Genomic DNA, 57,671 nt, shown 5'->3' with positions numbered 1-57,671 from the left:
GTCCCCTGGTGTGCTCATTACAAATTCGCTTCGGGCTTCGGCCCTGATTTGCTCAAGCTCAACGGGGTCAATGAAGGACTCTCCAAGCCCGGAATGGCCGTGATGCTGACCCGCCATCAAAATCCCGTCCCTATTCAGCAACAGGATGCGACTGACGAAATCGAGATTGATGCTTTCATATAGTGATTCAAAATAATCGACATTTATCGCAGCAACCAGCACGCCTCTGAATTTCCCGGAGGGATCGAGAAGTCGTATGCCGAGGTAAAAGGTCCACTGATTGTCGATATGCGCTTGCTCCGGGCGTGAAATAAACAATTCATCGTCACTATTTTGAGCAAAATGACTGAAGAAAGTCCGCTGCGCAACGGAGAATGGAGATGAGAAATCCTTTCTGGATGAGTTGACCACCATGCCGTCGCGATCTACCAGAAACATCGATTTCGCTTGGGGCAATCCACCAACGCGCGACTGGAGCAAGAGGCGAACTGGCGCGCTGTCCAGTTCAAGATGGCGCCCGAAGTCATCCGATAGCCGCTCCCGCGCCCCTCGCATTGACAACGAAACGCCATCAAAAGCACGGGTCGTTTGCTCGGAGAGAATCCGGCTCAGGCTCGCGATCTCCCCCTTGGCATGCGTCAGCTCTCTGTTGTGCAAATCAAACAGCAGAAACGCGCTACCAAGCAGGACTGCAAGGATCATCACGCACGACAGCAACACGACAGCCTTGATCGACTGGCTGCGACGCACGATGCTGAACGTCGGCATCAACCCACGCATGGACTTCCCTTCACGGGCAGGAGTACTGCCATATCACTCCTGCCTGCGCTACGGCAGGCCGGAAATGCATTGATTACTGTGCCGCTTCAGCCACGCGACGCGCCCTGACGGCTGCCGCCAGCTGCTCCAGCACAGTCAGGCTGTCATCCCAGCCAATACAGGCGTCGGTGACGCTCTGCCCGTAGGTCAGCGGCTTGTCTGGCGAAATATCCTGACGGCCCTCGACGAGGTGGGATTCGACCATGACGCCCACAATACGGTCTTCACCGCCGGCCAGCTGCGCAGCGACGTTTTCGCTGACTTCCATTTGCAGCTTGAATTGCTTGCGGCTATTGCCATGGGAGAAATCCACCATCAATCGGGCGGCAAGGCCCGATTTGGCGATCTCGGCACTGGCTGCCTCGACGCTGGCCGCATCGTAATTAGGCTCCTTGCCACCACGCAGAATCACATGGCAATCCTCGTTGCCAACGGTCGAAACAATGGCCGTATGGCCGGACTTGGTCACCGAGAGGAAGTGGTGCGGCGAGTTGGCCGAGCGAATGGCGTCGACCGCAATACGCATGTTGCCATCAGTGCCGTTCTTGAAGCCCACCGGGCACGACAAACCGGAGGCCAGCTCACGGTGCACCTGTGACTCGGTGGTGCGGGCGCCAATGGCGCCCCAGGCGATCAGGTCAGCTGTGTATTGCGGCGTGATGGTGTCAAGGAATTCTGTGGCACAGGGCAGATCCAGCTCGTTGATATCAAGCAACAAGCGGCGAGCCAGGCGCAGGCCCTCGTTGATTCGGAAGGTGTTGTCCATGCGCGGATCGTTGATCAGCCCTTTCCAGCCGACTGTGGTTCTCGGCTTTTCGAAATAGACGCGCATGACCACGATGAGGTCCTCGGCGTGCTTTTCAGCCTCCTTGGCCAGCTTCCTGGCGTAATCCATGGCCAGGTCGTAATCGTGAATCGAGCAGGGACCAATCACTACAAGCAGTCGATCATCGGCACCATGCAGGACACGATGAATGGCCTGACGGGCAGCAAATGTGGTTTGTGCGGCACGGGTGGATACCGGATATTCACGGAAAACGTGGGCCGGCGGCACCAGCTCCTTGATTTCCTTGATACGCAGGTCATCAGTATTTGGTTTGCCCATTGGAGAATTTTGCTGCGTCATACCCGGCCCCATTTATTAATGCTTGAAAAAGCGGCATTCTACCGGATGACCATGGAAGATTTCGACTCGTCCCCTTCTCGGGAAATTCCGCCACGCCCTGTCAAAGGGCGCGGGGCGATAGGCAACGTCGATCATCGTTTCAGCAGCGACAGCCGTCACGCCGAGGATGACGGGTGGACGCCGGAGCAAGCATCGTTGCAGCAAACCACACTGCAGACGGACACGGCAAAGAGCATCATCAGCCATAACGACTCTCCGGATCTGCCTTTCGAGCAATCACTGAATCCCTATCGCGGCTGTGAACACGGTTGCATTTATTGTTATGCACGGCCCGCGCATGCCTATCTTGGGCTATCGCCGGGGCTTGATTTTGAAACCCGGATTTTTGCCAAACCGGAGACGGCCCGACTGCTGCGCGACGAGCTGGCGCGGCCCGGCTATCGCTGCTCGACGATTGCCCTGGGCAGCGCGACCGATGCCTACCAGCCCTTCGAGCGCAAGGAGCGGCTAAGCCGTGCCGTGCTGGAAGTGCTGCTCGAAACCCGTCATCCGGTCAGCGTCATTACCAAATCGTCGTTGATCGTGCGTGATCTGGATTTATGGTCGGAGCTTGCCCGGCAGAATCTGGCGCATGTCGCTTTCTCCCTGACCACCCTGAACGGCACACTGGCGCGCCAGCTGGAGCCGCGCGCCAGCGCACCGCAAGCCCGCCTGGACGCGATGTCAAAACTGGCGGCAGCGGGTATACCGGTGTCCATATTTGTTGCCCCGCTCATACCCGGGATCAACGATCACGAGCTGGAAAAACTGCTCACTGCCGGCCGCGAACATGGGGCAAGCAGCGCCAGCTACACGCTATTGCGTCTGCCTCACGAAGTGGCCGGCCTGTTCCGCGACTGGCTGGCCTGGCATGCGCCCGAGAAGGCTGCGCGAGTCATGTCCATCCTTTACGATTTACGCGGCCAGCGCGCCAATGACCCGAACTTTGGCAGCCGGATGACTGGCCTCGGCCATTTTGCCAAGCTGATCCAGCAGCGCTTTGCGCTGGCCTGCCGACGCCTTGAACTGGCGCTGGAAGGGCCCAGTCTGGATTGCACCTTGTTTTCAGCGCCAGAAATCCCGGCGAATGATCGGCAACTCAGCCTCTTCTAGCTATCTGGGCAATTTCTCGTAGAGATCGACGACCAGCTCCATTTCTTCCAGCATGCGCTCGCTGGTCGTTGCCACTACCTGTTGCGGCCGCATGTCTACCCCGCTTTTTTGCCCCAGGGCATTGTCAAAGAACATCCATTGCTGGTTGACCAATGCCAGCCCCTCCGTAATCTGCTGAGTATTGACGCGTGCCGCCGACAACTCTGCTTGCGCATCGACAAAATCCTTGCGTGCCCGATCCAGATTGCCTGTATCCCGCTCGGTTGCAATGCCCCATGCAGCCGCTTGGTAATACTTCGCCATGCGTTGCGACAACATGCGCTGACGCCCGGAAAGATTGACCAGATGCCCGGCACTGGTGCCCGACTTCTTTTCAAGCAGGACCGTGCCTTGTTGCGCAAGACCCAGAACCTCGTCCGACATGAGCAGCACCTTTCGCCCGTTTTCGGGCGATATCGGCCCCACCAGTAAACCCTTATAAGCCAGCCATGACTTCTCAAGTGCCTGATAGGCGTCCTTGATCTCCGGCGATGGCGCGTAAGCCTTCAATTCGCCCAGCTGGCGGTCGAATGCAGCCACGGAGCTGTCCAGCACCTTTTTGCTACGGTCAACGTCAATTTTCTGGCCAATTTGAAAATAAGACTTGGCCATGCGTTGCGACAACATCCGCTGTCGCCCGGCCTTGTTGATCGCGGCATTGATGTCATTGATCTGGGCCCAGGCTTGGTTGCCGGTGAGCACAAGGCAAAACATGAGCATCGCGCTCAGAACTGATTTCAAACGGCCTCCCATGGCGGCTCAAGGCGAGCCCAAAAGACAAACCCGGGAGATTACTGTCTGAAGGTGACAAAAATCAACACTGTGACGTAACGATTAACGATCAGGGAAGCTGGGTCAGATAGTTGGCGATCGCAACAATCTCTTCATTTTTCAGCGTAGCCGTGGCAATGCTCATCAGCTGATTGTTGCGAACCCCTGTCCTGTCTCGATAACGCGTGATTGAAGCTTGCAGGTAGGGCAACTTCTGGCCGGCGATACGCGGATAAAGCTCGCCCCCATGCGCCTGTTGGCCATGACAACGCATACACAGTTTGTCAAACAAGAGCTTGCCGCGGGCAGCCAGCCCGGCATCAGCGTGGCTTGGCGCTACGGGATTGTTGGCGTAGTAAAGCGCAATTTGCAGGCGCTCATCATCCTTGAGCACCTTGATCAAACCTTGCATGAACGGATCCTTGCGCTCGCCCACCGCAAATTTTCGCATCTGCTCCAGCAGATAGGCCGGGTTCTGCCCGGCCAGGTTAGGCACATCCGGCGTTTTGCTGATGCCGTCTTCGCCGTGGCAATTGGCACAAAAGAAGGATGCCTTCTTGCCCGCTTCAACCGCCGTTTTCAGGGCGACCGGGTCGCCCTGCATGGCCTTCAAACGTTCAGGCAACGACGCCTGCCCCTGTGCCGAGGCGTTCATCATCAAAAACCCAAGCACAGCCAGAAAGACTCTCATGACAACACCTTCGAACAGAGGATTATTGACGATTATGCAGTGCCGCCCACCGTCAGTCCATCAATGCGCAAGGTTGGCTGGCCAACACCGACCGGCACGCTCTGGCCATCCTTGCCGCAAGTACCAACCCCGGGGTCGAGCTTCAGATCGTTGCCGATCATCGAGACGCGGGTCAGTGCATCCGGCCCGTTGCCGATCAGCGTCGCGCCCTTGATCGGGCGCGTCACCTTGCCGTCTTCGATCAGGTAGGCCTCGCTCATCGAAAACACGAACTTGCCGCTGGTGATATCGACCTGACCGCCGCCGAAGTTGGCCGCGTAAATACCCTTCTTGACCGATTTGATGATTTCCGCCGGATCGTGCTCACCGGCCAGCATCATGGTGTTGGTCATGCGCGGCAACGGCAGATGGGCAAAGGATTCGCGACGGCCATTGCCGGTCGGGGCAACGCCCATTAAACGGGCGTTCAGGCTGTCTTGCATGAAGCCTTTGAGGATGCCATCTTCGATCAATACGGTGCGTTGGGTGGTGTTGCCTTCATCGTCGATGTTCAGCGAGCCACGACGGTCGGTAATCGTGCCGTCGTCGATGACGGTAACCCCCTTGGCGGCAACGCGCTGGCCGAGCCTGCCGCTGAAAGCAGAGCTACCCTTGCGGTTGAAATCGCCCTCCAGCCCATGGCCGACCGCTTCATGCAACAGGATGCCCGGCCAGCCCGAGCCAAGCACGACGGTCATCTGACCGGCCGGCGCCGGATCGGCGTGAAGATTGACGACGGCCTGATGGACGGCCTCCTTGGCATAGCGTTGCAGGATTTCATCATCGAAGTAGCCGAAATCAAAGCGGCCACCACCGCCTGCAGAACCCTGTTCGCGCTTGCCGTTCTCTTCGATGATGACCGAGATCGAGCAACGCACCAGCGGCCGGATATCGGCGGCCAGACGGCCATCGGAACCGGCAACGAGGATCACTTCATACTCGCCAGCCAGGGATGCCATGACTTGCTGAACGCGCGGATCAAGCGCGCGGGCAAAACCTTCCAGGCGTTCCAGCAATTTGACCTTGGCTTCGGCCGGCAAGGACGCGATCGGGTCATTCGGCACATACAGCGACCTTGCTGCGGTCGACGGGAAAAATTGGCCAAAATTCGAATTTTGTCCGACAGCACCGATAGCGCGCACGGCATTGGCGGCATCGCCCAGCGCCCGCAAACTGATGTCGTCGGAGTAGGCAAAGGCCGTCTTCTCACCGGACAGCGCGCGTACGCCAACCCCTTGGTCGATATTGAAGCTGCCGGCCTTGACGATGCCTTCGTCCAGACTCCACGCCTCGGATCGTGAATACTGGAAATAGAGGTCCGCATAATCGACCTGATGCGTCAGAATCTGGCCAAATGTCCGCGACAGGTCACCTTCGGAGAGGGAGAAGGGGGCCAGCAGCAGGGATTCGGCTTGCGCCAACGCACTGTCTTGAATCATGAAAGCTTCCTTAAAGTTTACGGTGTGCGAGTGCCGGCAGGCTCTCGCGAATTTCTGAAATACGCTGGTGATTGAGGTCGGCGATAACGATGCCCGGCCCCCGTTGTTTTCGATCGAGAATCTCGCCCCACGGGTCAATGATCATGCTGTTACCGTGCGTCATTCGCCCGTTTTCATGGCGCCCACCTTGTCCGACAGCGAGAAGATAGCACTGGTTCTCGATGGCACGGGCGCGCAGCAAAATTTCCCAGTGCGCCCGACCGGTGGTTTCGGTAAACGCGGCCGGCACGAGGATCAGATCAACCGGCGCCAGCGCCCGATAGAGTTCGGGAAAACGGAGGTCATAGCAGATCGACAAGGCAACCCGTCCGAATGGCGTATCGACTGCAACAGGGTGATCGCCAGGCTCGATAAAGCTGGCTTCGTCATAGCTTTCGTCGCCCTTCCTGAAACCGAACAAATGTACCTTGTCGTAACGCTTGACACATTCGCCGTCCGGATCGAAGACCAGGCTGGAATTGCGCATCTTGTCCGGACTGGCTGCGGTCAACGGGATGGACCCGGCAAATAGCCAGATGCCGTGGCGCTGCGCCGTTTCGGACAGCCAGGACTGGATCGGCCCCTCGCCGAACGCTTCGCGTGCCAAGACCCGATCGGCATCGGTAGCACCGATGATCGGAAAATATTCGGGCAGCACCGCCAGTTGGGCGCCCTGCCCGACCGCATCTTCAATCAACCGGGTTGCCGTCACCAGATTGTCCGCAACACGAGGACCAGAGATCATCTGCAAGCCGGCGATACGGCAATTCTGCTTGTTCAAGGTTTGCCTTCCTCAGGTTGGCTATCTTCTTCCGGCGCGGGCTTCACTTCCTGCGACGACTCTCCGGCCTTGTCGACCGTTGGATCAGCCCAGGTACCGGTGACATGATAACGGTAGCTGAACAAGCGGTTGAGCGGCTTTTTGAGCACCGTGTTTGCAACCAGCGCTGCTGCGCCAATCACCGGATGGGCCAGCGCGGCCACGCCCACTGCGGCAAGGCCACCCAGCTCCGGCCGAACGACCACCTGCAGATTCTGAGTTTCATTTTTCAGATCAGTTTCACCCTGCATTTCAATCTGGGCCGCCGGGCCGCTGATCCGCAAGGGCTCGATTGTGCGCATGATGCCTTTGCGCACTGAAAGTTTGGCTTCGATACTGTCGAATGCCAGTCCATCGCTAAAAATATCGCGGAAATCCAGCGTCAGGCGCCGCGGCAGTGATTGCAGTGAAATCAAGCCAAGCAGCTTGCCGACGCCCGGTTCCAGCTTGTTGAACTGGCCTTTTTCGGCCTCGACAGTCATCTGGCCGGTCATTGACGGGTAGTGGATAGCGGTCAGCGGGCCATTCCACTGCAAATCACCCACCATTTTCGCCTTGCCGCGCCGGACAGCGTCCATATAGCCCAGACGATCAAGCAATTTGCCGGCATCCCTGGCGGTCAACTCAAAATCCAGCCGTGTCTGATGGCGCCCGTTATTTATCCAGATTCCCTTGCCCTTGAGGCCGCCATCCGGATTTTGCAAACTCAGGTTGTCGAGATGCCATGCGCCCTTGTCGTTGCGTGCCTTCAACTCCAGTTTGCCGAGCGCCTTTTCCCCGATATAAAAGTCATCCACCACCAGACTCATGCCCGGCAAGGTGTTGATCAACGACGAGGCGCTGTCTGCCGCTTCCGCAGCAGGCTTGATTATCAGGCGCTTGAAATTGCCCTCGACCCAACCTTCGCCGGCACTCTTCCAGAAAATATCGCCGAGCGCCTCACGGGTATTCAGTCCAATTTGCCAGCCGCCATCACGCGGCCGCAAACTGACATCCACCTGATTGTAGTCACGTTCGAACAGGCGCAGCTGCGGGGTTTTGAGCGTCACCACGTTCAACGCCAGTCCACCACTTTCACCACCGCCATCCGCGCCACCGGTAGCGCCGTCCGGCAGGAAGTTCAGCCAGGCGTCGGCATCGATACGCGGCGCAGCGACCCGGACAGCCAGCCCCTTTTCCGGCAGGCGCGGCTCGGCATCACCCACCGCAAAGACGCCGCGTTCCCAGCTGTCCTGACGACGGACGATCAGGCCCTGGGCGACCTTGCCCAGCGTGATCCGGTATTGCTCGCGCAGGGCATCCGGCGCCGAGCGCTCGATGCGCAAGGCAAGCGGCGTCGTCGCGTTCTTGTTGAGTGGTTCCGGTAACGGCGAACTGATACCGAGCAGATCCGACTCGACCACCACATCGGCATTACGCCGACGAATAGCGATATCGGCCTTCCATGCCGCGCCACCGCTCAGGTGATTGATCAGCGGCCAGCCAAAATGCTTGCTCACCTCACCGATATGGGCATTGCCAGTCGCCTGTACAACCACCTTGTCGCCGGCACTGTTAACCTGAACCTTGAGCGGCCCGCCAAATACTTGGCCACTGATATCCTGCGCGGCCACCGTGTTTTCGGTCAGTAACAGGCGGCCATTGACCTGCGTTAGCGGTGGCAATCCGGCCAGCGGTTGCAACTGATTGTTCTGGAATCGGTAATCACCACGCATTTTTGTATCCAATGCATGGCGCAGCGGGATGTCGAGTTCCAGATTGAGGCTGCCATTGCCGACCGCCTTCATGCCGTCGGTAAAGCGATCTATCTTCTCAGCCACCGGACTTTTTTCGATAAAGCGGAAAAACTCGCTGGTTGGTCCCTGAGCCACACCTCGCACCAGCAACATTTCTTCGTGCGACTCGAAATCGGGAATATCGACCTTGACGCCCGACAATGAGGCACCGAGGATGCGTCCCTTGCTGGCCAGAATGCTCATCCCTGTACCGAAACTCATGTCCGCATCGATATCGTCGATGACCGGCCAACCGTCCGCATAGTCAATTTTGGCGCCGGCCGCCTTGGCCGTGACGATGAACTTGCCCCCCTTGCCGTCACGAAACGGGAAATCCTTCAGATTCCCCTTGAGTATCAGTTTTCCATCATAGCCTCGGCCGGCCACAATGCCGCGCCTCAGCCAGTTACGGGCGGCCGCATTGACCGCATGCGGCATGTAGCGCCAGACAGCGCGTCCCTCGCCCCGATCAACCGTTGCGGTCAGATCAATTTCGCCCGGCCCGTCGCCCGTAAAGTGATAGGTGCCCTGGGCCGAGCCCGCCGCATCCGGCCCGGCAAATTCGAGTTTATCCAGCTTGATGTCGATTGCCTGCGGCGTCGTCTTCCAACTTGCTTTGGCTTTTAGCGCGTTGAGGGAAATCTCAGGCTCGGGAAACACTGCCGGCAGTGACACACTCGATGTCCCTGAATCGAGGGCCAGAATTCCCCCTTTTTCGGTCAGATCGACGTTTCCGGAAACCCCGCTGGCGCCCGGAAAATAGTGATCAGCCTCAATGCCCAACTCCTGGAAGCCCGCCTTCAGGCTGTAGCGCGTCAGATTTTCGCCATCCAGCACCCAGCTTGCACGCAGTTCGGAAATGCGGCCCTGCGGACGATGACGCAACAGCAGTTCCCGACTATGCGTATCGAGCGGCAGGTACGAGGCAAGCCGACCAAGCGCCGCCAAATCGAGGAAACTGGCACTGGAATTGCCGTTGACCGTAGCCGTCTTTGCATCCTGGTGCCAATCAACCTTGAAGTCGGTCGGCGCGATACGCAGGCCATCCTGCGTCAGAAGCTCAACCTGTTGTCCGGCGACAGCCCAGTGATCGGCCTTGTAATCCCCCTCGAGGCGCCCGCGCATGCTGGCCAACTCAAGTTCGGGAAGCTTGCGGCCAAGGCGGATCCGCAACTCTTCAAGTGCAACATCAGCGGTTACCTTGCCAGCCCCTTTGTCGAGATCTCCCCAGACCCGCAAGGCACCGCGTCCTTTCGGCAAGTGAACCGGATAATCAACCCAGGCTCGCCATCCGGCGAGGTCGGCATAATCAAGCTCGACAAATATCTTGCCGGATAAATTCTCAAGCGCTTCGCCGAGCTCTCCTTTGACCTCGCCACGCACGTCGACGCGCGACGCCAGTTCGTCCGGCGGCGCTGCCGACAAGCCAAAGCGGTGGTGACGCCCGCTGTTGTCCAGCGCAAATTGCAGATCTTCGAGCACCAACGGTGGCGCCTTGCGCAGTTGGTCTTCCCAGACGATGGTCGCATCCCGGATGCGGATTCGCTTCTGTTCCAGCACCCATTCGGCAAGGGCCGGATCGCTCTCACCTTCGGTGTCCATTCCTGCCACCGTAATCTTGCCGTTCGCATCACGGCGTACGTGAAGTACCGGACCATCAAAAGCCAGAAGCGAGAGCCTCGGTCGCAGTCGCCACAAGGTATGCCACGACAAGACACCCTCAACATGGGCCAGAGAAAAAACCGGCGCCCCCTGATGATCAGCGACAACTACATTTTCAAGCACGAGGTCGGGATTCAGTCCGTTCCACCGCGCCTCGATCCGCCCGATCTTCACCGGCTGGCCGACCGCCTGCGTCGCCACCTGTTCAATCTCGGTCTGGTAATCGCTGATTTTGGGCAGCACCACATAGCGCAAAACCAGCACCAGCGCGGCAAATGCCAACCAGGCGAACAGCAGCCCCCAACCCAGCAATCGCACACCGCGCCTGACCGCGCGCCTTGCCAGTAGCGGCCAGAGCCAATGCAGGCGGTGATACAGCGCAACGCGAACGTCCGGCGAAATCACCTTGGATACTTCGTGCAGCGGGTCATTCACAGGTCAAACCGTTTTGCCAGAGGGGGTAATTGGTCACTACAATCAAAGGCTGGATAAAAACGACATTCTACCTTTTCGGCAAAGGCGCCGACGGACCATCATGGACACTACCCTCGATCCTCGCTGGCAAGCCGCTATCAACCATAGCCGCTATCTGGCCAATATACTTCAGTCACGCCCGGACCTGATCCCCGAACTCGCCGCCACCTGGCAAGAGCCACTCAGCGAAGAATTGCTGCTTGCTCCGCTGCAACAGGCATTCACCGACGACGATACGGTTCGCGCCACCTTGCGCCGACTGCGGCATCGCGCCATGGCCCATCTCATCCTGCGCGACCTGAGTGGCCTGGCGCCGCTGAGCGAAGTCGTCGAGAGCATGACAGTGCTCGCCAACGTGACGACCAATTTCACGCTCGATTATTATCACCGGCAACTGGTGGCCACCTACGGCGAGCCGCTGGACAAGCAGGGCCAGCCGCAGCGCATGATGGTCATCGGCATGGGCAAACTCGGCGGGCGCGAGCTGAATGTGTCATCCGACGTTGATTACATTTTCATCTACCCGGAAGACGGCGACACGGCTGGCCCGAAGTGCATCGAGAACTTCGACTTCTTCACCAGGCTGGGCAAGCGCGTCATCGGCGCCCTCGGCGACCTCACCGCAGATGGACAGGTTTTCCGCGTTGACATGCGCCTGCGGCCAAATGGGGATTCCGGCCCCCTTGTTTGCTCGCTTGATTCGCTGGAAAACTACCTGATCACGCAAGGCCGCGAGTGGGAGCGTTACGCCTGGATAAAAGGCCGCACGATGAATACCGGCGACAACCTGCAACCAGCGTGGGTGACGGCGATGCAAAACATTGCCCGGCCTTTCGTCTTCCGCAAATATCTGGATTTTGGCGCCATCAACGCCATGCGTGACCTGCATGCGCAAATCCGTCGGGAAGTGGCACGCAAGGACATGGCCGATCACGTCAAACTCGGCCCTGGTGGTATCCGCGAAATTGAATTCATCGCCCAGGTGTTCCAGTTGATTCGCGGCGGCCGCGATTCTGCGCTACAAATTCGGCCAACGCTGCTGGTGTTGAAACTGCTGGTTGATCGCAAGCTGATTCCGTCAGAAACCGAGCAGGAACTCCGTGACGCCTATATTTTCCTGCGTCGACTCGAACATCGCCTGCAATACGTCGAAGACAAACAAACGCACATGCTCCCGGTCGACGCGGAAAATCGGCAAAATATCGCCATCAGCATGAATTTCCCAGACTGGTCGGCGATGCTTGCCGTCCTCGACGATCACCGCAACAAGGTCAGCCAGCACTTCGAGGCCATATTTTCCGATCCGGAAGCGGGCGAACACCCGATGACCGGCGTCTGGCATGGCCAGATGGACGATGAAACCGCCACTGAAGCCCTCGGCAACCTTGGCTTCCGTCATCCGAAAGAGGCAATTACCCGTTTGAGCGAATTGCGCTCGTCCAGCCGCTACGTGCAATTGCCCGCCACTAACCGCTCGCGTCTGGACGCGGTCGGTCCACGCCTGATCGAAGCGGCGGGCGCCACGCACGACCCGGACACGACCTTGGCCCGAGGCCTAAATTTTCTTGAAGGCATCGCCCGCCGCGGCGCTTATCTTGCCCTTCTGCAGCAATATCCTATGGCGCTGCGACGTGTCGCCGACATGATATGTGCTTCAAGCTGGGCCGCCGAATACCTCAACCTCCACCCCTTGCTGCTTGATGAGCTGCTTGATCCGCGCCTCTATGAGATCGCGACCAACTGGACCGGATTTCGTCAGATTCTGCTCGAAAGCCTCGCGCAGCACGCTGGCGACACTGAACGGGAAATGGACATCCTGCGCGAAATGCACCATGGCCAGGTTTTCCGCCTGCTGGCACAGGATCTGTCCGGCCTGCAAACCATCGAGCGACTCTCTGACCACCTGACCGAACTGGCCGACACCATCGTCCAGGAAACCTTGCCGCTGTGCTGGAAGACCATCAAGAACCGGCATTGCGACTCGCCCAGATTTGCCGTCATCGGCTACGGAAAAATGGGGGGCAAGGAACTCGGTTACGCCTCCGATCTCGATCTTGTCTACCTGTTCGACGATGATACGGTGGATGCTCAGGAAACCTATAGCCGCCTCGGTCAGCGCCTGAATACCTGGCTATCCAGCCAGACGCCGGCCGGCATCCTGTTCGAAACCGATTTGCGTCTGCGTCCGAACGGAGACTCTGGCCTGCTTGCCGTTTCCGTCGATTCCTTCCGCGAGTACGAATTGAAAAAGGCCTGGACCTGGGAACACCAGGCGCTGACCCGCGCCCGCTTTTGCGCCGGCGACCCCTCTGTCGGCAAGCGCTTTGAGGAAATCCGCTGCGAAATCCTGCGGCAACCGCGCGACCTGGCCAAGCTGAAAGAAGAAGTGGTCGCCATGCGGCAAAAAATGTATGTCGCACACGCCTCTAAAAGCCGTACCGGATTTGCACTGAAACATGACGCAGGCGGCATCGTGGACGTTGAATTCATCGTTCAGTATCTGGTGCTTGGCTACGCTCACCAGTACGCCACGCTCACCGGCAATCTCGGCAATATCGCGCTGCTGCGCATGGCCGGCGAACTGGGCCTGATCGATCCAAAGCTGGCGGAAGCAGCCGGCAACGCTTATCGCGAATACCGGCGACGGCAACATGCGAAGCGCCTGTCGACCAATCCCAAAGGACTGATTCCGCGCGAGGAGATTGAGAAGCACGCCACCTCGGTAAATGCGCTTTGGAAGACCGTTTTCGGCGAGTGACCTATCGTTGTGGACACAAAAAAGCCGCCCTGAGGCGGCTTTTCCGATTTGAAGAAACTTATTTCTTCAACGAATCGCGAATTTCGCGGAGCAGCATGACATCTTCCGGTGTAGCCGGTGCTTCCTCGACGACCGGCTCTTCGTTGCGCAGGCGATTCATCTGCTTGACCATCATGAAGATGATAAATGCCAGGATGACAAAGTTAACCAAAATGGTCAGAAATGAACCGTAGGCGAAGACGGGAATACCGGCCTTTTTGAGATCGGCCAGACCAGCCAGATTACTGGGATTTTCGCCGAGAATAACGAACATGTTGGAGAAATCGATCTTGCCAACAACACGGCTGATCAGCGGCATGATCAAGTCACCGACAATGGAATCGACAATCTTGCCAAATGCGCCACCGATAATGACGCCCACGGCCAGGTCCATCGCATTGCCCTTGACCGCAAACTCCTTGAACTCTTGAATCATTCCCATAGTAATTTCCTCGGATATGTTTTGAATGGCGCGATTATTTGCTTTGCGGAGCGGGCCGGTCAAGCGATTTTCATATTTTCAGGTTACATTACAATGCTTTACAAATCCTGGCAGCGGCTTCTATCAGAGTACTTTCCTGCTTGGCAAAGCAAAAGCGGACCACCCGATCATCACGCCCATTGGCATAAAACGCGGATACGGGGATGACGGCAACACCAATTTTCCGGGTCATCCATTCGGCAAATTCACGATCCGACAGATCGGAAATCCGCTGGTAGCTGGCCAATTGAAAATAGGTGCCTCTGCAGGGCAATAATTCAAAGGGCGTGGTCGCCATCAACTGGCCGAAAAAGTCCCGCTTTTCCTGATAGAAAGCAGCCAGCCGCAGATGGCGGTCAGCATCCTGCATATACTCGGCCAGCGCCAGTTGCGACGGGCCATGCACGGTAAAGACATTGAACTGGTGCACTTTACGGAATTCCGCCATCAATTCGGCCGGTCCAACCACGTAGCCGATTTTCCAGCCCGTGATGTGAAAAGTCTTGCCAAAACTGGAGACCACCAGGGTACGTGCCGCCAGTTGCGGGTGCGCACACAGGCTGGCGTGGGTTTCACCATCAAACAGTATGTGCTCGTACACCTCGTCGGAGAGCACGACGATATTGGTGCCGGATATCAATTTAGCGAGTTTTTCCCGGTCGACCGCGGTAAGCAGGCTGCCAGTCGGATTGTGCGGCGAATTGACAATGATCATCCGCGTCTTCGGGCTGATCAGTTGCGCCACCTGCGCCCAGTCCGGCACGTAATCCGGAAAAGTCAGTTGCGCATAGACCGCCGTGCCGCCCACCGTTTCGATCGCCGGCACATACGAGTCATAGACCGGTTCGAACACGATCACTTCGTCGCCCGGTCGCACAAAGGCGGCAATGGCGGTAAAGATGGCCTGCGTGGCACCCGATGTCACAGTCACTTCGGACTCGACATCAAATCGCGGCCCGTACAAACCCTCGACCTTGTCCGCAATAGCCTGCCGCAGCGCCGGCATGCCGGCCATCGGCGCGTACTGGTTGTGCCCGGCCAGCATGTGGCGATGCATAGCATCGAACAAAGCCGGCTCGGCCTGAAAGTCAGGAAAGCCCTGCGACAGATTGACCGCCCCGCACTCGGCGGCGAGACGAGACATCACGGTAAAGATGGTCGTTGCCATCTGCGGAAAGCGGGAGTCGATGCGGATATCGGTTTGCATGGCTACGGCCGGGGCTGGATCGGCCGGGAATCATGCGGCAAAAGCCTGATCTGAACAAGATAGAATGGAGCCGCCCCAAGCTCTGAGGCGGCTCCATCAACAAACACTATTTAGTTCTTCACTCAAACACGCCCATGAACATCGACGGCATCCCGACCCGCACCCTGCGCGCCCATCCGGACAAGCGGGTCATCGACATCATTGATCAGACCCGACTGCCGCATGCGCTGCACTGGGTACGCGTTGCCACGCTGGCTGAAGCGGCGCACGCCATCCGCGCCATGCAAGTACGTGGCGCGCCCTTGATCGGCGCCACCGCCGCCTACGGACTGGCCATCGCGCTTGGCGAAGGCAGCAACGATGACTCGCTGAAAATCGCCATCGACACGCTGTGGGCCACCCGCCCCACCGCGGTCAATTTGCATTGGGCGCTGTCCCGCATGCGGGCTTGCCTGACACCGTTGGCGCCAGACCGGCGGGAAGCTGCTGCCTGGCAGGCGGCAGCAGCCATCGCCGAGGAAGACGTGGCGCAAAACCTGGCGATTGGCCAGCACGGGCTGGCGTTGTTCCGGCAAATTGAACGACGGCACGGCACCGTCCTGAACATCATGACTCACTGCAATGCCGGCTGGCTGGCCACCGTCGACCGGGGCACCGCGCTGTCGCCGGTCTATGCCGCCTACGATGCCGGCCTGCCGGTACATGTCTGGGTATCCGAAACCCGGCCGCGCAACCAAGGCCTGCTCACCGCCTGGGAACTGGCCCAGCATGGCGTGCCGCATACGCTCATCGCCGACAACGCTGCCGGCATACTGATGCGCACCGGCAAGGTCGATGCTGTGATCGTCGGCGCCGACCGGGTTGCCGCCAATGGCGACATCGCCAACAAGGTTGGCACCTATCTCAAGGCACTGGCCTGCGCCGACAATAACATTCCGTTTTACGTGGCGGCACCCCGATCGACCATTGATTTTGATTTGGATGAGGGGGGAAAAATCGAGATCGAAGAACGCGATGGCGACGAATTCCGGCACGTCCTTGGCCTTGATGCGCGCGGCGTCCCCTCGGCACTGCACCAGCTGCCGGCGCGGGAAGCGGTGGCTAATCCGGCCTTCGACGTGACCCCGGCCCGGCTGGTCAATGCCATCATCACCGAGCGTGGCGTCTGCCCGGCCAGTCGCCAAGGCTTGCTGGCGCTCTACCCCGAGGAAAACCGTGGCTGACCTGCGCACTGAACTGATCGCCAGCGCCCGCGCCATGCAGCCGGCCGGCCTCAATCGCGGCACCTCCGGCAACGTCAGCGTGCGCAGTGGCGATGGCTTCTACATCACGCCGACCGGCATGGTCTACGATGCCTTGCACGAAGACGACATTCCGCTGATGGCGCTGGACGGCTCGCACACAGGTCGCCGCAAGCCGTCGTCCGAATGGCGCTTTCACCGCGACCTCTACGCCACGAGGCCGGAAGTCGGCGCCGTGCTCCATGCACACTCACCGTTTGCCGTCAGCCTGGCCTGCCTGCGCCTCGACATCCCGCCGTTTCATTACATGATCGCCCGCTTCGGAGGCGACACCATTCGCTGCGCCGAATATTTCATTTTTGGCTCGGAATTGCTGTCGACCGCAGCAATGACCGCCATGGCTGACCGCAAGGCCTGCCTGCTCGCCAACCACGGCCTGCTCGTCGCCGGTCGCGATCTGACCGAGGCCTTCGCCCTCGCCGTCGAGCTGGAAGAACTCTGCGAACAATACTGGCGCGCCTGCCAACTCGGCCAACCTGCCCTGTTATCCGCCGACGAAATGGCTGCCGTGCTGGAAAAATTCAAGGGCTACGGCCAACAATGAGCACCATCAACGACAAGCAGCACGACCTTTCCCGCTGGGCCCACAACCACCGCTACACCACCGGCAACGCTGCGGCCGAACGCGGTACACGGCTGGTCACGTGGATCACCGTCGCCACCATGCTGGTCGAGATCGTCGCCGGCTGGTGGTTCAACTCGATGGCCGTGCTGGCCGACGGCTGGCACATGAGCTCACACGCGCTGGCCATCGGCCTCTCGGCATTCGCCTACAGCGCTGCGCGCAAATACGCCAACGACCCGAGCTTTGCTTTTGGCACCTGGAAAATCGAAGTACTGGCCAGCTACACCAGCGCCATCTTCCTGCTCGGCGTCGCTGCTGCCATGATTTTTGGCTCCCTCGAACGACTGTGGGCGCCCCAGGCAATTCATTACCCGGAAGCCATGGGCGTTGCTGTATTTGGCCTGGTGATCAATCTGATTTGTGCGTTTATTCTCGGCGGTGCCCACGACCATGGCCACCACGATCACGACCACGCTCAGGGGCATGGTCATGGCCATGACCATCATCACGATCACAGCGATCTCAATCTCAAGGCCGCCTACATCCACGTCCTGACCGATGCCGCCACCTCGGTACTGGCCATCGCCGCGCTGGCCGGCGGCTGGTTCTACGGCTGGGCCTGGCTGGACCCGGCGACCGGCATCGTCGGCGCCGTGCTCGTGGCGTTATGGGCGAAAAACCTGATCGTGCAAAGCGGCCGCGTGCTGCTCGACCGCGAAATGGATCATCCGGTCGTCGAGGAAATCCGTGAAGTCATCGCCGCCCTTCCCGCCAGTAGCAATAGTCAGATCACCGACCTTCATGTCTGGCGCGTAGGCACCGGTGCCTATGCCTGCGCACTCAGCCTGCTGACCCATGACCAATCGCTGACGCCCCTGCAAATCCGCACTGCGCTAGCGATCCATGAGGAGATCGTTCATGTCACCGTGGAAATTCTGCTGTGCGACGAATGCCCGACGCCGCAAACCAAGGCATAACCAAGCGATTCGCACGCGCCATAGCAAGCTGTCAGCCACCATGGCCTATTGAATACAGCACGCCTTTTAATTTGGGGCATTTTTTCCGGTTAACCGCAGCATGTCGCCACGCCCCACTCAGGACAGCTCGTGCCGCTCCCGCTCGATGCGCGCAATGTAGCGCTGGATGTGGGCTTCGTCATCGGCTTGCAAGCTGACAAACCGCAAACCGATGCGCCAGTGCAATGCGCCCAGCCGACTTTCGAACTCGGTTATATGCGCCACCATGGCGCCGAAATACAGCGGCTTGCTGTCGTCCGGCAACTGCATATGGCAGTTGGGCAGCAGCATGCCGGCAGCCAGAGCGTTCGGCAGTTCGGCCGAGGATACGCCGGCCCCCGCCACTGAAACATCGTGCGCCGGCAGCTTGAGCAGCTGGCCTTCAGGCAGGCGCCCCAACACCTCCAGCGGTCGTACGCGAGGCGTTTCGATACGGAAGGCATCCCGTCGCTGTAAACGAACCAGAAATTTCGGCAAGGGTACTGAAAATGCCTTGGCCCCCTGAAAGTTGATTTCCTGCGGCCCGCCGATCGAAAACTGGACGTGAATGCCGCCGGGGCGGCCAACCAGGGTGGCCCGGTCGGCCTCGCGAAAACGCCGGTTGAGATCGGGACTGCCGCTGCAATCCAGAATGAGCCGAGCCTTGTCAACATCAACGCCGAGCAATGCGCTGAGAAAGGTCTGCCCGTCGAACTGCACCGAAAACTGCTCGCGCTCCCTGGCAAAACCAGCGAGCATGAAAGCCACCGGACGCGTTCCGCTTATCTGGAAACGGTCGTCGATTTCAGCTTCGCTCAGTTGGGCAATCTGGGTCATTCAAGTTCCAGGACACGCAGCAGGGAGGCCGTATCATCACGCCCCCAGCCTTGCGCCATCAAGACATTCAATTGTTGACCGACGGCTGCCGCCAGCGGCGTCGGTACGCCGACCCGGCGGGCGGCCTCCAGTACCAGACCGAAATCCTTGTGATGCAGGCGCGCCTCGATGCCAGCGGCGTAATCGGATTTAACCATACGTTCGCCCATGACTTCCAGTACGCGCGATCCGGCCGAGCCGCCAGCCAGTGCCGCCTTGACCAGGGAACGGTCAACGCCGCTGGCCGAAGCCAATCGCATCGCTTCGGCGACCGCCTCTATGGCGGCGACCATGATCATCTGGTTGCAAGCCTTGGCCACCTGCCCGGCACCGTTCGGGCCGATATGGACGATGCGCTTGCCCAGACACTCGAGCAGCGGCCGCACGCTATCGAGGACCGCTACATCACCGCCCGCCATGATAGCCAGCGTGGCATCGATGGCGCCCTGCTCGCCACCGGAAACCGGCGCGTCGAGCATATGGATGCCTTTCTCGCGAAGTTTTTCGGCTATGCGCCGTGCCACATCCGGGGCGATGGTCGAGCAGTCAAGCAGGATCGATCCGGGCGCCATGCCTTCGATCAAACCATTCTTGCCCAGCGCCACGGCCTCGACATCAGGACTGGAGGTGATCACCGTAAATACAACCTCGCAGCAGTAACCAAGTTCGGCGGGTGTTACACAGACGCTGGCCGGCAGATCACCAATGCTCTCCGGGCGCCGCGCCCAGACGGCCAGGTCATGGCCGGCCCGGTACAAATGCAGTGCCATCGGGCGCCCCATGGCGCCGAGTCCGATGAAACCGATCTTCATTACTGCCCCGACAAATGTTCGAGCAGTTTCAGGACCGCGATGGAGTCCTCCTCGCCCATGCCCGAACCCACCATCGCATTGAACATCTGCGCCGTGGCCGCCGAACCGGGCAGACAGAGTCCCAGTTCATGCGCTGTCTGCATCACGATGTTCAAGTCCTTTTCGTGCATCCAGCTCTTGAAGCCCGGCTTGAAATTGCGATCCAGCATGCGCTGGCCGTGGTTTTCAAGAATTTTCGAGTAGGCGAAACCGCCGAGCAGCGCTTCGCGCACCTTGCTGCGGTCAACGCCATTTTTTGCCGCAAAAGCAAAAGCTTCGGCCACCGCCAGCACGCCCATGCCGGTGACAATCTGGTTGGCCGCCTTGGTCACCTGCCCGGCGCCGCTGGCACCGACGTGTACAACGTTCTTGCCCATGCAGTCGAAAGCCGGCTTGGCGCGGGCAAAGGCTGCATCGGAACCACCGGCCATGATGGATAGCGTGCCGGCGATGGCACCGACTTCACCGCCAGAAACCGGCGCATCGATAAAATCAACGCCGGCCGCCGCCAGTTCCTCACCGATCTTGCGCGCTGCGGCGGGCGCAATGGTACTCATGTCGACGGCAACAAGTCCCGGCTCGGCGGCACTGGCCACGCCGCGCATGACCTCGGCCACATCCGGCGCATCGGCCACCATGGAAATAACCAGTTCATTGCCGCGCGCTGCTTCAGCCGGGCCGGCAACACCGATGGCACCGGCATCGAGCAGGGGCTGCATCGATTCGGCGCGGCGCGCCCAGACGGTCACCGTGTGGCCGCCTTTGATGAGATTGAGCGCCATCGGGCGCCCCATGATGCCAAGGCCGATAAATCCGATTTTCATGCTGAACTCCGCGTCGAGAAGGCTGGGATTTTAGGCGCCCAAACGTCCCGGTCAAGTCACATCAGGCGGGCACGACAGCACAGCCTTCAAAATCGCCGAAATCGACCACTTCTTCCGCCGGCACCGGCTGGTAAAAATGAAAACCCTGAACCCGCTCGCAGGCAAGGGTGCGCAGGAATTGAGCCTGCGCCAGGCTCTCGACCCCTTCGGCCACCAGTTGCAGGCCGAGTGAACGGCCAAGCATGACAATGGAGGTCAGCAAGGCAGCAGCATCGGCATCGGTATCAACGTCGGCCAGGAATGAGCGGTCGATCTTCAGGCGATCCAGCGGGAAGCGCCGCAGATAGGCGAGCGAGGAGTAACCCGTGCCGAAATCATCGATGGCCAGACGAATACCCATGGCGCGAAGCTGCGCCAGGGTTTGAATGGCAGAGTCGACCCCGTGCATGATCGTGCTCTCGGTAATTTCCAGTTCCAGCCGGTCGGCAGTGATGCCGGTTTCTGCCAGCACCGCCTGTACCGACTGGACGAATCCCGCTTGCCGGAACTGGTGGGCCGAGATATTCACGGCCATTTCGCCCATGTCGATGCCGGCATCCAGCCACGACCGGACTTGCCGGCAGGCGGTCAGCAGCACCCAGTGCCCCAGCGGCAGGATCAGCCCGCACTCTTCAGCCACCGGAATGAATTCAGCCGGCGCAATCAGACCGCGCAGCGGGTGCCGCCAGCGCACCAGCGCCTCGACACCAACGACTTTGCCACTGAGCAGATCCACCTGCGGCTGGTAATGAAGCACCAGTTGATTATCGGCCAAGGCACGCCACAGCTCGCTTTCAAGATGCAGGCGCTTGTTCGCCGCAGCATTCATCGGCTCGGCAAAAAACCGGTGAGCGTTCCGCCCACTCGCCTTCGCAGCATACATCGCGGTATCGGCGTTGCGAATCAGGGCCTGCGCATCCCGCCCGTCTTCAGGGTACTGGCTGATACCGATCGAGGCGGAGCTGTGCAGCAGATGCCCTTCAATTTCGCAAGGGGTGGCAATCGTCCTGGCGAGGCAACGAATCAATTCGTGGACGATCTCGATATTGTCCAGCTGTTCGATGACCACGACAAACTCGTCGCCGCCCAACCTGAACAGACGTTTCGTATGGTCCATCTCCGCGCCCAAGCGGCCGGCAAGATCGGCCAACAAGCGGTCGCCGGCATGGTGGCCAAGCGAGTCATTCACTGTCTTGAAGTTGTCCAGGTCGATGATCAGCAAGGCCAGGCGATTGATACCGGGAACGGCGCTGTCGAGCAGGTTGCCCAGATACTTGTCGAGCGCAAGACGGTTGGGCAGATTGGTCAACTGATCGTGGCGCGCCAGATAGTCCAGCCGCTCGGCTTGCGCCTTGGCTTCGCTGACATCGCTAAAGGCCGCGACAAAATGCGAAGCCAGGCCGCGCTCATCGAAGATGGCCTTGATGCGCATTTGCTTGGGATAGAGCGAGCCATCCTTGCGTCGATCCCAGACTTCACCATGCCAGTCGCCGTTCTCGGCCACAAAATCCCAGATGTTGCGATGGGCGTTAAGTCCATTATGTCCAGCGCTGAGCATGGTCGGCGTGCGACCAAGAACTTCTTCTGCCGTGTAGCCGGTGGTCTGCTCGAAGGCAAGGTTGACCGAAACGATGCGCTGCGCGGCATCGGTCAGCACCATTGCCTCGGCGGCATGGTTGATGATCTGCCGCTGCAAGGCGAGTTGGGCCGGACCTCCGGCGCGGATACGGGCATAAAGGCGAGCCCACTTCAGGAGCAGTGCAAACAGCAGGAGTGCGATCGAAAAGGCCAAAATGCCCCACGAGAGATTGATCGTCTCCAGCGAGCGGACCGAAAATACTGATTCGCCCGAATTGGAGAGATGGCTACTCAGCTCTATGCCCGACGCCATCAAACTTGTGACCAGTAGCCCCACCCCCAGCGCCATCCGGCCGATCAATTTCCCGGTAATAACCGGATTTCTTGCCATGATCCAACTTACCACTTAAGTAATATGGCAGTAAGTTTAACCTAACAAAAACAATATTTCTGGAAGATTTTCTAAAGCAAGTTCACAGATGCAAATCGCATCACAGCCAACCAAAGAAAGCGCTGGCTCAGAGGCTGATTTGAAAATTCATTTTCAGCAAATTGCTCAGCTTCCGCACGAGCCATTGCCGCTGCGCTTGACACCCATTTTTGTCAGCAGCTTCTCGGGCGGACAAAAGCCGGTGAATCCACTCTGCAACAAATTGAAGCCGACAAAAGCGGTAAAAGCGAGGAACCATTTCGATACAAAAATCGGACTGCCATCGACACCCAGCGCCAGCGACAGAAGGATGAAAGTGCCCGCCATGATGCGGATGATGCGTTCTGTAGTCATTGTTGATGCTCCTTGCGGAAGGCTGAGAAATAGAGAACGGGGATGACCACCAGCGTGAGCAGCGTGGACACCATGATCCCGAAGATCAGGCTGAGGGCCAGACCATTGAAGATGGGATCGTCGAGAATGAACATGGCGCCGAGCATGGCGGCCAGCGCGGTCAGCGCAATCGGCTTGGCGCGCACCGCCGCGGACTGCACGACGGCCTCACGGAAAGGCATGCCGCTCGCTACCTGCAGCTTGATGAAATCGACGAGCAGAATGGAGTTGCGAACTATGATGCCGGCCAGGGCGATCATGCCGATCATCGAGGTCGCCGTGAATTGTGAACCGAACAGCGCGTGGCCGGGCATGACGCCAATGATGGTCAGCGGAATGGGCGCCATGATGATCAGCGGCACCAGATAGCTGCCAAAGTGGGCAACCACCAGCAGATAGATCAGGATCAGGCCAACGCCATAGGCCGCGCCCATGTCACGGAAGGTTTCGTAAGTCACCTTCCATTCGCCATCCCATTTCACGCTGTAGCCCGCGTAGGGGTCGTTCGGCTGGCGGATGAACCATTCGCCCAGGATGCCACCCTCCTTCAGGGCCATCCCATTGATCTTGCTACGGATATCGAACATGCCGTAAAGCGGTGAATCGAGTTTGCCGCCCATGTCGCCGACCACATAAACAACCGGCAGCAAATCCTTGTGGTAAATGGCTTTTTCGCGGGCCGCATCACGTACTTCAACCAACTCGGAAACAGGCACAAGCTGACCATCACGTGAACGGACACGCAGCTTCAACAGCGCATCCAGAGTTGATTGCTTCTCGGCGGGCAGCGTCACCCGAACCGGGATTTCAAATTTCGATTCGGTATTGCGTGCCGGCGTCACATCCTGTCCGGCCAGCCCCATGCCGACCACCTCGACGATATCGCTCTGCGCCACGCCGAGTTGCGCGGCCTTGCTTTGCAGCACATGCAGAATGAACTTGCGCGCATCGGCCTCGATGTAGTCATCGACCGCGACGATATCCTTGGTGGACTCAAAGGCCTTGCGGACTTCCTTGCCGACACTCATCTGCCCGTTCATGTCCGGACCATAGATTTCGGCCAGGATAGGGGACATGACCGGCGGTTCCGGCGGCACTTCAACCACCTTGGCGACCCCGCCGTTGCTCTTGCCGATGGCCTCGATGCGATCACGCAGCGACACGGCGATCTCATGACTCTTCCGCGAACGGTGATGCTTGTCGGCAAGATTGACCTGGATATCACCCTTTTCCGGCGCGGCGCGCAGGTAATACTGGCGAACCAGACCGTTGAAATTGATCGGGCTGGCCGTACCGGCATAGGCCTGATAATTGGTCACGTCTTTTTCGTGCACCAGCTCGGCGCCGATTTCGTGCAGCACGCGGGCTGTTTCTTCAAGCGGCGTTCCGAGCGGCATATCGAGAACGATCTGGAATTCGCTCTTGTTGTCAAAGGGTAGCATCTTGAGCACAACAAGCTGGAAATACGCCAGCGAGACGGAGCCAAGAATCAGCAGAACGATGGCAATCGCCAGCTTGACACGCATCGCCCCACCCTTGATCGGGTCGAGGAAAGGTGTCAGCAATTTCCGGAAAGTGGCGTCTAATCGCGCATCGAGTTTAGATGGCTGGTGCTCGCCATGCACTCCGCCGCCATGCGATTTCATCATTTTCGCGGCCAGCCACGGCGTCACGACGAAGGCGACCGCCAGCGAAATGGCCATGCCCATCGACGAATTGATCGGAATCGGGCTCATGTACGGCCCCATCAGCCCGGTGACAAACGCCATTGGCAACAGCGCCGCGATGACCGTCAGCGTCGCCAGAATGGTCGGCCCACCGACTTCATCGACGGCGGGCGGGATGATCTCAAGCAGACTTTTGTCAGGATAAAGCCCCTGCCAGCGATGGATATTTTCAACCACCACGATGGCGTCATCGACCAGGATGCCGATCGAAAATATCAGCGCGAACAGCGACACGCGGTTCAGCGTGAAGCCCCACGCCCAGGACGCGAAAAGCGTTGCCGCCAACGTCAGCGTCACCGCCACGCCAACGATCACTGCCTCGCGCCGGCCCAGCGCGAAAAACACCAGCAACACGACGAAGGCGGTCGCAAAAATGAGCTTGCCGATCAGTTTTTGCGCCTTTTCGGTCGCCGTTTCGCCATAGTTGCGCGTGATGGTGACTTCAATCCCTTCAGGAATCACTTCGTTTTTCAGGGCATTTATCCGGTTGACCGCAGCATTCGCCACATCGGCCGCATTGACGCCCGGCTGCTTCGATATCTGCATCGTGACCGCGGGAAACTCGCCATTCTGGTCGCCAAACCAGGCATAGCGTTTCGGCTGATCCGGACCATCCTCGACCGTTGCCACATCGCTCATGTAGACTGGCTTGCGTTCACTGGCATCACCATGCACCGCAACGACCAGTTGCTTCACATCCGCCGCCGATTCAAGATAGGTGCCGGTCTGCACCAGCACTTCCTGGTTGCCGGCAGTCAGGTTGCCGGATGATTGCAGGGCGTTGGATACCTTGAGCGCACCGGCGATGTCCTGCGGCGTCACGCCGAAGGCATTCATCCGCTCGGCATCCATCAGCACGCGAATCGCGTGGTCGGGTCCGCCGATGGTCGACACATCGCGCGTTCCCTTGATGCGCTTCAGTTCAATTTCGACGGCACGCGACACTTGCTGCAGATCGAAAGCAGAACGGCCGGGATCCTTGGTCCAGAAGGTCAGCCCGACGATCGGCACATCATCAATGCCGCGTGGCTTGATCACCGGCTCCATGACGCCCAAATTCGGCGACAGCCAGTCCCGGTTCGAATTCACCGTGTCGTACAGGCGCAGCACGGCGTCGTTGTATTTGATGCCGACGTCAAACTGCACGGTGATCACCGCCATACCCGGACGCGAGGCCGAATAGACGTGCTCCACACCATGCATGCGCGACAGCACCTGTTCGCCGGGACGCGCCACCAGATTTTCAACATCCTTGGCCGATGCGCCAGGGAAGGCGATCATCACGTCGGCCATCGTCACATCAATCTGCGGCTCCTCCTCGCGCGGCGTCACCAGCGTGGCGAAGAGCCCCAGCAGGAAAGCCACCAAAGCGAGCAGCGGTGTCATCCGCGATTCGAGGAAGGCGGCGGCGATGCGACCGGAAATGCCGAGATCGGAGCGACTCATAAACCCTTACTTGCCTTTCAGTTTCATGATGCCAAGCGCATCCATGACCATTTTTTCAAAGACCGTTTCGGTCGTACCTTTTTTCATTTTATGCATGAAATACTTTTCAAATCCTACCTTGGCCAGATGCACCCACTTGCCCTGCGCGAACCAATTGACGTTGCGTGGCGGAATCTGCGGCAGCGCGACAAAGGCAGCACCGCTATCGCCGAAATCGGCCAGACAGATGGCGTTCCACGTGGCCTTCTCGGGGGGCGCCTTGCCGTCGAGCACGGCACGAATGTTTTTTGCGGTGGCCGTCACCATCGACTCGATCATGTAGCCGGTTTTCGGCGTACCGGTCGGCACCGGCGTTGCTTCGACCGGGGGAATGGCGACACAGACGCCAACGGCATAAATTTCCGGATACTTGATATTGCGCTGATACGGGTCAATCAGGACAAAACCTCGGGGATTGGTCAGCCCTTCGATATCAATGACTGCATCAATGCCCTTGAACGCCGGCAGCATCATCGAATACTTGAAGGGTAGTTCGTGCTCGCGTTTGGGCTTGCCATCTTCGTCGTGCTCCGTCACGAACATCTTGCCGGCTTCGACGCGGTTAACCTTGGCGTTACAAATCCACTTGATGGTTTTGTCGCGGAATATCGACTCCATCAGACCTTTCGAGTCGCCGACGCCACCCAGACCGAGGTGACCGATATACGGCTCTGACGTCACGAAGGTCATCGGCACCTGATCGCGAATCTTTCGCCGGCGCAAATCCGTTTCCATGATCATTGCAAATTCGTAGGCCGGCCCGAAGCAGGATGCGCCCTGTACGGCGCCAACAACGATGGGGCCTGGATCAGCCACGAATTTATCCCACGCCTTGCTGGAAACGGCGGCGTGATCAACGTGACAGACAGATTGCGTATGGCCTTGCGGACCGAGCCCTTCAATTTCCTCGAAGGCGAGCCGGGGACCGGTAGCCAGCACCAGAAAGTCATAATCAATGCGCCGGCCATCATCGAGCTCCAGCTGCTTTTGCACCGGATGCAAGCGCTTGACGCCGACCGGAATGAAATTGATGTTATGCCTGGCGAGCAGCGGCGCAATCTCCAGCTCAATCTCTTCGCGCTGCCGCCAATTTACGGCCACCCACGGATTGGAAGGGACAAAGTGGAACTTCGTTGTATTGGCAATCACGGTAACTTGGTCGCCGGGTCGCGCCGCTTCCCGCATTTCATAAGCCATTGGCATGCCACCCAAGCCGGCGCCAACAATTACTATGTGTGCCATATCAATCTCCTCCTGCTACGGTGCCCGGTTGGGGCATGCTCCAGTCAGGCGTTCCGGCTGCTACCGGTATTTTCGCAAGAATTATTTTGTATCCTGCGACGACTTCGTCGTGGCATCCTTTTGCGCGATACCCGCTCTCACCGGGTCGGTCACAACCCGGTCGCCCGCCGACAGACCGGCAAGTACCTCGATTTCACCTTGCCCAACAGCATCGCCCAGGCGCAATTGACGCAGCGATAGCCGATTGTCGGCGGTCTGCACATAGACGGCAGCCACCTCGCCACGACGCAGCACGGCAACAGCCGGCACCGTCAGCTTTTCAGCCTGACCGGTAATGAAATGGACGCGGGCAAACATGCCCGGCGTCGCCTCCGGAACATCAGGCAGCGTGACACGAACCAGAGAAACGTGCGTTGCGGCATCGGCCGTGGGCAGGACTTGGACCTTGACTGCATCGACCCACTTGCCAAGTTCAGGGAATTCAACACGAGCCGTCCCGACGCCACGCATTGCCTTCAGACGATATTGCGGAATGCTCGCCGTTACGCGCAGCGTACCCGGCTGGTAAATCGTGAACAGCGGCTTGCCCGGCGTCGCCATGTCGCCCATTTCGGCGTGACGGCGGGCGACAATGCCGGTCATCGGCGACACGATGGTGGCGTGGCTCTGGCTCGCGCCAGCCGCCGAACGGTTGGCCGCCGCCGAGTCGAGGTCGGCCCTCGCCTTGTCGAGCGCGGCCGAACTCATGAACTTCTGCGCAACCAGACTTCTGGTGCGATCGAACGTCACCTTGGCATTGGCGTACTGCGCCTCGGCCGCGCGCGCTGCTTCGGCTGCCTCGCGGGCATCGATGCGCATCAGCACGTCGCCTTTCTTGACCGACTGCCCCGCATCGGCCTTGACTTCAAGCACGCGGCCAGCGGTCTGCGCACCGACCGTCGCCTGCTGCACCGCCTCAACCAGCGACTCCGCCGGAAAGGCCAGGTCGACCAAATGCGACTTGACGGTGACAACCGGCAAAGGCTCGGCAGCCATTGCTGCGGTCAACCCGAAAAAAAGACTGAAAACAAAAGGACGTAGAATATTTGCACTCATAATATAAGGATACTCTTATTTATTGGATTAACACAATCCTTTTAAATATTAATAATTGATTTTATTGACTTTTTATACCCAAGAAATAGAGCGCAAGGCGCCCGATCAGGCAGCCATCTCGATCAGCAAGGTCTCGATTTCGGTACGGCCAACCGGGCTGGCCATGGCGATCAAGGTAAATCCCGGCTTCAGCAAAAAATCCTTGTCCGGATTGAACTGCCAGCTACCATTGCGCTCGCGCACCGCCAGAAAAACATAGTTGGCACTACGCAGTTTCAGCGCGCCAACCGGTTTGGGTATAAACCCGGCCGGTACCGGCACCTCCTCGACACGAAGGTTTTTCTCGGATTTCAGCATTTCATCGAGGAAGGACACCACGTGCGGGCGGATCATGGCCGACGCGATGCGCATGCCGCCGGTAAAGTCTGGTGAAACGATCGCATCCGCCCCCGCCTTGCGCATTTTCTCGATATTGCGCGTTTCGGTGCAGCGGGCCACAACACGTAAATCCGGCTTCAACTGCTTGGCGGTGATGACAATCATCAGGTTGCGCGAATCGTCACCGGTCACGGCGAACAGCCCTTTTGCATCCTCCAGATCGGCGGCCAACAAGACATCGTCGTCGCTGGCATCACCGTTCAGATAGAGGAAGCCGAGGTTTTTTTCCTTGTACTCTTCAAGCCGATGCAAATCTTCGTCGATGCCGACGAAATGCCGGTTGGTTGCCTCCAACTCGTGCGCGATGTTGCGCCCGACCCGGCCGAAGCCACAGAGGATGTAATGGCCTTTGAGTTTCCTGATTGCTTTTTCCATGCGTTTTCTCCGCAGGGTTCCATTGAGGTCGGTTTCGAGCAATGCCACCGTCACGACCGAAAAGAGCAGCGACAGATTGCCGGCGCCGAGGATGCCGATCACCACCGTCAGAATCCGCGCCGACTGGTTGCTCGACATGTCGATGATTTCACCGAAGCCGATGGTGGCGACGGTAATGAAGGTCATGTAAAAACAGTCGAACCACGAATACTTGTGATCCGTCAGGATCATGTAACCGACCGTGCCGAACAGGTGTACGGCGAACAACATGCCCAGCGCAACGTAAACCAGCCGGAAGATGTATCCGGCCTGCGTCGTGTTGATCGAAGCCACGCGCGCTCCCGTCCTCACTCGGCGAGCGGAACCGACTGGGTCATGAAGATTACGGCCTTGCCACCATCCATATTGGCATGCAGCGACTCGACCAAGGGAGGATTCACCGGCTGCTCAGCCTCCCAGCGAATGATGAAGTTGGCACCGGAGCCGCCGGATGCGTCGTTCAATTCAACGAAAAACTCGATCGTACCCAGCGGCGGCACAAAGGTCGGCGCTGTAATGCGCTCTGCCAGCAGGCGTCCATTGGTATCGAAATACTTGGCCGAAAGGACACGAATCGGGCGCCGGGAATCCGTGTTGCGGACACTGACCAGCGTTGACAACAAGACGGACGAAGCCTTGCCACTCTTGCCCAGATTGCCGTACAACATATGGGAATAGATAGGCAAATACAGTGTTTGCCCTTTGACCAGCGGACGAACCTCCTGGGCGAATGCTGCGGTCGACGCCGAAAAAAGCGCAAAAACCAAAACACCCAGCCAAGCCCGCCAGAATTTCTGCCGTCGCATACTCCCCCCTGTTTTTCGCACCATGGAACCGTGGCATTGAATCCACTTGTCCTGATTCTGCCACAAGCCCTGCCTGACTGGGCAAACGGGGAAAGTGCGAACGACTATCCGCGACCGGCGCCGAGCAAGGAACGCAACAAACCGGGCAGGGACTGCCAGTTGACCGGCTTGGCAATGTAATCGGCAGAAAGCTGGTGTGCCCGCTCGAAAAATGTGGCATCGCCATGCCCCGTCACCAGAACCACCGGAAACTCCGGCCCATGACTGCGGCGAATGGCGGCGCAGACCTCAAAGCCATCCATGCCTGGCATCTCGACATCCAGCAACGCCATATCAAACGGGGCGCGCTGAAATTCGGTCAGCGCATCGTTGCCGTTGTCGACCAGTGTTGGCATGAAATCATCACCCGCTAACGCCGCCCGCACCAGCAAACCGGCCGTCGGGTCATCGTCTGCCACCAGCACGCGCCACGGCGTCGGACTCATCAGCTCACCTCTGGCAACTGTTCGCGAATGGCCGCTTCGACACGGGCCCATTCTGCCCGCAGGGCTTCAACGCGGTTCAGTAACTTGCGCATTTCTCCATCCCTTCCAAACTGCTCGATTTCGCCGCAAAGCCGGGCCAAACCATTGGCCCCCACATTGAAGCTGCTTGATTTCAGGGCATGCGCGGCACTGGCGATCAGCTTGGCATCACCATCAGCCAAGCCCTGCTCAAAACGCCCCCACTCACGCGCGGCCGCTTTCAAATAGGCGGCCAGTACCTGCCGAAGCAAGACCTCCGCGCCATCCGGCGCCAAGGCGCGCACCTTGTCGAGTGCGGATGGGTCCAGGGGAGCCGCCTCATTCGGTTCTGACGGATTGATGGAGGGCTCAACGTCGGCCATTGGTATGCTCTTGCGCCGCTCAAGCGGCAACCAGCGAGCCAGCAACACCAGCAATTCCTCGCCGGTATAGGGCTTGGCCAGATAGTCGTCCATCCCTGCCTCGGTACAGCGCTCGCGGTCACCCTTCATGGCATTGGCGGTCAGCGCTATTACCGGCAAGTGCTGGCCACTGACCATTTCCCGCTCGCGCAGTACCTTGGTCGCAGCAAAGCCGTCGACAATCGGCATCTGGCAGTCCATCAAGACCAGATCCACCACTTCGCTTGCCAGCAGATCAAGCGCCTGCTGACCATCGACTGCGGCAACCACTTCCAGCCCCATCCGCTCCAACTGGACGCGTGCCACGATCATGTTGCTTTCATTATCCTCGGCGATCAATACCCGGCCACGCAACTTGCGGGCAGGCGATCCTGGCCGCCCCCCCCCCGCCTTGCGCCGATTGAGTGCGACATCGACCGCCAGAAAAAGATCGGCCTGACGCAGCGGTTTGGGCAGGCAGGCAGCAAGCTCGAAACCCGCCTTCTTCAGCTGATCCGGCATATCGACGGCAGACGAGAAAGCGATTATCCGTGCCGCCAACTGCTTGTTATCCCCCAAAAGCGCCCTGACCAGATCAATACCGTGCATCTCGGTCATATCCATATCAATCAGGAACAGCGCATAGGGCTGGCCATCCCCTTTGGCCACCTTGGCCATCGCCAAGGCCCGCATGCCGGAGCCTGCCGTATCCGCAACAAAGCCACGGTTGCGCAGTTGGCCAAGGAGTATCTCGCAATGCGCCGGCGTATCGTCCACGATGAGCAAACGCTCCACCGATACTTTCACGGTCTGCTGATCGGGCTTCTCTGGCAACATGCGGCCAAACGGCAGCAGCAGTTCGGCCGTAAAACTCGACCCCTTGCCGGTTTCGCTCTCGACACCGATACTGCCGCCCATCAAGTCGATCAGTCGCCGGCAAATCGCCAACCCCAGCCCGGCACCCCCATACTGGCGCGCCGTTGAGCCATCCGCCTGGGCAAAATGTTCGAAAACGCGATCCTGAGCCGCCAGCGGAATACCGATACCGGTATCACTCACGGTCAACGCGAATTTAAGACCGTTTTCCGAACGTTCACGAATGGTCAAGCGCAGCGAGATTTGTCCGCTAGCAGTGAATTTGATGGCATTGCCCAACAAATTCACGATGATCTGGCGTAAACGAAGGGCGTCGCCCAGCACGAATAAAGTCTCGTCCGGCGGCAGATCCGCCAGCAACTCCAGACCTTTTTTATGAGCTTGTTGCGAAAACAACTCCAATGACTCTTCGAGCAAGTGGCGCAGATCAAAATCAACCGCGTCAAGCTCCAGCTTGCCGGATTCTATTTTCGAGAAATCGAGGATGTCGTTGATGATCCCCAACAAGTGCTTGCCGGAGCGTTCGACCGCCTCGATGAACTGACGCTGGGTAGGCGCCAGCTCGGTAGCCAGCAATAGCTCCGTCATGCCCAGAACCCCATTCATCGGCGTCCGGATCTCATGGCTCATCGTGGCCAAAAATTCGCTCTTCGCCAGGCTACCGGCCTCCGCGAGCTCCTTGGCCAGACGCAGTTCGCGCGTTCGCTGCTCGACGATTTGCTCCAGGTTGCCCAAATGCGTCGACAACCAATGATCCCGCTCACGAATCTGGTCAAGCATCTGATTGAAGCCATTGGCCAGTTGGGCGATTTCGGTCACCGCGCTATCGGCCGCGTGAATGTCCAGGTGCCCGACCGACACTTCGGCCATGTTCCGCGTCAAATCCTGCAGCGGCGCCATCAGCTTTTCGACATGCCGCCCCTGAAAACGCAGCGCAAGGGCCAGTGCCAACGCCATTTCAAGCAGGATCAAACCGAGATAGACCAGTAGCTGCTGATAAACCTTGCTCAGGTCGATACTCAGGCGCAACCATCCCGAGTGCTGCGCGACAAGTACAGGCGCATTTTCATTGTGCAGAAAAAGACTCAAGCGCAAGCGTTCGGAGGATTGATCGACGAGACCGACAGGCACAAGGAAGTCAATCTGCCCCCAGGAGAAATGATGCCCGGCCACCGGGTTGAGCAGTGGCGCAGTCATGGCCTTGCTGCCGGGTCGATCATAGGCGGCAAACAACGAAAGATCGTCGCGGAACACTGCCGCGGATTGCACCTCGGGCAAGGTACGCAAAACCATGAACCTGGTCTCGACCGCCAGCCGGTCGTTATTGCTCAGCGCCTGCCCCATGCCTTCATTCAGCAAATCAAGCCGGAGGTAGCCCTCTTCAACCTGTTCGCGCATGCTCACCCAACCCAGGGTGCCCAGAATAAAGACGCTGACAAAAGCGATGGCCAGCAACAGGACATAAAAATTTATTCTCGCCAGCCGACTGCGCAACGAGACTGTTGGAGCATTCAGTGTCACGCCCGCCCCCCGGCGCCGAAGTCACTCTCCTGCCTCGCCGTCGCTGCGGCGGCCCAGGCTTGCCGAAAAGCAACCTTCAGGGCTGTACGCAACTCAGCCGTAATATCGGCCGGATTATCATCCGTGCGCTTTAGTAGTGCCTCCTCGAGTGCCCGCGCCCTCTCGCTCAGTTGCTCTGCCCCAATATTCGCTGCTGCGCTCCGTATCGCATGCACTCGCTTGCGCTCCAGAGTATCGTCGCCAATACTCGCCTGCCAGGACTGCTCCCAACCGGCAAAATGCTCGACAAAAAGCCCGACCGCCTCCCACCAAAGCTCGGGTTGATCGAGCATTCGCTCGATCGCAGCAATCACATTAAACCCATCCAGAGAGCGCGGAACAATCATCAGTTACAGGAAATAAAAAGGGGGATTCGAAAAGTCCAACAAAGCAGCCGAATTGTCGCCCGGGAAGCCGACTCATTGTTAAAGAATGGTAAAACATTTCCTTTGTTTTACATTGGATTACAATCATTCCTTTATCGTACGATCGAAACGAAGAACCATGCGGCAAATTGCCCTAATAGTTGAAGACGATCCGGCGACCCGGCACGTGCTGGGTACGACCCTGGCCACTGCCGGCATTGATAGTATCTACGCTGAAAACGGTGCTGCAATGTGGCGTAGGCTGGAAGAAAAGCCCGACGTCATCATCCTTGATCTCAGTCTGCCGGATGCCGACGGACTCGAACTGCTTCGCCAATTGCGCCAGAACTCCGAAATCCCGGTCCTCATCCACTCCACACGCTCGGATGAAATCGAACGCATCATCGGCATCGAAATCGGCGCCGACGATTTCCTGCCCAAACCCTGCAACATGCGGGAACTGCTAGCCCGCACCCGTGGCCTGCTGCGGCGAGCCCAGCGCACCAACAGCCCGCTTCGCAATGGTGAGCAGCGCCGCCTGCGTTTTGGCGAGTGGACACTGGATACTGCCTCGCGAGAACTTACCTTGAGCGGCGGCCAGCCCACGCCGCTGGGCGTATCGGGGTTCGCCCTGCTCTCCAGCTTCCTGGAACACCCGTTTGAGCCACTTTCCCGCGAACAACTGTCGCGCGTCCTCAAGCGCGAATACGTGCCTTACGACCGCATTATCGACGTCCACGTCAGCCAGATCCGACGCATTCTCGGCAAACAGGCCGACGGCAGCAGTTTTATCAAGACCCTGCGTTCGCAGGGCTACGTTTTCATCGCCCAAGTCGACGCTGCGAATTAATTCGACCCGCAAACGCCGTGACGCGACCATTGCCCGGCAAGCCCGCACTGCTTCGTTTGCTGGCTATGTTAGCCACCATGGGTTGCCTTTGCCTGAACGGGCTGCCATTGGCACTGGGTTTCGATTTTGAGCGGATACAACAGGCCTTCATCAACCGCTTCGGCGCGGAACGAAACCCGCTTCTTCAAGAATGGCAGCGCCTGCTTGGCGAAGCGAAAAAAGCCCCCGAGACTGACAAGTTAAAGCGCGTCAATGACTTCTTCAATCGGCGCATTGCCTTTGACGATGACATGTCGATCTGGGGACAAAACGATTATTGGGCAACGCCCAGCGAGTTGATCGGGCAGGGGCGCGGCGACTGCGAAGACTTTTCGATCGCCAAGTATTACTCGCTGATTGACCTCGGCGTCCCGGTAACCAAACTGCGACTGGTCTACGTCAAGGCCGCACAGAATGGGCCGGACGGTGTCTTCCTGCAAGCCCACATGGTGCTGGCGTATTACGCCACACCCACCGCGGACCCGCTGGTCCTCGACAACCTGAACAGCCAGATCCTGCCTGCCTCCCGGCGCAGCGATCTTTCACCGATTTTCAGTTTCAACAGCACGGGCCTTTGGCAAGGCACCGGCAACAATGCCAGCAAGAGCAATCTTTCCCGCTGGCAGGACTTGCAGGTCAGGGCTCGTGCTGAAGGTTTCCAGTGAGGTAATCGACATGTCCTTATTCCGACAAATCTGGCTCGCAGTCATCGCCAGCACCCTGATCGCCTTCGCTGGCAGCTTCGTGGCCAGCATGCTGACAGCGCGCCACTATCTGGAGCAACAACTGGCCATCAAGAACAATGACAATGCCGCATCGCTGGCCCTGTCGATGTCGCAACTGGACAAGGACCCGGTCACGGTCGAACTTCAGGTCGCAGCCGTCTTTGACAGCGGCCAATATGCCGTCGTCCGGCTGATCGACCCGAACGGCAAGACCCTGATCGAAAAAACCAGCCCGCCTGATGCCGGCGACGTGCCCAAATGGTTCATCCGGCTATTTCCCATCGTTTCGCAGCCGGGCCAGGCGCAAGTAACTGCCGGCTGGAAGCAGTTCGGCACCGTCGAACTCATCAGCCACAGCCATTTTGCCTACAAGGAACTGTGGAACGGCGCCTTCAAGCTGCTCGGCTGGTTCACCGTCGGCGGTGGCATCATGGGACTGCTTGGCATGCAATTGCTGCGCCGCATCCGGCGCCCGCTCGACGCGGTGGTCGGGCAAGCGCAAGCGATCAGCGAACGGCGCTTCATCAGCATTGCCGAGCCAAGTACGCCGGAGCTAAAAAGCCTTGCCAGCGCCATGAATGCCATGGTCGACCGCCTGAAAGCGATGTTTGCCGAAGAAGCGGCCCGGCTCGAAAAGGTTCGGCGTGAAGCGACTCTGGACAGCCTGACCGGTCTGGCCAATCGCGCCTTTTTCATGAATCAGCTGGCCGCAGCACTGAGCGACGATGACGCCCCTGCCTCCGGGTCGCTACTCCTGCTGCGCCTTGCCGATCTAGCCGGCATCAACAAGCGGGCTGGACGGGAGACGGCCGACGAGCTCCTGCACCGGCTTGGCCTGGTACTGAACGAACTGGCCGGCGATAAAGCGAATGCCGCTGCCGCACGCCTGAACGGTGCTGACTTTGCATTATTGCTTCCCGGCATCCGGGACCCGGCGCCACAGGCAGAAAAGCTGTTGCATGCCCTCAATGACCTCGCTGCCGCCGGTCTGATCGACAGCGAGCGCATTGGCTATGTGGCCAGCGGAATTTACCTGCATGGCCAATCCATCGCCAATCTGCTCGCCCGTGTAGACGGCGCGCTCGCCGCAGCTGAAGTCCAGAGCACCATGGCTTGGTGTCGCGCCGAAAGTGATGCCGAAGATCATGCAACGTCCAATGCCGACTGGAAAAAGCTGCTCGAGGGCGCCATTCAATCTCAGCGCCTGCGCCTGATCGACTTCCCCGTTGCCGGCAACGCCGGCCAACTGCTCCACCTCGAATGCCCGCTCCGCCTGCAGGCCGTCGAGAACGGCGAATGGCTGGCCGCCGGCAGCTTCATGCCGATGGCCTCGCGCCTGTCGATGACCACCGAGCTCGACCTGGCCGCCGCCCGCCTGGCGCTGGAACGCATTGCCGCTGGCGCAGCGGCTGTCGCGGTCAACCTGTCCGGCGAATCAATTGTGGACGCGTCATTCCGCGCCCGCCTGTTCGCACAAATTGCCAATCGCAAGGATCTCGCCCCGCGTCTCTGGCTGGAGGTATCGGAAATCGGCGCCTTCAAGCATTTCGACGAGTTCCACGCCTTCTGCGACGCCTTGCGCCCCCTCGGCTGCCGCCTCGGCATCGAGCACTTCGGCCGGCAATTCAGCGAAATTGGCCGCTTGCAACGCATTGGCCTTGATTATCTGAAGGTCGATGGCAGCTTCATCCGCGCTATCGACACTAACCTCGGTAATCAGGCATTCATCAAAGGCCTGTGCAGCATCGCGCATAATATCGGCCTGACCGTCATCGCAGAAGGCGTTCAAACCGCCGAAGAACTCGCCATTCTGCCTGAACTGGGCTTTGACGGCGCCACTGGCCCGGCCGTACCGAGGAATTGATGAGATGAGTACCGAAATCGAGCTCAAGCTCCAGCTCAACCCCAAAGCAGCCCGCCAACTGGCTGCGCACCCACTGCTCGCCTGCATTCCGCCGCATAAGCAGCACCTGCTGAATACTTATTTCGACACGCCAAAACTGGAGCTTCACGCCAGACGCGTTGCCGTCCGCTTCCGCAAGAAGGGCTGGCAATGGCTATGCACGGTCAAATCTGCCGAGCCAGCCAGCGGCGGCCTGGCCATGCGCAGCGAATGGGAAACCCCGGCCACACCGGGAATTTTCGATTTCAGCCATGTGGACGCCGACGATTTCCGGATTTTTCTCGAACAGAAGCGCGATCAATTCGAACCAGTCTTCACGACCGACTTCCACCGTCAGATCTGGCACGTCCCGTTTGGCGAATCGCTGATCGAACTGGCCATTGACCGCGGCCACATAGAAAGCCGTGGCCGACGCACCACCATCTGCGAAATCGAGCTTGAACTACTTTCCGGCAAGGTCGATGACATCTTCGCCCTGACCCGCGAGCTTCAGCAAACGATTGATCTCTACCCGGCCATCGCCAGCAAGGCCGAGCGAGGATACAAGCTCTTCCTGAACGAACCGCTCCGCCCCTTCAAGAGCAAACCGGTGCCAATCAACGACCAGCAAACGCCGGTCGAAGCCTTCCGCAGCGTTGCGCTGGGCTGCCTTGAGCATTTTCAGCGCAACGAAAGTGGGCTGCTGATAGGCGGCGATCCTGAGTTCGTCCATCAGGCCCGCGTCTCGCTGCGCCGCCTGCGCTCCGCGATCAAACTCTTTGCCCCCGTTTTGCCGGCAGAATTTGTCGCCGCCTACGGCCAGACCTGGCGAACGCTGGCAGGCGCGCTGGGCGACACGCGCAACTGGGACGTATTTCTCGAAGAAACACTGCCCCCCATCGCCGCCGCCTTTCCCGAGCACCGCGACATCAAGCGCCTGCGCAAAGCTGCGCTGCAACGCGCAAGCAGCGCCCGCAAGTCGGTCATCGGCCTGCTCGCCGTCAGCGAATACCCGCGCCTGCTGCTCGAATTCACCGCCGCCATCTACACACTGAACGACAGCGCACCGGTTCCAATCAAGGATTTTGCCCGGCAACAGATCGCCAACTACGCCCGAAAAGCCCGTAAACTGGCGCTGCAACACGCCGAACTCAGCCCGGAAGAGCGACACAAGTTGCGCATCGCCTTCAAAAAGCTGCGCTATTCCCTGGAATTCTTCGCGCCCTTGCTACCGCAACGCCGCCTGAAGCCATATCTGGCTGCACTGGCCCAATTACAGGAAGAACTCGGCCTGATCAACGACCACGTCACTGCCGAAACCCTGATGGTCAACGTGCTCGATGGACACCCACCCGGGCCAGTGCACGGCTGGATTTCGGGTCGGTATGCATTGTTGATCAGAGAGTTACCGGATGCACTACAAACCTGGCTGACACAAAGCCCGCCGATCTGAGCGAGGTCGAATCTACTCCCAGGGATTGAGGTCAACAATCGCAACGACTTTCGCCGAAGCCTTGTTGATCAGCACGGTGACCGGATGCGCGCGGGCCATCATGGGAAGATAGGCGTCAGCCTCAGGCCAGCGCTGGCGAGCTTCGTCGACAACGGACTTCGAGTTGTAGTGCGTTAGCTCATCCAGAGGCTTGGAACGCTCGCGTATCGCCGTCGCATCTTCATCAAGTGAGCGATAGAGTTCAGGACGCTGAGCAACGTCAACGCCCGCAATCATGGCCTCAAGGGCAATCGTCTTACGCTCCTCTGCAGTCTCCGCGCGACGCGCCGAAACCCAGCGTGGCCCAGTCCAAGGTGCGGAGCGAAAGTCAGCGGGAGCTTCGCTAAGCTTGCGCTCATCAATCTGATACGCCTGCACCAAATCAAAACGGTCCGCGTTAAACACCAGCCAGGCCGGTCGCCCCTCCGCCACGGTCCACAGTCCGTAGGAAAATGCCAGCAACTGCAGCAAGGCAATCGTGGACAAATCAAAACGCAGGGATTTCTTGCCCTGTCGATAAACCAGCGTCGTCAGCAACGGCCCAATAACAACATCGACCCCCAAAACAATAAGAAAAATCTCTGTAACGCCAGCCGCCGTATGCAACGGATGGGGATACCAGATTAAAAACACGATTCCAACCGCCATCAAAGCGACAACGGAAGAGATCGACAAATGAATTAGGCCAGCACGCAGACGAGGAATCATGGGGTAACAAATAGGTACGAGATGGAAGATCGAGATATTACTTGCCTGTCGTCAAACTTGGGGGCGAACAGCGAGTTGTCAATCTTGAGCGCTAAGGCGGTCAGGCTTACGCAGACAAAGTTAAAAGCCTGGAACAACCTTTCATTTTTTGACTATTTTCCCGGTTGACCGTGGCAAATCAGTTTTGGACGACACAAAAAGAAAAACCGGGGCATCAGCCCCGGCCTTTTTTGAAATAGGAGCCAAATCCTATTATTCAACCTATTAACGGCACTCGCTCGGTGCGAGACGAGCCGGCAGGGTACCGGTAGCAGCAGCAGCCATGTTACGACCAGTCGCAACAGCATTGGTAGAAGATGTACATGCCCAGTCCACATTGCCCGCGACACCGAAATTACCAGCCAAAGTAACGAAGCCAGCTGCTGTAGATTTGTAAGGGGAAAATAGGATAGTTGCGCCAACCGGGATACCACCGCCGATGTTGGCATCATTCAGGGTTACCGTAACCACACCAGTGGCAGCAGCAATTTGCACATTGGTTACGTACTTAGATCGCGCACCAACACCTACGGCCAAGGTGTCGTTAAATGCCCCGGCAGCAGCAGTCAATTCAACGGCTGTGTTGCTGCTAGAACCAATAACTTGCTTGGCATCACCAGCCAGCGACAGACCTTCGCTAACACGGGCACGAACGGTGTAATCCTGATAAGCCGGCAGAGCAACAGCAGCCAGAATACCGATAATGGCAACAACGATCATCAGTTCGATCAGGGTGAAACCTTGTTGAATCTTTTTCATTTGAATCTCCTGTTAGTGACAAGGCGGGAAAGCCGCTGAGTTACCTATAACAGTTTCCGTGCCAGCTTTTTTAAACTCAAGCCGATGACCGCTCTCGAATCGCCAAAACCCTTACCAGTCATCGCTTTAGCGTTTTTCTGGCGCGAATGTAAAAAAGCGTAGCTGGCGATCAGCCCGGCAGAGGTGACAATTTGCGTCATGTGCAGTGGACGTAATGCGGCAGGCATGACGACATTCGTCGGAAAATATGGCAAATACAGCAGCGGTCCCGAGATGAATTAGCAGTCGGCTTGCTGTGGCGCCAGGAATTCGTTCGCAGAGCGGCGGTACAGCCCGCTGCTGACAAACAATGCATGGAGTTCAGCAGCGATATGGTAGTTCTTGCTGATTTTTTCGAGGATCGCCAACGCTTGCGAGAGCTGCATGCCTTCCTTGTAGGGGCGATCCTTGGCAGTGAGCGCTTCGAAGATGTCGGCAATGCCCATCATCCGGGCCTGCCAGCTCATCTCTTCGCGCCTCAGGCCATTGGGGTAGCCCTTGCCATCCATGCGCTCGTGGTGGCCACCGGCGTATTCCGGGACGTTTTTCAGATGCCGCGGCCAGGGTAATTGTTCGAGCATTTTGACGGTCGCGACAATGTGGTGATTGATGATGTCACGCTCTGCCTTGGTCAGAGTTCCGGAACAGATGCTCAGGTTTTCAAGTTCGTCATCAGTCAGAAAGACTTGCTCGTTGCCATCGGCCGCGCACCCGCGGTACTTGGCGGAAAGCTGCCGGATACGTGCAATATCTTCGTCAGGCATTTTTTCGCAGCCGATATTGGCGCGATGGAGAATGCCGCGGTCAACCGGAATTTTTTGGCAAAAATCAAAATATATCCGCTCCGCCTCGTCGGGCGCAGTCCCTTCTGCAATGCTTTTCCATTTCCGGATTTCGGCGTCGCGCTTGATGATTTCAAAGCGCGTATCGATCAGATGAATGCGGTCGTAGATGGTTTGCGGCTTGGTGGCTTTTCGACGATATGCACGGGCGTAGTGACCTTGCCGCAGTCGTGCGGCAAAACTGCGATGCGCAATTCGTAGTGATCCTTGTCAGTCAATTTGAAATCGGCGAGTGAGCCGGTGCGTGCATCGAACTGGCGCATGCCGGAAAAGTCGAAGCCCACCAGGCTGTAGGCATCGGCAATATTGCCGGTCTTGCCGGTAATGGCAGCGTAGACAGCGACCATGGTGTCGTTGGGCAAGCCGTCTTCGCGAAACAGGTGGAGATCGGGAAATTGCTCTGGCGTAGGCCGATGACAGCTCCCACCAAAGGAGAGCTGCAGCGAATCGCTGTCGCGCTCGCTCGACAGCAATGCACCAATGTCGTTGAGCTGTTCCTGGCGACGAAAAAGGTCATCCGATGTGGTTGCCATGGGGGATCACCCCGTCAGAATTCAAAAACCTGATTGTTCTGGAGCATGGTCGGCGTGAATTCAGCCAGGCAACGATTAATCTCTGCCATGGTGGCTTCGATCTGCCCTGGCTTGAGATGCGTAATGTGAATCTCGCACGGACGTTGCAGTTGTTTCAGCCCGGATGCCAGCACGTCGGGCCAATAATGCTTGGATACTTCGGCCAGACGCTTTTCGCGATTGGGGAATGCGCATTCGACGATCAGGTGGCGGAGATTGGAAATGCCGTTCAGCGCTTGCCAGAAGGCCGCACAGGGGCCGGTATCGCCGGAAAACGCCAGGCTGGCCACGCCAGAGTCGAGGCTATAGCCAACGGCCGGCACGGTGTGATCAACAGGCAAGGCCGTGATGTGGCGCCCGTCAAGGATGACCGGCTTGGCAATGTCGATTGGCTGGTAACGCATGAATGCCTGCTCGGCCGATGGCACCACCGAAAAATCCGGCCAGATGGCCCAGTTGAAAATGTGCTTGCGCAGGCTGTCGAGCACGGCTTTGGTGCCGTAGACAGTGAGCGGCTTGCTGCGACAGTCCGCCACGGTGTCGATCATCATGGGCAAGGTCGCAATGTGGTCGAGGTGGCAGTGCGTCAGAAAGACATGATCAATTTGCGTTAATTCGGCAATGGACAATTCGCCGACACCGGTACCGGCATCAATGAGAATGTCATGGTCGATGAGGAAGGAAGTGGTTCGCTGGTGCCTGCCACCAATGCCACCACTGCAGCCGAGTACGCGAAGCTTCATGCTAGTTTGGTCTGCCGTTAAGTTAAGCCGCGCCGAAGGTCTCCCGGGTGCAGGCCATGGCGGATTGTAACGCCAGGCTCGCCCCGCGTCTTTTGCGCCAGCTCAATAGCCCAGCAAAATCAGGCCTTCAGGAAAAATTCCATCTTGATACCAGCAATCTCAATGACATCGTGATCACCCAGAGGAACCGCCTGCGCATCCAGCGCCCGGCCGTTAACAATCGGAAACTGATGCCCCTCGACATGCGTGATGAAAAAGCCATGCGGTCGCTTGGCGATGACAGCCACCTGCAAGCCGGGCTTGCCCAATGTCGTCAGCGTTTTGGTCAAGTCCAGCTCCTTGCCGGCGTTGGGGCCGTTGAGCAGTTGGATGGCAGCGGCCGCACCGGGCATCGGCGGTTTGGGCTGGGATGCCATGCCAATGCTGGATCGGCTCAGGTTTTCAGTGGGCGCCAATTGCAGTTCGGTTGGCATGCGAACCGACCCGGAGCGAATCGCCGCATTTTTTTCAAAATCACTGGCGGCGGCACCTGCCTGCAAATCGGCCATGTATTTGAGCTTGTATTTGCCCAACTCGATCACATCGTTGTTGCGCAGAAAATGCTTTTTGATTGGCTGACCGTTAACCAGCGTACCGTTGGTACTGTTCAGGTCCTCCAGAAAGGAGTCGGCAAGGATGGTGACGACTACGGCATGCTCGCCCGAGATGGCTAGGTTATCGATCTGAATGTCGTTCTGCGGCTTGCGCCCAATGCTCAGACGTTCCTGGTTCAGAGGTATCTCCTTGAGTACCAGGCCATCCATTGAAAGGATCATTTTCGCCATCTTGCTTACCTTATCTCACTTCAATCTGGCCAGAAGCCGCTGCCACCAAGCCTTGGGCGTCTCGAAATCACCCTGCACCTTGACCAGAATGACCGACACATTGTCCCTGCCGCCGTTGTCGTTGGACATCTGTACAAGATGCTCTGCTGCCAGCGGCAGATTTCCCCCCAGCGTATTCAGGGTCAGCTCAATCTCGTCATCCTCGACCATGTCGTTCAGCCCGTCGGAACAAAGCAAAATAATGTCCCCGGCACGCACATCGTAATCGTTAACCTCAACATCAACCTCGGGATCAACGCCAAGCGCTCGCGTCACCAGATTTCTGTTTTCTGCATTACGAGCTTGCTCGGGCGTAATGATGCCATTATCAAGCTGCTCCTGTAAGAGAGAATGGTCACGCGTCAGTTGCTTTAAATGTTTGCCGCGCAAGCGATACAAGCGCGAATCACCCACATGGGCGACACTCATCCGATTGTCGTAAAACCAGGCCATGACCAAGGTCGTTCCCATGCCGGCGTATTGCGCGAAACTCCGGGAAGCATTGAAAATTGCCAAATTGGCCGCGGCAACCTCATTGAAAATATGTTGCTCGACCACGGCGGAATCTCTCATTCCTCGCCCTAGCTCTGCTTCGGAAACAATGATCCGCGCAAGATCTTCGGCCAGTCGCATCGTGGCCATGCCGCTCGCCACTTCGCCCGCGTTGTAGCCACCCATGCCATCAGCCAGGATGGTGACGCCAAGAGAAGTATCGGTAAAAACAGCATCTTCATTATGCGAACGAATGATACCGGGGTCGGTACGCGCCACCATTTCCAGCGCATCAACCAGCTTCATGCCGAATACCCCAGCGCAGAACATGACTGGAACGTCGCATTTTTGACGTGGCCTGGCGTCCGGGAATGCTCATCGCCGAAAATCGTGCCTGACCTTCCAAATGCTGACCAGCCCATTACATCTCCGCAAACGCTCTCGTCCCAAGTTATTCGGCGACGCAAAACCTTATCATTCTTACCTGTTGTCGCATTCCGGTCAAACTCATTACAACGGCATCTCGCTACCGAGCCCTTGATATCTCGCCAGTGCCAGCACCCGCAAGGCCACAGCAAGATCCTGGATGGCCATGCCCTGGGATTCAAATAACGTAACCTGCCCGACCGATGTCCGGCCGCCATGGCGCCCGACGATCACCTCGCCAAGTTCCACCAGTTGGCGGGAATGAATGCGCCCCTTCTCCAGCAAGGGCAGTAGATCACCCGCCTCGGCCAATGCCGTCGGTACTGAATCAACGGTCACCAGATCACAACGCCGGATGGCAGACTCCGACAATTCCTGACGGATCAGCGAATTGGAACCGGCGGCATTGATATGCACGCCTGCCTCAAGCCAGGCGGCATCAAACAAAGGTTGTGCCGCAGTCGTTACCGTACCAATGACATCGCTACCTCGAACGGTGTCTTCAGCGCTGGCCGCCGGCACAACTTCAACCCCCGTCGCTTCGCTCATGCGCTGACAGAATGCCTGCAATTTATCGGCCTTGCGGCTGAACACCTTGACGCATTCGAGCGGTAAGGTGGCACAGATCGCCCGGACATGACCTTCGGCCTGCCAACCGGCACCAAACACCCCGGCCACCGTCGCGTCCGGACGCGCCAGCCAACGGGCAGCAACCCCGCTTGCAGCGCCGGTGCGGATCATGCCGAGATAGTCCGCCTCGATGACGGCCATCAACTGGCCGCTAGCAGCATCAAACAAATGCACCAGAAATCGATTGCCGCTCTTGTTGCTGGTATAGGCCTTGTAGCCAATCACGCCTTGCGCCGGCAATGCACCCTGCAGAATATGCAGCGCAGTTTGCGGCAAGCGGCTACGGGCACGCGGGGTATCGATTGCCACGCCCATGGCAAGGTCGCGATGCGCCGACTCGACCGCTTCGAGTGCCATTTCCACGGTCAACAGCTTTTTTACGTCATTTTCCGAAAGAAACAAGGCCATGATTTGTTCCCTAAACAATACTTAACGCCCACCGCATCGAAACACATCGCGCCAGCGGGGCAGGCGCCCAATAAAAAAGGCGGGCCAGAAGGCCCGCCTTGATCGCTGAGCTGAGCTCGAATTTTACAGCAGAGCCTTGAGCAGCTTGGCCATTTCGGACGGGTTGCGCGTCACGGTAAAACCACAGGCTTCCATGATTTCCAGCTTGGCATCAGCCGTGTCGGCACCGCCAGAGATCAACGCACCGGCGTGACCCATACGCTTGCCGGCCGGCGCAGTCACACCAGCGATGAAGCCAACGATCGGCTTCTTCATGTTTTCCTTGCACCACATGGCGGCTTCAGCTTCGTCAGGACCACCGATTTCACCGATCATGATGACGGCGTCGGTATCCGGATCGTCGTTGAAAGCCTTCATGACGTCGATGTGCTTCAGACCATTGATCGGGTCACCACCGATACCGACGGCAGACGACTGGCCCAGACCGATTTCGGTCAATTGGCCAACGGCTTCGTAGGTCAAGGTGCCGGAGCGCGAAACCACGCCGATGCGACCCTTGCGGTGGATGTGACCCGGCATGATGCCGATCTTCACTTCGTCCGGGGTGATCAAGCCAGGGCAGTTCGGGCCAAGCAGCAGAGTCTTCTTGCCGCCCTTGGCTTCCTTTTCCTTCATCTTGTTGCGCAGGATCAGCATGTCGCGAACAGGAATGCCTTCGGTGATACAGATCGCCAGATCGAGATCGGCTTCAACAGCTTCCCAGATCGCAGCGGCAGCACCCGGGGGCGGCACATAGATGACGGAAACGGTCGCGCCGGTTTCGGCAGCAGCTTCCTTGACGGAAGCGTAGATAGGAATATTGAAGATGGACTCGCCAGCCTTCTTCGGGTTCACACCGGCAACGAAGCATTCCTTGCCGTTTGCGTATTCCTGGCATTTTTCCGTATGGAACTGTCCGGTCTTGCCGGTGATGCCCTGGGTAATGATGCGGGTGTTCTTATTGATGAAAATGGACATTCAATAGCTCCTTACTTGACCGCAGCAACGATCTTGGTGGCGGCTTCGGCCATGGAATCGGCAGAAATGATCGGCAGACCGGAATCCTTTAGGATCTTCTTGCCCAAATCCTCATTGGTACCCTTCATGCGCACGACGAGCGGCACGCTGAGGTGAGTCAGCTTGGCTGCAGCGACAACGCCTTCGGCGATGGTGTCGCACTTCATGATGCCACCGAAGATGTTGACCAGGATGCCCTTGACCTTGGGGTTCTTGAGCATGATCTTGAAGGCTTCGGTCACCTTCTCGGTCGTGGCGCCGCCGCCGACGTCGAGGAAGTTGGCAGGCTCGGCACCGAACAGCTTGATGGTGTCCATAGTGGCCATGGCCAGACCGGCACCATTCACCAGACAGCCGATGTTGCCGTCGAGGGAAATGTAGGCCAGATCGAACTGGGAAGCTTCGACTTCGTCAGGATCTTCTTCGTCCAGGTCGCGCATGGCGACGATTTCCTGCTGGCGGTAAAGGGCGTTGGAGTCGAAGTTGAACTTGGCGTCGATAGCCTTGACCGTGCCATCGGTTTCGTGGATCAGCGGGTTGATTTCAGCCAGCGAAGCATCGGTTTCCATGTAGCAGGTGTACAGCTTCTTCAGCGTGTCGACACATTGCGGGATCGAGGCTTCCTGCATGCCCATGCCCTTGGCCAGGGTCAAAGCCTGCTCGTCAGTCAGACCAACCAGCGGATTGACGAAAACCTTGACGATCTTTTCGGGCGTCTTGTGGGCAACTTCTTCGATATCCATCCCGCCTTCGTACGAAGCCATGATGGCGACGGACTGGGTAGCGCGATCGGTCAGCGCAGCAACATAGTACTCGTGCTGGATATCGGCGCCTTCTTCGATCAGCAGGTGACGAACCTTCTGACCTTCTGGCCCGGTCTGATGCGTGACCAGTTGCATGCCGAGAATCTGACCGGCGTACTCACGCACTTTTTCCAGCGAGGTGGCAACCTTGACACCACCACCCTTGCCACGGCCACCAGCGTGGATCTGGGCTTTGACGACCCAAACCTTGCCGCCCAGGGTTTCTGCTGCCTTGACTGCGTCATCGACGGTCGTGCAGTGAATCCCGCGCGGAACCGTAACGCCGAATTTCTTCAGGAGTTGTTTGCCCTGATATTCGTGAATTTTCATGCGCTTTCCTTGCGTTTAGTTAAGTTGCGAGCAATGGGCAGGCCGAATGATCCCCCGACTCCACCCGGTTATACCGGCTTGAACACAAAATGTTACCACATACGCCAAAAAACTTTGCAGGCCGAAATTCATAATTACGACCATGATTCCGCTGCCCATCCGACCTTGCACAGTAAGGCAAGCAGCGTTGCCGCAACGAGCAAGAGACCACCCCGTCCCAGCGCCCCGAAAGTCGGCACCGCCGAAAGTCAAACACCCCGATCAAGTGAGCAATTTATTGCCACGCCGCATCAATAGCAGCATCCAGCCTGCACACAAACAGAACAGCTGCTGACAACCCATCCATTGTGCCACCAAACCACCTATTTTGGCTTTCCAAGGATTTCACCGCAGGATCCCACGGTCAACCGGAAAAAATCGCCAAAACAAAAATTTTTAAGCGCGTCCGCTGGGGCAAAACTTCAACCCAGAGCACATCAAACAATACGTGCACGCAGCGTACCGACACCATCGACGCCACCTTCCAGCAGATCCCCTGGCACAACCGGCCCAACCCCGGCCGGCGTACCTGTGTAAATCAGGTCACCCGCCTCGAGACGAACCATCGTAGACAGATTGGCGATAATGTCTGCCACCTTCCACATCATTGCCGACAGATCACCCTGCTGGCGCATCTCGCCATTCACCGTCAGCCAGATTCGGCCAGTGGCTGGATGACCACACGTTGCCACCGGGCAAATCACCCCGGCTACCGCCGACTGGTCAAATCCCTTGCCCATATCCCACGGGTGCCCCTTCTCTTTTGCCTTCGCCTGAATATCCCGACGCGTCAGATCAAGGCCCACCGCATATCCAAAAATCAGCGCATTGGCGGAAGCGACAGGAATATTCGCCCCGCCAGCACCGAGTGCGACGACCATTTCGACTTCGTGATGCAGGTTTTTCGTTACTGGCGGATAGGCAATATTGAGTTCGCCTTCACCACCCACCACCGCATCGCCCGGCTTGGTAAAAAAGAATGGTGGCTCGCGCCCGTCCGCCTGATCCAGCGCCCCCATCTCGCGGGCGTGATCGGCATAATTGCGCCCCACACAAAAAACCCGGCGTACTGGAAAACGCTGAGCGGAACCGGCAATCGGCAAGGTAACAATGGGATGTGGCGGAAATGCGAGGTTCATGAGAGCAATCCAGTGTCAGGACTCGGAGCCTAAAGTGTGCAACATTTCCACCGCTGGCGGACAGCCCGATGTTAAAGTTTCTGCACTTCGGAAGTCGAATGACATATTGAAAAGAATGATCGCTTCAAGACTGCTGCACCATCTATTGCTGGGCGTCACGTTGATTTCAGGAGCAGCCAGCGCGGTCGAACTGGGGGAAATCACGCTTCACTCGCGCATCGGCGAAACCTTGCGGGCCGAAATTCCGGTATCAACAGGAGGCAACCCGCCTGATCCAGCCTGCTTCTCGCTCGCCCCTTTGCCCGGCGCCGACTTTCCTGTCATCACAGGCGGCCGGATACGCGTGGTGCACGTCGGCCAGGGCTATCGACTGATCATCATCGGCAGCAAAGTTATTGAAGAGCCTGTCATCGCCATTAACCTGCGCGCCGGATGCGGGCTGGCACTGCAGAGAGAATATGTACTTCTCCCTGGTCCGCCACTCGCGCCCCCCACAAATAACATCGAAATTGCAACCTCGGGCGCTCCCCGACAAGCCGAGTCACGCCAGCCAGCGCGCTACAGCCAGCTTACCGACAGCGCAAGCAACAACTTTTCATCAGACGACTTTTCAGAGCCGCCACCCGCAAAACCAAAGGTCAAGCGGCGAACCAAAAAGGCTGCCGCCAAACCCAAGGCCCCACTTCCACCCGATACGCTGGCCGGCTTGGGTAGCGGGCATGACAAAATCGTCCTCGGTGCGGCATTGGACGAGCTGCTACCGCCCAGCGCCGGCGAGCCACTTTCACCGGCATATGAAATCAATGAGCGCGTCCTGAAAATGGAAACAACGCTGCATTTGCTCAATCAGGAAGTCGAGAAGCTGAACACTGCGCTAAACCTTGGCGCTGAATCACGCGCCATGCGCGAAAAACTGCAGGACATGCAGGCCCGGCAAGCGACATCCGACATCATGCCCAGCGCCCAGGCCGCTCAGTCGCCAGCGACTGCCCGCAGCAGGACAAACCACGACGGCTGGCTTGAATTGCTGTTTGGTCTATTGCTCGGCGGTACCGTATCGGCAGGCGTTGCGCATCTGGTCAGTCGCCGCCAGGAAAAATCTCGCGCCTTCGCAGCGCATCGCCAAACCGGGCAAGCCGCGGAAACCGGTACGCACTTGAATTAAACGCCTAAACCGGATTCTCGAGATCTACAAAGTCGCAGGTGATACCAAATTGCCGCGCCAAATTCTCGGCCAGCGCCTGAACACCATAACGTTCCGTCGCGTGATGGCCTGCCGCCAGATAGGCAACGCCGCTCTCCCGGGCCAGATGCACGGTCTGCTCTGAAATTTCGCCGGACAAATAGGCGTCCACACCCAAGGCAATCGCCTGCTCGAAATACCCCTGCGCCCCGCCGGAACACCAGGCAATCCGCCGAATCGGCCGTGCCTCATCGCCAACGACCAAAGGCTGGCGCTCCAGAACGCTGGCAACCCGTTCTGCCAACGCAGATAAAGCACAAGGCTCAGCCACCGTCCCCAGCCACCCGATATCCTGTTCACCAAAGCGCCCGTCGGGGAGCCAGCCCAGACGAAGAGCCAGCTGCGCGTTGTTGCCCAGTTCAGGGTGAGCATCCAGTGGCAGGTGGTAGGCCAGCAGATTTATATCGTTAGCCAGCAAGGTCGCCATGCGCCGGCGCCGAATGCCGGTCACCCGGCCATCCTCGCCTTTCCAGAAATAGCCGTGGTGCACCAGAATGGCATCGGCGCCCCGTTCAACCGCAACATCCAGCAAGGCCTGACTTGCCGTAACACCGGCAACCAGGCGCGTCACCTCGGAACAGCCTTCCACTTGCAGTCCATTTGGGCAATAATCCCGGAACTTGCCGGGCATCATCAGCCCATCCAGATAATTTACCAATTCTTCACGCTTCATCGAGACGAGTTCCCATGCAGAGGTTGTGGCTGATTTTTGCACAAACAGTAACTGTTGCGCTGGCCATTCTATTCGTCGTCTCCACGTTGAAACCGGAATGGCTGCCGCAACGGCAAGCGGTTGTCGCCCTGCAGGAAGCCCCCACCAGCGACGACGACGTCAAAACTGCACCAACTGGCTCCTATCGCGATGCCGCCCGCGCTGCATTGCCGTCAGTCGTTCACATCTACACAACGCAGGAAACCAAGCAGCAGCGTCACCCGCTGTTCGACGACCCCATTTTCCGCCACTTTTTTGGCGAGCGACCCGAAGGCCAGCCACAGCGAAATTCCGGCCTCGGCTCCGGTGTCATCGTCAGCCCCAACGGTTATATCCTGACCAATTTCCACGTAATTGATGGCGCCGACGATATTCAGGTATCGCTCAACGACAACAAGACGTACAAGGCCAAGGTCATCGGCAGCGATCCCGAATCTGACCTTGCCATCCTTCAGATCAATGCCGACAAATTACCGGCCATCACGTTCGGCCAGATTGACAACCTGCGCGTCGGGGACGTCGTGCTCGCCATCGGCAATCCCTTTGGCGTCGGACAGACTGTGACCATGGGAATCGTTTCCGCCCTCGGCCGCTCGCATCTGGGCATAAACACCTTCGAAAATTTCATCCAGACCGATGCAGCGATCAACCCCGGCAACTCTGGCGGCGCGTTGGTAGACGCCCACGGCAACCTGGTCGGCATCAACTCCGCCATCTATTCGCGCAGCGGCGGATCGCTCGGCATTGGCTTTGCGATTCCCGTGTCGACTGCCCGCAGCATCATGGAGCAAATCATCCGCACGGGCACCGTAACACGTGGCTGGATTGGCGTTGAGGCGCAGGAAATCACGCCGGAACTGGCCGAATCCTTTGGACTGCCGGATACCGAAGGTGCCCTGATTGCCGGCGTCATGCGCAGCAGTCCGGCCGATGCTGCCGGCGTCCACCCCGGAGACGTTTTGCTCTCGGTCAGCGGCAAACCTGTCAAGGACCCGCAAGCCATGCTCGACCTGATTGCCGCCCTGACCCCGGACGAACGCACCAATTTCCGCCTGCGCCGTGACAAGACCATACTCGAAGTCCAGGTCAGGATCGGCAAGCGGCCAGCCACAATGCGTGCAGAAAAAGAGTAAGTAACCATGTGCCAATTACTCGGCATGAACTGCAACACGCTTATTTATTTTAATAAAATCAATTAGTTACGCAGATAAAATTTTTATTTGTGTCACCTTAAAAGCGGATTCTGTGTAGCCTGAAAGTGCTACCTCAGAGCCACCTCCGCCCTGCTGTATTAGAGCCTGAATTTACTGTGCTCATGTGAAGCCCCCTCTAAGAGTTCTCGCGTGCTAGCTGCCCCCCCCTCGCCCCCTCTCCCGCAGCGACCCCACGCATTCCCTGCCAATTAGAGTGACACGGAATGGGCAGGGAAACTCTCAACTATCTCCTGTCCGTTCATAAACAATCCCACTGTTTTCTGTGCCGGTCATCTGTATATATGTCTCTCGGTGTAGCTCATGCTATAGCTCCTGTACCTGCACAAGCGTCCTGTGCATTTTCTTCTAGGGCTACTAATCCCGGGTTAGACCGGGGTAGCTATCTGGTCGCCGCTCGCATCCTCTCTTCTTCCATCTAGTGTCACTCTATTTTTTTCAGTTTATAATCAATAAGTTACCCATCAACCAATTGCCTATTATTTGAGCAATACATATACCGTAAATTTATACAGTATTTTATGCAGTGCTAGCTAAGATCGAATCACTCAAGGGTCAAGCACTCACTTGGCAGCAGCCCCTCCAGAGCCGTCTATCAAACATTGATGAGACACCCAAGGCAACCCCCTCCTCGCTGTGTTTAGCCCCGCCTGAGCGCCTTGTAGAACCTCCCTGACTCATCCCTGAACCGACTTTGAATGCAGGCTTGAATACCGCTTGCCATGCCCTCCCTTGAAATGGTATAAATCCACCTAACGCTCGTTAGTTAGTTTTATACCAAAGAGAAAACCAGCAATGCCGAACACCAAAACCAACACGAAGCTAGTTGCTTACCAGCGTGTCAGCACCACGAAGCAAGGCAATTCCGGCTTAGGGCTTGAGGCTCAGCAAGCAGCGATTCAAGCGTACGCAGATCGCACTGGGGCTTGCATAGTGGAGTCATTTACTGAGATTGAATCCGGCAAGCTGAACGACCGCCCCGAATTGCTGAAGGCACTACATCATGCGAAGGTTACAGGCTCAGTGCTTGTTATTGCCAAGCTGGATCGCCTATCAAGGAATGCCGCGTTCCTGCTCACCCTTCAAGACTCCGGGGTTAGGTTTGTAGCCGCTGACATGCCAGAAGCGAATAACTTCACAGTTGGCATCATGGCTCTAGTTGCCCAGCAGGAGAGAGAGGCCACGAGCAAGCGTACGAAGGAAGCTCTTCAGGCTGCGAAGGCTAGAGGCACCAAGCTAGGCAATCCTAATGGTGCCGCCGCACTACTGAGGGCCGGCAAGGGTAACGCCGCCGGGGTACAAGCCGTAAAGGCAAAGGCACAAGAGTACGCCCAAGAGATGCAGGCTGTACTCACACACCTTCAGGCACAGGGCAAGACCTCCCTTGGGGCATTAGCAGAAGCTCTCAACGGTGGCGGGTACAAAACGCCACGGGGCGGGGCATGGCATAAAACTTCTGTTAAGAACCTTCTAGCGCGCACTAACCAGTCGAGTTATCAAAATAAAACAACTCCGCAGGCTTAACTTCCAATGCTTCAGCAAGCCGGCAAATATTGATCAGGGCAATATTTCGCTGTCCGCGCTCTACGCCACCCAAATAGCTTCGCGCCACCCCGGATTCGAGCGAAAGCATTTCCTGACTCCACCCCTTCGCTTTCCGTAACTCAGCAAGTCGTTTCCCGAATAGCTTTCGTGCGTCCAAAGCACTTCCCCAAAGGGAAAAGATGCTAGGGAGCAGACCTCTATGAGGCGACGCCCTATGAGTGACAAACACCAATGCCGCACGTATGATTTGTCACTCATAGCGATCATTTGGAGTTTTAGCTTGAGAACTGCGTTTTTACTTATCACCCCCCTTGTGCTCGCTGCATGCGCAACACAAAGCACCGGCCCTGTAGCCGTAGGCAATGGAACTTATGTTGTATCTCGCCAAGCCGGGGCATTCCCCAGCGGTCGCGAACCGCTGCTTGTCGGCGCGCGTTTAATTTGGCTATGTAATCTTTGCATGTTGGTCTATAACAAAGTTATCTGAATCAATCGGATAGGTGTTGCGATGAAGCCCAATGATTTCCGGAAACTGTCGAGTGCGTTGAAGGAATTGACGCCGCACCAGCGGCAAGTCTTGATGGATCGGCTGCAACCGGCGGCGCAGGAGTCGGCGTCCTACCAAGTGGTTGAGACCCGGATGACCGAGAAGCCGCACTGTCCGCATTGCGCACACGAGCAGGTTTCCCGCTGGGGTTCGCCAATGGCTTGCAACGTTATCGCTGCAACGCCTGTCGAGCGACTTTCAACGCCCTGACTGACACACCGCTAGCAGGACTTCGGCACAAAGCGAAATGGATGGACTATGCGAAACAGCTGGCTGAGGGGACGAGCATCCGCAAAAGTGCCGCTGCGGTGGGGATTCATCCCAACACGGCATTCCGCTGGCGCCACCGCTTCCTGAACTTGCCCAATGGTCAGCAGGCGATCAGCCTGGCGGGCATTGCTGAAGCCGATGAGACGTATTTCCTTGAGTCACAGAAGGGCAGAAGACAAGGTTTGAGTCGTGCTCCCCGCAAGCGGGGCGGCAAAGCCAGTAAGCGCGGCCTGTCGGAAGAACAGACCGCTGTCCTGATTTGCCGGGATCGTACCGGCAACACCGCAGACTTCATCCTGGAGAAGGCCGATAAGGCACACCTCGGGGCGGTGCTCAAGCCGCTTTTGGCGACCGATGTCATTCTGGCACCGACGGAGAAAAGGCGCTGGCGGCTGTTGCCAAAGAAATGGGTATCACCCACCGGCCGGTCAATCTGGCTGCTGGTCAGCGTGTTGTGGCGGGGGTCTATCATGTGCAGAACGTCAATGCCTACGATAGCCGACTCAAGGAATGGATACGCCGCTTCCACGGCGTCGCCACCCGCTACTTGGGTAACTATCTGGGCTGGCGACGATTGATTGAGCGACACGACCGCGATATTTCCTCTGACGATTTCCTCCGTGCCGCTTTGGGGATCGATGGGGTTCAACATGCTATGGGTACATAGCCTTTTATTTTGACCACCTGTGCTCGTTGAATTTTGACCAGGTGTGATAGCCACCTGACATAGGTTGGCTTGTGGATAAGTGTAGCTCAGAACAACCGATTTCCGAGCCACGATGAATGCGTTGGGAAAGCCGTGGAGGACGAAGTCCGGAACGGATTTCCCAACGCGGCCCCGATCAGAACGCGTCCTCCTCGGGTGGATTTCCCCGCTTGCTCTGCTCCCTTGCCTTGATCCTCGACTTGGCCGTTGCCGTGCTGTGCCGGAAGCGAAATGACTCATTCCCCGTTTCCACGATGTGGCAGTGATGCGTCAGGCGGTCGAGCAGCGCCGTCGTCATCTTGGCATCGCCGAAGACGCTCGGCCATTCGGCAAAGGTCAGGTTGGTCGTGATCATCACGCTGGTGTGCTCGTAGAGCTTCGACAGCAAGTGAAACAGCAAGGCACCACCAGCCTGGCTGAACGGCAGATAGCCCAGCTCATCGAGAATCACCAGATCCATGCGCAGCAGTCCCAAGGCAATCCGGCCAGCTTTGCCGGCCGCCTTCTCTTGTTCCAGGGCATTGGCCAGATCCACCGTCGAGAAGAACCGAACCCGCTTGTTATGGTGCCCAATCCCCGAAACACCCAGTGCCGTGGCCAGGTGCGTCTTGCCGGTTCCCGTGCCACCGATGAACACCACGTTCTGCGCTTCCTCGGTAAAGGACAGGTCGGCCAGTTGCCGAATCAGTTTCTGATCTACCTTCGATTGATCGAAGTCGAATCCCGCTAGATCCCGATGTACAGGGAAGCGGGCCGCATGCATCTGGTAGCCAATCGAGCGCATGACCCGGTCAGTATGTTCGGCCTGCAGCAGATGCTCGATCAACCAGCGAGAAGTGTCGATGCCGGCGCCACCGTTGGCCGATAGCTCTTCCCAGGCACCAGCCATGCCGTGCAGGCGCAGCTCCTTGAACTCACTCATCAGCTCACGCATGGTCGCTCACCTCCACGCGCAGCTGGTCGTAGCGACCCGTATCGGCGATCGGTGCTTCGCTGATCGTCAGCGGGGTCTCCACCGGTGGTGGCATGGGTCCAGACTTCAGTCGATTGAGCATGTTCTCGACGTGCTCGGCACTGGGCAAGCCTGATTCCAGAACCAGATCGACCGCCACCAGCACAGACTCCAGACCGAACTGCGCAATCGCTGACAGGACCTTGGCCATCACCCGATCACCACCTTCTCGACGCAGCAACAAACTGCGCAGGCGCTGCAAAGCTTCCGGCATGTCGGCAAATGGCGCGCCATTTCTCAAGGCACCCGGCTTGCGTTCAATCAGCGGAATGTAGTGCTGCCAGTCGTAGAGCGTTTGTTGCCGGGTGAAACTACGTGGATGGCTGGCCATGCGCAGATCGTGCGCCACCATATCAATCCGCTCCGGATAGAGACGCAGGCTAACGACCTGGCCGACCAACTCGCACGGCACCGAATAGCGATTACGATCCAGCGTGACTAGGCAGGTGCTGGAGACTTTGCCCAGGGTTTCAACATACCCATCGAAGGGCGCCACCATTGGCATCAGGCTCGGTTGCTCGTGTTCCAGCATCTCGGCCACCGTCAGATCCGCGTACTCAGGATGGCGCAATTCCTGCCACAGGCTACGGCAGCGTTCGAGCAGCCAGACGTTCAGTTCGGTGAAAGAGCTGAAGCGTTCCTTGCCGGCATCCTGCCAGAGCCGCAGCCGGCTATCCTGGACATTCTTCTCGACAACGCCTTTCTCCCAGCCGCTGGCGACATTGCAGAAATCCGGGTCGAACAGGTAGTGGGAGGCCATGGCCGAGAAGCGGGCATTGACGATACGGGACTTGCCCTTCTGCACCTTATCCACGGCCGTCTTCATATTGTCGTAGATGCCGCGCCGAGGAATGCCGCCCAAGGCCGCAAACGAACGGGTATGGGCATCAAACAGCATTTCGTGGCCTTGCGTCGGGTAGGCCTGAACCACAAAGGCCCGACTGGCACAGAACTTCAGATGCGAGGCGAGAATCTTGCGCCAGACACCACCGATCACCAAATGCTCTTCGCTCCAGTCGAACTGGAAGGCTTCGCCTAATTCAAAGTGGAGCGGAACGAAGGCTTTGCTGACCGCCGCGCCACCATCGGAACGCCAGCGCCGGATGAACTCAGTGACCCGGCAGTAGGTGCCCGTAAATCCGGCCGCCTGCAATTCACCAAAGAGTTTCAGCGCCGTACGCCGATCCCGTTTCGGGCGCCGAGCATCCGTTTCCAGCGCCTTGATGAGTCGCGCCGCATAGGGCGCAATCTTGACGTTCGGGTTCTCCCGTTCGTACTTCGGCTCCGTGCCTTCCGGCGTCCGTAACCAACGCTTGACGGTGTTCCGGCTATACCCCGTCTTCCTCGAAATCTCGGATAGCGACACGCCATCCCGGTAAAACAACCGCCGAATCCTTCCCAGATCCTTCATGGTGATCATCTCCTAAAATCCTGCTCAAAAAATGAGCGGACTA

Annotated in this window: 48 protein-coding genes and 2 pseudogenes (1 of these 50 running past the window's edge); 13 read left to right on the top strand and 37 right to left on the bottom strand. The window is 58.1% G+C overall.

From position 1 onward, the window contains the following. Both IPJ12_16115 and aroG read right to left on the bottom strand, forming a co-directional pair. Nucleotides 1–780: the start of a PAS domain S-box protein gene (locus IPJ12_16115; protein MBK7648626.1), read on the bottom strand. The gene continues 1,266 nt to the left of window position 1, outside the view; the window shows 780 of its 2,046 coding nt (coding positions 1–780); the start codon lies at nucleotides 778–780; the stop codon falls past the left edge of the window. Between the two features lie 73 nt (nucleotides 781–853). After that, on the bottom strand, nucleotides 854–1,924 hold the full coding sequence (aroG, locus tag IPJ12_16110; protein ID MBK7648625.1) for a 3-deoxy-7-phosphoheptulonate synthase AroG: 1,071 nt from the start codon (nucleotides 1,922–1,924) through the stop codon (nucleotides 854–856). A gap of 66 nt (nucleotides 1,925–1,990) precedes the next feature. Between aroG and IPJ12_16105 the strand changes: the two genes are divergently transcribed. Further along, the gene (locus IPJ12_16105) at nucleotides 1,991–3,097 is read left to right on the top strand and encodes a PA0069 family radical SAM protein (GenBank protein ID MBK7648624.1); all 1,107 of its coding nucleotides are present in this window, start codon (nucleotides 1,991–1,993) and stop codon (nucleotides 3,095–3,097) included. Here IPJ12_16105 and IPJ12_16100 read toward each other — a convergent pair whose 3' ends face one another. The 5 genes from IPJ12_16100 to IPJ12_16080 form a co-directional block, all read right to left on the bottom strand. Beyond that, a complete protein-coding gene (locus IPJ12_16100) occupies nucleotides 3,098–3,856 on the bottom strand; it encodes a type IV pili methyl-accepting chemotaxis transducer N-terminal domain-containing protein (protein MBK7648623.1) in 759 nt (252 codons plus the stop codon). Nucleotides 3,857–3,977: 121 nt separating this feature from the next. Then, nucleotides 3,978–4,598 (bottom strand): cytochrome c4, encoded by a 621-nt coding sequence (locus tag IPJ12_16095; GenBank protein ID MBK7648622.1) that lies wholly within the window; start codon nucleotides 4,596–4,598, stop codon nucleotides 3,978–3,980. 32 nt (nucleotides 4,599–4,630) lie between these two features. Then, a complete protein-coding gene (gene tldD / locus IPJ12_16090; GenBank protein ID MBK7648621.1) occupies nucleotides 4,631–6,076 on the bottom strand; it encodes a metalloprotease TldD in 1,446 nt (481 codons plus the stop codon). A gap of 10 nt (nucleotides 6,077–6,086) precedes the next feature. After that, nucleotides 6,087–6,860, bottom strand: a complete 774-nt coding sequence (locus IPJ12_16085) for a carbon-nitrogen hydrolase family protein (protein MBK7648620.1) — start codon at nucleotides 6,858–6,860, stop codon at nucleotides 6,087–6,089. Nucleotides 6,861–6,892: 32 nt separating this feature from the next. After that, complete coding sequence (locus IPJ12_16080) at nucleotides 6,893–10,807, bottom strand: TIGR02099 family protein (GenBank protein MBK7648619.1); 3,915 nt, start codon at nucleotides 10,805–10,807, stop codon at nucleotides 6,893–6,895. 100 nt (nucleotides 10,808–10,907) lie between these two features. On the opposite strand from IPJ12_16080, the gene glnE reads away from it, so the two are divergent. After that, nucleotides 10,908–13,604 carry a bifunctional [glutamate--ammonia ligase]-adenylyl-L-tyrosine phosphorylase/[glutamate--ammonia-ligase] adenylyltransferase gene (gene glnE, locus IPJ12_16075; GenBank protein ID MBK7648618.1) on the top strand — a complete coding sequence of 899 codons (2,697 nt, stop codon included), beginning with the start codon at nucleotides 10,908–10,910 and terminating at the stop codon, nucleotides 13,602–13,604. 58 nt (nucleotides 13,605–13,662) lie between these two features. Here the strand turns inward: glnE and mscL are convergent, their stop codons facing one another. Both mscL and IPJ12_16065 read right to left on the bottom strand, forming a co-directional pair. Beyond that, on the bottom strand, nucleotides 13,663–14,085 hold the full coding sequence (mscL, locus tag IPJ12_16070; protein ID MBK7648617.1) for a large conductance mechanosensitive channel protein MscL: 423 nt from the start codon (nucleotides 14,083–14,085) through the stop codon (nucleotides 13,663–13,665). A gap of 88 nt (nucleotides 14,086–14,173) precedes the next feature. After that, nucleotides 14,174–15,331, bottom strand: a complete 1,158-nt coding sequence (locus IPJ12_16065) for a pyridoxal phosphate-dependent aminotransferase (GenBank protein ID MBK7648616.1) — start codon at nucleotides 15,329–15,331, stop codon at nucleotides 14,174–14,176. A 134-nt stretch (nucleotides 15,332–15,465) separates the two neighbouring features. Here IPJ12_16065 and mtnA point away from each other — a divergent pair, with 134 nt between their 5' ends. From mtnA to dmeF, 3 genes are read left to right on the top strand one after another with little or no spacing between them, the layout of a single operon-like run. Further along, nucleotides 15,466–16,554, top strand: a complete 1,089-nt coding sequence (gene mtnA / locus IPJ12_16060; GenBank protein ID MBK7648615.1) for an S-methyl-5-thioribose-1-phosphate isomerase — start codon at nucleotides 15,466–15,468, stop codon at nucleotides 16,552–16,554. Further along, nucleotides 16,472–17,176 (top strand): class II aldolase/adducin family protein, encoded by a 705-nt coding sequence (locus IPJ12_16055; GenBank protein MBK7648614.1) that lies wholly within the window; start codon nucleotides 16,472–16,474, stop codon nucleotides 17,174–17,176. Before mtnA ends, IPJ12_16055 begins: the two co-directional genes overlap by 83 nt. Further along, nucleotides 17,173–18,174, top strand: a complete 1,002-nt coding sequence (dmeF, locus tag IPJ12_16050; GenBank protein ID MBK7648613.1) for a CDF family Co(II)/Ni(II) efflux transporter DmeF — start codon at nucleotides 17,173–17,175, stop codon at nucleotides 18,172–18,174. Before IPJ12_16055 ends, dmeF begins: the two co-directional genes overlap by 4 nt. Nucleotides 18,175–18,291: 117 nt before the next feature. On the opposite strand, the gene IPJ12_16045 is transcribed toward dmeF, so the two are convergent. From IPJ12_16045 to IPJ12_15985, 13 genes are all read right to left on the bottom strand, one after another. Beyond that, on the bottom strand, nucleotides 18,292–19,029 hold the full coding sequence (locus IPJ12_16045; GenBank protein MBK7648612.1) for a flagellar brake protein: 738 nt from the start codon (nucleotides 19,027–19,029) through the stop codon (nucleotides 18,292–18,294). After that, nucleotides 19,026–19,880: an NAD(P)-dependent oxidoreductase gene (locus IPJ12_16040; GenBank protein MBK7648611.1), complete on the bottom strand. Its 855-nt coding sequence runs from the start codon at nucleotides 19,878–19,880 to the stop codon at nucleotides 19,026–19,028. The genes IPJ12_16045 and IPJ12_16040 overlap by 4 nt, the downstream gene beginning before the upstream one ends. Beyond that, complete coding sequence (locus IPJ12_16035) at nucleotides 19,880–20,743, bottom strand: NAD(P)-dependent oxidoreductase (protein MBK7648610.1); 864 nt, start codon at nucleotides 20,741–20,743, stop codon at nucleotides 19,880–19,882. Before IPJ12_16035 ends, IPJ12_16040 begins: the two co-directional genes overlap by 1 nt. Before the next feature lie 61 nt (nucleotides 20,744–20,804). Then, entirely contained in the window at nucleotides 20,805–22,751 is a 1,947-nt protein-coding gene (locus IPJ12_16030; protein MBK7648609.1) for an EAL domain-containing protein, read from the bottom strand. A 165-nt stretch (nucleotides 22,752–22,916) separates the two neighbouring features. Then, the gene (locus tag IPJ12_16025) at nucleotides 22,917–23,144 is read right to left on the bottom strand and encodes a DUF2892 domain-containing protein (protein ID MBK7648608.1); all 228 of its coding nucleotides are present in this window, start codon (nucleotides 23,142–23,144) and stop codon (nucleotides 22,917–22,919) included. Then, entirely contained in the window at nucleotides 23,141–26,356 is a 3,216-nt protein-coding gene (locus IPJ12_16020) for an efflux RND transporter permease subunit (GenBank protein ID MBK7648607.1), read from the bottom strand. Before IPJ12_16020 ends, IPJ12_16025 begins: the two co-directional genes overlap by 4 nt. Nucleotides 26,357–26,362: 6 nt before the next feature. Next, on the bottom strand, nucleotides 26,363–27,637 hold the full coding sequence (locus IPJ12_16015) for an NAD(P)/FAD-dependent oxidoreductase (GenBank protein MBK7648606.1): 1,275 nt from the start codon (nucleotides 27,635–27,637) through the stop codon (nucleotides 26,363–26,365). Nucleotides 27,638–27,718: 81 nt separating this feature from the next. Continuing rightward, complete coding sequence (locus IPJ12_16010; protein MBK7648605.1) at nucleotides 27,719–28,732, bottom strand: efflux RND transporter periplasmic adaptor subunit; 1,014 nt, start codon at nucleotides 28,730–28,732, stop codon at nucleotides 27,719–27,721. Nucleotides 28,733–28,837: 105 nt separating this feature from the next. After that, nucleotides 28,838–29,878: an NAD-binding protein gene (locus IPJ12_16005; GenBank protein ID MBK7648604.1), complete on the bottom strand. Its 1,041-nt coding sequence runs from the start codon at nucleotides 29,876–29,878 to the stop codon at nucleotides 28,838–28,840. Between the two features lie 14 nt (nucleotides 29,879–29,892). Continuing rightward, a complete protein-coding gene (locus IPJ12_16000) occupies nucleotides 29,893–30,390 on the bottom strand; it encodes a DUF3124 domain-containing protein (protein ID MBK7648603.1) in 498 nt (165 codons plus the stop codon). Nucleotides 30,391–30,494: 104 nt separating this feature from the next. Beyond that, nucleotides 30,495–30,875, bottom strand: a complete 381-nt coding sequence (locus IPJ12_15995; protein ID MBK7648602.1) for a response regulator — start codon at nucleotides 30,873–30,875, stop codon at nucleotides 30,495–30,497. Next, nucleotides 30,875–33,691, bottom strand: coding sequence for a response regulator (locus tag IPJ12_15990; GenBank protein ID MBK7648601.1), 2,817 nt, complete (start codon nucleotides 33,689–33,691; stop codon nucleotides 30,875–30,877). The genes IPJ12_15995 and IPJ12_15990 overlap by 1 nt, the downstream gene beginning before the upstream one ends. Further along, nucleotides 33,688–34,044 (bottom strand): Hpt domain-containing protein, encoded by a 357-nt coding sequence (locus IPJ12_15985; GenBank protein ID MBK7648600.1) that lies wholly within the window; start codon nucleotides 34,042–34,044, stop codon nucleotides 33,688–33,690. The genes IPJ12_15990 and IPJ12_15985 overlap by 4 nt, the downstream gene beginning before the upstream one ends. A gap of 190 nt (nucleotides 34,045–34,234) precedes the next feature. On the opposite strand from IPJ12_15985, the gene IPJ12_15980 reads away from it, so the two are divergent. From IPJ12_15980 to IPJ12_15965, 4 genes are all read left to right on the top strand, one after another. Beyond that, nucleotides 34,235–34,945, top strand: a complete 711-nt coding sequence (locus IPJ12_15980; protein ID MBK7648599.1) for a response regulator transcription factor — start codon at nucleotides 34,235–34,237, stop codon at nucleotides 34,943–34,945. 65 nt (nucleotides 34,946–35,010) lie between these two features. Continuing rightward, the gene (locus tag IPJ12_15975) at nucleotides 35,011–35,649 is read left to right on the top strand and encodes a transglutaminase-like cysteine peptidase (protein MBK7648598.1); all 639 of its coding nucleotides are present in this window, start codon (nucleotides 35,011–35,013) and stop codon (nucleotides 35,647–35,649) included. Nucleotides 35,650–35,659: 10 nt separating this feature from the next. Continuing rightward, nucleotides 35,660–37,573: an EAL domain-containing protein gene (locus tag IPJ12_15970; protein ID MBK7648597.1), complete on the top strand. Its 1,914-nt coding sequence runs from the start codon at nucleotides 35,660–35,662 to the stop codon at nucleotides 37,571–37,573. A gap of 4 nt (nucleotides 37,574–37,577) precedes the next feature. Then, entirely contained in the window at nucleotides 37,578–39,044 is a 1,467-nt protein-coding gene (locus IPJ12_15965) for a CYTH and CHAD domain-containing protein (GenBank protein ID MBK7648596.1), read from the top strand. A gap of 12 nt (nucleotides 39,045–39,056) precedes the next feature. Here the strand turns inward: IPJ12_15965 and IPJ12_15960 are convergent, their stop codons facing one another. The 11 genes and pseudogenes from IPJ12_15960 to IPJ12_15910 all read right to left on the bottom strand — a co-directional run bounded on the left by IPJ12_15960 (nucleotide 39,057) and on the right by IPJ12_15910 (nucleotide 48,971). Further along, nucleotides 39,057–39,791 (bottom strand): type IV pilin accessory protein, encoded by a 735-nt coding sequence (locus tag IPJ12_15960; GenBank protein MBK7648595.1) that lies wholly within the window; start codon nucleotides 39,789–39,791, stop codon nucleotides 39,057–39,059. 264 nt (nucleotides 39,792–40,055) lie between these two features. After that, nucleotides 40,056–40,589, bottom strand: a complete 534-nt coding sequence (locus tag IPJ12_15955; protein ID MBK7648594.1) for a pilin — start codon at nucleotides 40,587–40,589, stop codon at nucleotides 40,056–40,058. Between the two features lie 44 nt (nucleotides 40,590–40,633). Further along, a complete protein-coding gene (locus IPJ12_15950) occupies nucleotides 40,634–40,816 on the bottom strand; it encodes a hypothetical protein (protein ID MBK7648593.1) in 183 nt (60 codons plus the stop codon). Nucleotides 40,817–40,867: 51 nt separating this feature from the next. Further along, nucleotides 40,868–42,003 (bottom strand): annotated as a pseudogene (locus tag IPJ12_15945) (hypothetical protein). A gap of 14 nt (nucleotides 42,004–42,017) precedes the next feature. After that, the gene (locus IPJ12_15940; protein ID MBK7648592.1) at nucleotides 42,018–42,785 is read right to left on the bottom strand and encodes a 3',5'-cyclic-nucleotide phosphodiesterase; all 768 of its coding nucleotides are present in this window, start codon (nucleotides 42,783–42,785) and stop codon (nucleotides 42,018–42,020) included. Nucleotides 42,786–42,904: 119 nt separating this feature from the next. After that, nucleotides 42,905–43,609: an FHA domain-containing protein gene (locus IPJ12_15935; GenBank protein ID MBK7648591.1), complete on the bottom strand. Its 705-nt coding sequence runs from the start codon at nucleotides 43,607–43,609 to the stop codon at nucleotides 42,905–42,907. Nucleotides 43,610–43,624: 15 nt separating this feature from the next. Next, the gene (locus IPJ12_15930; GenBank protein MBK7648590.1) at nucleotides 43,625–44,422 is read right to left on the bottom strand and encodes a Stp1/IreP family PP2C-type Ser/Thr phosphatase; all 798 of its coding nucleotides are present in this window, start codon (nucleotides 44,420–44,422) and stop codon (nucleotides 43,625–43,627) included. 228 nt (nucleotides 44,423–44,650) lie between these two features. Next, complete coding sequence (locus IPJ12_15925; GenBank protein ID MBK7648589.1) at nucleotides 44,651–45,604, bottom strand: ornithine cyclodeaminase family protein; 954 nt, start codon at nucleotides 45,602–45,604, stop codon at nucleotides 44,651–44,653. A 123-nt stretch (nucleotides 45,605–45,727) separates the two neighbouring features. Continuing rightward, on the bottom strand, nucleotides 45,728–46,621 hold the full coding sequence (sucD, locus tag IPJ12_15920) for a succinate--CoA ligase subunit alpha (GenBank protein ID MBK7648588.1): 894 nt from the start codon (nucleotides 46,619–46,621) through the stop codon (nucleotides 45,728–45,730). 11 nt (nucleotides 46,622–46,632) lie between these two features. Beyond that, nucleotides 46,633–47,793 (bottom strand): ADP-forming succinate--CoA ligase subunit beta, encoded by a 1,161-nt coding sequence (gene sucC, locus IPJ12_15915; GenBank protein ID MBK7648587.1) that lies wholly within the window; start codon nucleotides 47,791–47,793, stop codon nucleotides 46,633–46,635. A 476-nt stretch (nucleotides 47,794–48,269) separates the two neighbouring features. Next, the gene (locus IPJ12_15910) at nucleotides 48,270–48,971 is read right to left on the bottom strand and encodes a fumarylacetoacetate hydrolase family protein (protein MBK7648586.1); all 702 of its coding nucleotides are present in this window, start codon (nucleotides 48,969–48,971) and stop codon (nucleotides 48,270–48,272) included. 115 nt (nucleotides 48,972–49,086) lie between these two features. On the opposite strand from IPJ12_15910, the gene IPJ12_15905 reads away from it, so the two are divergent. After that, nucleotides 49,087–50,136: a hypothetical protein gene (locus IPJ12_15905; protein ID MBK7648585.1), complete on the top strand. Its 1,050-nt coding sequence runs from the start codon at nucleotides 49,087–49,089 to the stop codon at nucleotides 50,134–50,136. Between the two features lie 4 nt (nucleotides 50,137–50,140). Here IPJ12_15905 and IPJ12_15900 read toward each other — a convergent pair whose 3' ends face one another. Next, a complete protein-coding gene (locus IPJ12_15900) occupies nucleotides 50,141–50,887 on the bottom strand; it encodes a Nif3-like dinuclear metal center hexameric protein (GenBank protein ID MBK7648584.1) in 747 nt (248 codons plus the stop codon). A 14-nt stretch (nucleotides 50,888–50,901) separates the two neighbouring features. Between IPJ12_15900 and IPJ12_15895 the strand changes: the two genes are divergently transcribed. Both IPJ12_15895 and IPJ12_15890 read left to right on the top strand, forming a co-directional pair. Then, the gene (locus IPJ12_15895) at nucleotides 50,902–52,059 is read left to right on the top strand and encodes a Do family serine endopeptidase (GenBank protein ID MBK7648583.1); all 1,158 of its coding nucleotides are present in this window, start codon (nucleotides 50,902–50,904) and stop codon (nucleotides 52,057–52,059) included. Between the two features lie 873 nt (nucleotides 52,060–52,932). Continuing rightward, nucleotides 52,933–53,661: a recombinase family protein gene (locus IPJ12_15890; protein ID MBK7648582.1), complete on the top strand. Its 729-nt coding sequence runs from the start codon at nucleotides 52,933–52,935 to the stop codon at nucleotides 53,659–53,661. On the opposite strand, the gene IPJ12_15885 is transcribed toward IPJ12_15890, so the two are convergent. Continuing rightward, nucleotides 53,618–53,839: a helix-turn-helix transcriptional regulator gene (locus tag IPJ12_15885; GenBank protein ID MBK7648581.1), complete on the bottom strand. Its 222-nt coding sequence runs from the start codon at nucleotides 53,837–53,839 to the stop codon at nucleotides 53,618–53,620. The genes IPJ12_15890 and IPJ12_15885 overlap by 44 nt on opposite strands. Before the next feature lie 351 nt (nucleotides 53,840–54,190). Here IPJ12_15885 and IPJ12_15880 point away from each other — a divergent pair. Beyond that, nucleotides 54,191–55,166, top strand: a pseudogene (locus tag IPJ12_15880) (IS1595 family transposase). Between the two features lie 175 nt (nucleotides 55,167–55,341). Here IPJ12_15880 and IPJ12_15875 read toward each other — a convergent pair. Together IPJ12_15875 and IPJ12_15870 are read right to left on the bottom strand one after the other, a co-directional pair. Beyond that, nucleotides 55,342–56,139 (bottom strand): ATP-binding protein, encoded by a 798-nt coding sequence (locus IPJ12_15875; protein MBK7648580.1) that lies wholly within the window; start codon nucleotides 56,137–56,139, stop codon nucleotides 55,342–55,344. Beyond that, nucleotides 56,132–57,628 carry an IS21 family transposase gene (locus IPJ12_15870; GenBank protein MBK7648579.1) on the bottom strand — a complete coding sequence of 499 codons (1,497 nt, stop codon included), beginning with the start codon at nucleotides 57,626–57,628 and terminating at the stop codon, nucleotides 56,132–56,134. The genes IPJ12_15875 and IPJ12_15870 overlap by 8 nt, the downstream gene beginning before the upstream one ends. Nucleotides 57,629–57,671 lie beyond the last annotated feature (43 nt).

This window comes from Betaproteobacteria bacterium, from assembly GCA_016709965.1.
Classification (GTDB): Bacteria; Pseudomonadota; Gammaproteobacteria; order Burkholderiales; family Rhodocyclaceae; genus Azonexus; species Azonexus amarohabitans.
Note: the sequence above shows the minus strand (reverse complement) of the source record. Positions and strands in the feature narration are given on the sequence as shown.

Excerpts from the sequence above, each read along its gene's own strand:
- IPJ12_16015 (MBK7648606.1), bottom strand. The coding sequence starts at position 27,637 with ATGGCACACATAGTAATTGTTGGCGCCGGCTTGGGTGGCATGCCAATG.
- IPJ12_16010 (MBK7648605.1), bottom strand. The coding sequence starts at position 28,732 with ATGAGTGCAAATATTCTACGTCCTTTTGTTTTCAGTCTTTTTTTCGGG.
- IPJ12_16105 (MBK7648624.1), top strand. The coding sequence starts at position 1,991 with ATGACCATGGAAGATTTCGACTCGTCCCCTTCTCGGGAAATTCCGCCA.
- IPJ12_16040 (MBK7648611.1), bottom strand. The coding sequence starts at position 19,880 with ATGAAGATCGGTTTCATCGGACTCGGCGCCATGGGGCGCCCGATGGCA.
- IPJ12_16065 (MBK7648616.1), bottom strand. The coding sequence starts at position 15,331 with ATGCAAACCGATATCCGCATCGACTCCCGCTTTCCGCAGATGGCAACG.
- IPJ12_16025 (MBK7648608.1), bottom strand. The coding sequence starts at position 23,144 with ATGACTACAGAACGCATCATCCGCATCATGGCGGGCACTTTCATCCTT.
- IPJ12_15970 (MBK7648597.1), top strand. The coding sequence starts at position 35,660 with ATGTCCTTATTCCGACAAATCTGGCTCGCAGTCATCGCCAGCACCCTG.
- IPJ12_15955 (MBK7648594.1), bottom strand. The coding sequence starts at position 40,589 with ATGAAAAAGATTCAACAAGGTTTCACCCTGATCGAACTGATGATCGTT.
- IPJ12_15930 (MBK7648590.1), bottom strand. The coding sequence starts at position 44,422 with ATGGTGGCGCGTACCGACCCCGGTATCATTCGTTCGCATAATGAAGAT.
- glnE (MBK7648618.1), top strand. The coding sequence starts at position 10,908 with ATGGACACTACCCTCGATCCTCGCTGGCAAGCCGCTATCAACCATAGC.
- IPJ12_16100 (MBK7648623.1), bottom strand. The coding sequence starts at position 3,856 with ATGCTCATGTTTTGCCTTGTGCTCACCGGCAACCAAGCCTGGGCCCAG.
- IPJ12_16035 (MBK7648610.1), bottom strand. The coding sequence starts at position 20,743 with ATGAAAATCGGATTTATCGGCCTTGGCATCATGGGGCGCCCGATGGCG.
- IPJ12_16095 (MBK7648622.1), bottom strand. The coding sequence starts at position 4,598 with ATGAGAGTCTTTCTGGCTGTGCTTGGGTTTTTGATGATGAACGCCTCG.
- IPJ12_16085 (MBK7648620.1), bottom strand. The coding sequence starts at position 6,860 with ATGATCTCTGGTCCTCGTGTTGCGGACAATCTGGTGACGGCAACCCGG.
- IPJ12_15900 (MBK7648584.1), bottom strand. The coding sequence starts at position 50,887 with ATGAAGCGTGAAGAATTGGTAAATTATCTGGATGGGCTGATGATGCCC.
- IPJ12_15965 (MBK7648596.1), top strand. The coding sequence starts at position 37,578 with ATGAGTACCGAAATCGAGCTCAAGCTCCAGCTCAACCCCAAAGCAGCC.
- aroG (MBK7648625.1), bottom strand. The coding sequence starts at position 1,924 with ATGGGCAAACCAAATACTGATGACCTGCGTATCAAGGAAATCAAGGAG.
- mscL (MBK7648617.1), bottom strand. The coding sequence starts at position 14,085 with ATGGGAATGATTCAAGAGTTCAAGGAGTTTGCGGTCAAGGGCAATGCG.
- IPJ12_15925 (MBK7648589.1), bottom strand. The coding sequence starts at position 45,604 with ATGGCCTTGTTTCTTTCGGAAAATGACGTAAAAAAGCTGTTGACCGTG.
- IPJ12_15890 (MBK7648582.1), top strand. The coding sequence starts at position 52,933 with ATGCCGAACACCAAAACCAACACGAAGCTAGTTGCTTACCAGCGTGTC.
- IPJ12_16000 (MBK7648603.1), bottom strand. The coding sequence starts at position 30,390 with ATGCGACGGCAGAAATTCTGGCGGGCTTGGCTGGGTGTTTTGGTTTTT.
- IPJ12_15995 (MBK7648602.1), bottom strand. The coding sequence starts at position 30,875 with ATGAGTCCGACGCCGTGGCGCGTGCTGGTGGCAGACGATGACCCGACG.
- IPJ12_15895 (MBK7648583.1), top strand. The coding sequence starts at position 50,902 with ATGCAGAGGTTGTGGCTGATTTTTGCACAAACAGTAACTGTTGCGCTG.
- IPJ12_15935 (MBK7648591.1), bottom strand. The coding sequence starts at position 43,609 with ATGGCGAAAATGATCCTTTCAATGGATGGCCTGGTACTCAAGGAGATA.
- sucD (MBK7648588.1), bottom strand. The coding sequence starts at position 46,621 with ATGTCCATTTTCATCAATAAGAACACCCGCATCATTACCCAGGGCATC.
- IPJ12_15905 (MBK7648585.1), top strand. The coding sequence starts at position 49,087 with ATGATCGCTTCAAGACTGCTGCACCATCTATTGCTGGGCGTCACGTTG.
- IPJ12_16045 (MBK7648612.1), bottom strand. The coding sequence starts at position 19,029 with ATGACCCAGATTGCCCAACTGAGCGAAGCTGAAATCGACGACCGTTTC.
- IPJ12_15960 (MBK7648595.1), bottom strand. The coding sequence starts at position 39,791 with ATGATTCCTCGTCTGCGTGCTGGCCTAATTCATTTGTCGATCTCTTCC.
- mtnA (MBK7648615.1), top strand. The coding sequence starts at position 15,466 with ATGAACATCGACGGCATCCCGACCCGCACCCTGCGCGCCCATCCGGAC.
- IPJ12_15870 (MBK7648579.1), bottom strand. The coding sequence starts at position 57,628 with ATGAAGGATCTGGGAAGGATTCGGCGGTTGTTTTACCGGGATGGCGTG.
- IPJ12_15910 (MBK7648586.1), bottom strand. The coding sequence starts at position 48,971 with ATGAACCTCGCATTTCCGCCACATCCCATTGTTACCTTGCCGATTGCC.
- dmeF (MBK7648613.1), top strand. The coding sequence starts at position 17,173 with ATGAGCACCATCAACGACAAGCAGCACGACCTTTCCCGCTGGGCCCAC.
- tldD (MBK7648621.1), bottom strand. The coding sequence starts at position 6,076 with ATGATTCAAGACAGTGCGTTGGCGCAAGCCGAATCCCTGCTGCTGGCC.
- IPJ12_15950 (MBK7648593.1), bottom strand. The coding sequence starts at position 40,816 with ATGCCTGCCGCATTACGTCCACTGCACATGACGCAAATTGTCACCTCT.
- IPJ12_16020 (MBK7648607.1), bottom strand. The coding sequence starts at position 26,356 with ATGAGTCGCTCCGATCTCGGCATTTCCGGTCGCATCGCCGCCGCCTTC.
- IPJ12_16030 (MBK7648609.1), bottom strand. The coding sequence starts at position 22,751 with ATGGCAAGAAATCCGGTTATTACCGGGAAATTGATCGGCCGGATGGCG.
- IPJ12_15975 (MBK7648598.1), top strand. The coding sequence starts at position 35,011 with ATGTTAGCCACCATGGGTTGCCTTTGCCTGAACGGGCTGCCATTGGCA.
- IPJ12_15875 (MBK7648580.1), bottom strand. The coding sequence starts at position 56,139 with ATGCGTGAGCTGATGAGTGAGTTCAAGGAGCTGCGCCTGCACGGCATG.
- IPJ12_16055 (MBK7648614.1), top strand. The coding sequence starts at position 16,472 with ATGCCATCATCACCGAGCGTGGCGTCTGCCCGGCCAGTCGCCAAGGCT.
- sucC (MBK7648587.1), bottom strand. The coding sequence starts at position 47,793 with ATGAAAATTCACGAATATCAGGGCAAACAACTCCTGAAGAAATTCGGC.
- IPJ12_15980 (MBK7648599.1), top strand. The coding sequence starts at position 34,235 with ATGCGGCAAATTGCCCTAATAGTTGAAGACGATCCGGCGACCCGGCAC.
- IPJ12_15940 (MBK7648592.1), bottom strand. The coding sequence starts at position 42,785 with ATGAAGCTTCGCGTACTCGGCTGCAGTGGTGGCATTGGTGGCAGGCAC.